The organism is Streptomyces misionensis (genome assembly GCF_900104815.1).
In the GTDB taxonomy this organism is placed as follows: Bacteria; Actinomycetota; Actinomycetes; order Streptomycetales; family Streptomycetaceae; genus Streptomyces; species Streptomyces misionensis.
Genome location: NZ_FNTD01000004.1, coordinates 4,961,348 through 5,016,185, shown reverse-complemented (window position 1 = coordinate 5,016,185; position 54,838 = coordinate 4,961,348). Strand labels below are relative to the sequence as shown.

56 protein-coding genes (2 of these 56 cut by a window edge) are annotated in these 54,838 nt (G+C 72.2%); 22 read left to right on the top strand and 34 right to left on the bottom strand.

From position 1 onward, the window contains the following. From BLW85_RS24600 to BLW85_RS24545, 12 genes are all read right to left on the bottom strand, one after another. A protein-coding gene (locus tag BLW85_RS24600) for a pilus assembly protein TadG-related protein (RefSeq protein WP_071828806.1) crosses the window boundary here: on the bottom strand, positions 1 to 236 show its 5' portion. The gene continues 358 nt to the left of window position 1, outside the view; the window shows 236 of its 594 coding nt (coding positions 1-236); it begins with the start codon at positions 234 to 236; its stop codon lies beyond the left edge, outside the window. Next, complete coding sequence (locus tag BLW85_RS40275; protein WP_070029141.1) at positions 233 to 430, bottom strand: Flp family type IVb pilin; 198 nt, start codon at positions 428 to 430, stop codon at positions 233 to 235. The genes BLW85_RS24600 and BLW85_RS40275 overlap by 4 nt, the downstream gene beginning before the upstream one ends. Before the next feature lie 125 nt (positions 431 to 555). Further along, positions 556 to 1,290, bottom strand: a complete 735-nt coding sequence (locus tag BLW85_RS24590; RefSeq protein WP_070029143.1) for a response regulator — start codon at positions 1,288 to 1,290, stop codon at positions 556 to 558. A 13-nt stretch (positions 1,291 to 1,303) separates the two neighbouring features. Continuing rightward, positions 1,304 to 2,656: a sensor histidine kinase gene (locus tag BLW85_RS24585; protein ID WP_079172408.1), complete on the bottom strand. Its 1,353-nt coding sequence runs from the start codon at positions 2,654 to 2,656 to the stop codon at positions 1,304 to 1,306. Beyond that, complete coding sequence (locus BLW85_RS24580) at positions 2,638 to 3,525, bottom strand: DUF5936 domain-containing protein (protein ID WP_074993128.1); 888 nt, start codon at positions 3,523 to 3,525, stop codon at positions 2,638 to 2,640. The genes BLW85_RS24585 and BLW85_RS24580 overlap by 19 nt, the downstream gene beginning before the upstream one ends. An 11-nt stretch (positions 3,526 to 3,536) precedes the next feature. Next, positions 3,537 to 4,484, bottom strand: coding sequence for a type II secretion system F family protein (locus BLW85_RS24575; protein WP_070029148.1), 948 nt, complete (start codon positions 4,482 to 4,484; stop codon positions 3,537 to 3,539). Positions 4,485 to 4,492: 8 nt separating this feature from the next. Beyond that, positions 4,493 to 5,830, bottom strand: a complete 1,338-nt coding sequence (locus tag BLW85_RS24570; protein WP_074993127.1) for a TadA family conjugal transfer-associated ATPase — start codon at positions 5,828 to 5,830, stop codon at positions 4,493 to 4,495. Positions 5,831 to 5,843: 13 nt separating this feature from the next. After that, complete coding sequence (locus BLW85_RS24565; RefSeq protein WP_074993126.1) at positions 5,844 to 6,185, bottom strand: TadE/TadG family type IV pilus assembly protein; 342 nt, start codon at positions 6,183 to 6,185, stop codon at positions 5,844 to 5,846. 1 nt (position 6,186) lies between these two features. After that, positions 6,187 to 6,567, bottom strand: a complete 381-nt coding sequence (locus tag BLW85_RS24560; protein WP_070029153.1) for a TadE family protein — start codon at positions 6,565 to 6,567, stop codon at positions 6,187 to 6,189. 4 nt (positions 6,568 to 6,571) lie between these two features. Further along, the gene (locus tag BLW85_RS24555) at positions 6,572 to 7,804 is read right to left on the bottom strand and encodes a CpaE/TadZ family protein (RefSeq protein ID WP_074993125.1); all 1,233 of its coding nucleotides are present in this window, start codon (positions 7,802 to 7,804) and stop codon (positions 6,572 to 6,574) included. Positions 7,805 to 7,816: 12 nt separating this feature from the next. Then, a complete protein-coding gene (gene cpaB / locus BLW85_RS24550) occupies positions 7,817 to 8,527 on the bottom strand; it encodes a Flp pilus assembly protein CpaB (RefSeq protein ID WP_074993124.1) in 711 nt (236 codons plus the stop codon). Positions 8,528 to 8,584: 57 nt separating this feature from the next. Then, the gene (locus BLW85_RS24545; RefSeq protein WP_071828801.1) at positions 8,585 to 9,445 is read right to left on the bottom strand and encodes a hypothetical protein; all 861 of its coding nucleotides are present in this window, start codon (positions 9,443 to 9,445) and stop codon (positions 8,585 to 8,587) included. A gap of 311 nt (positions 9,446 to 9,756) precedes the next feature. On the opposite strand from BLW85_RS24545, the gene BLW85_RS24535 reads away from it, so the two are divergent. Next, complete coding sequence (locus tag BLW85_RS24535) at positions 9,757 to 11,499, top strand: chitinase (protein ID WP_074993123.1); 1,743 nt, start codon at positions 9,757 to 9,759, stop codon at positions 11,497 to 11,499. A 329-nt stretch (positions 11,500 to 11,828) separates the two neighbouring features. After that, the gene (locus BLW85_RS24530) at positions 11,829 to 12,671 is read left to right on the top strand and encodes a hypothetical protein (RefSeq protein ID WP_074993122.1); all 843 of its coding nucleotides are present in this window, start codon (positions 11,829 to 11,831) and stop codon (positions 12,669 to 12,671) included. Between the two features lie 13 nt (positions 12,672 to 12,684). Here BLW85_RS24530 and BLW85_RS24525 read toward each other — a convergent pair whose 3' ends face one another. From BLW85_RS24525 to BLW85_RS24500, 6 genes are all read right to left on the bottom strand, one after another. Further along, positions 12,685 to 13,149 carry a contact-dependent growth inhibition system immunity protein gene (locus BLW85_RS24525; protein ID WP_107409173.1) on the bottom strand — a complete coding sequence of 155 codons (465 nt, stop codon included), beginning with the start codon at positions 13,147 to 13,149 and terminating at the stop codon, positions 12,685 to 12,687. Between the two features lie 141 nt (positions 13,150 to 13,290). Continuing rightward, the gene (locus BLW85_RS24520) at positions 13,291 to 13,854 is read right to left on the bottom strand and encodes a hypothetical protein (RefSeq protein WP_244174910.1); all 564 of its coding nucleotides are present in this window, start codon (positions 13,852 to 13,854) and stop codon (positions 13,291 to 13,293) included. A gap of 71 nt (positions 13,855 to 13,925) precedes the next feature. Next, complete coding sequence (locus tag BLW85_RS24515; protein ID WP_074993120.1) at positions 13,926 to 15,416, bottom strand: GntP family permease; 1,491 nt, start codon at positions 15,414 to 15,416, stop codon at positions 13,926 to 13,928. 104 nt (positions 15,417 to 15,520) lie between these two features. Next, a complete protein-coding gene (locus BLW85_RS24510; RefSeq protein WP_074993119.1) occupies positions 15,521 to 15,931 on the bottom strand; it encodes a RidA family protein in 411 nt (136 codons plus the stop codon). Next, positions 15,928 to 16,716 (bottom strand): IclR family transcriptional regulator, encoded by a 789-nt coding sequence (locus tag BLW85_RS24505; protein ID WP_074993118.1) that lies wholly within the window; start codon positions 16,714 to 16,716, stop codon positions 15,928 to 15,930. The genes BLW85_RS24510 and BLW85_RS24505 overlap by 4 nt, the downstream gene beginning before the upstream one ends. Next, positions 16,713 to 17,789, bottom strand: coding sequence for a sugar kinase (locus BLW85_RS24500; protein WP_244175044.1), 1,077 nt, complete (start codon positions 17,787 to 17,789; stop codon positions 16,713 to 16,715). The genes BLW85_RS24505 and BLW85_RS24500 overlap by 4 nt, the downstream gene beginning before the upstream one ends. A 179-nt stretch (positions 17,790 to 17,968) precedes the next feature. Here BLW85_RS24500 and BLW85_RS24495 point away from each other — a divergent pair, with 179 nt between their 5' ends. Continuing rightward, positions 17,969 to 19,243: an amino acid deaminase gene (locus BLW85_RS24495; protein WP_074993116.1), complete on the top strand. Its 1,275-nt coding sequence runs from the start codon at positions 17,969 to 17,971 to the stop codon at positions 19,241 to 19,243. Between the two features lie 28 nt (positions 19,244 to 19,271). Continuing rightward, complete coding sequence (locus BLW85_RS24490; protein ID WP_074993115.1) at positions 19,272 to 20,897, top strand: N-acyl-D-amino-acid deacylase family protein; 1,626 nt, start codon at positions 19,272 to 19,274, stop codon at positions 20,895 to 20,897. Positions 20,898 to 20,903: 6 nt separating this feature from the next. On the opposite strand, the gene BLW85_RS24485 is transcribed toward BLW85_RS24490, so the two are convergent. Continuing rightward, entirely contained in the window at positions 20,904 to 21,758 is an 855-nt protein-coding gene (locus tag BLW85_RS24485; RefSeq protein ID WP_070029474.1) for a trypsin-like serine peptidase, read from the bottom strand. A gap of 172 nt (positions 21,759 to 21,930) precedes the next feature. Next, on the bottom strand, positions 21,931 to 22,593 hold the full coding sequence (locus tag BLW85_RS24480; protein WP_143060461.1) for a hypothetical protein: 663 nt from the start codon (positions 22,591 to 22,593) through the stop codon (positions 21,931 to 21,933). Between the two features lie 124 nt (positions 22,594 to 22,717). Between BLW85_RS24480 and BLW85_RS24475 the strand changes: the two genes are divergently transcribed. Together BLW85_RS24475 and BLW85_RS24470 are read left to right on the top strand one after the other, a co-directional pair. After that, positions 22,718 to 23,929: a pyridoxal phosphate-dependent aminotransferase gene (locus tag BLW85_RS24475; RefSeq protein WP_070029476.1), complete on the top strand. Its 1,212-nt coding sequence runs from the start codon at positions 22,718 to 22,720 to the stop codon at positions 23,927 to 23,929. A 115-nt stretch (positions 23,930 to 24,044) separates the two neighbouring features. Further along, the gene (locus tag BLW85_RS24470; RefSeq protein ID WP_074993113.1) at positions 24,045 to 24,464 is read left to right on the top strand and encodes an SCO4983 family protein; all 420 of its coding nucleotides are present in this window, start codon (positions 24,045 to 24,047) and stop codon (positions 24,462 to 24,464) included. 253 nt (positions 24,465 to 24,717) lie between these two features. Here the strand turns inward: BLW85_RS24470 and BLW85_RS24465 are convergent, their stop codons facing one another. Continuing rightward, entirely contained in the window at positions 24,718 to 26,538 is a 1,821-nt protein-coding gene (locus BLW85_RS24465) for a phosphoenolpyruvate carboxykinase (GTP) (protein WP_074993112.1), read from the bottom strand. A gap of 288 nt (positions 26,539 to 26,826) precedes the next feature. Here BLW85_RS24465 and trhA point away from each other — a divergent pair, with 288 nt between their 5' ends. The 4 genes from trhA (at position 26,827) to BLW85_RS24445 (ending at position 29,469) form a co-directional block, all read left to right on the top strand. After that, positions 26,827 to 27,540 (top strand): PAQR family membrane homeostasis protein TrhA, encoded by a 714-nt coding sequence (gene trhA / locus BLW85_RS24460; protein WP_070029479.1) that lies wholly within the window; start codon positions 26,827 to 26,829, stop codon positions 27,538 to 27,540. Between the two features lie 121 nt (positions 27,541 to 27,661). Further along, complete coding sequence (locus tag BLW85_RS24455) at positions 27,662 to 28,312, top strand: TetR/AcrR family transcriptional regulator (RefSeq protein WP_177330120.1); 651 nt, start codon at positions 27,662 to 27,664, stop codon at positions 28,310 to 28,312. A 33-nt stretch (positions 28,313 to 28,345) separates the two neighbouring features. Continuing rightward, positions 28,346 to 29,077, top strand: a complete 732-nt coding sequence (locus BLW85_RS24450) for a Mut7-C RNAse domain-containing protein (RefSeq protein ID WP_074993111.1) — start codon at positions 28,346 to 28,348, stop codon at positions 29,075 to 29,077. Positions 29,078 to 29,124: 47 nt separating this feature from the next. Then, positions 29,125 to 29,469 (top strand): hypothetical protein, encoded by a 345-nt coding sequence (locus tag BLW85_RS24445; RefSeq protein ID WP_071828804.1) that lies wholly within the window; start codon positions 29,125 to 29,127, stop codon positions 29,467 to 29,469. Between the two features lie 8 nt (positions 29,470 to 29,477). Here the strand turns inward: BLW85_RS24445 and BLW85_RS24440 are convergent, their stop codons facing one another. The 3 genes from BLW85_RS24440 to mca form a co-directional block, all read right to left on the bottom strand. After that, positions 29,478 to 31,508 (bottom strand): thioredoxin domain-containing protein, encoded by a 2,031-nt coding sequence (locus BLW85_RS24440; RefSeq protein WP_244174909.1) that lies wholly within the window; start codon positions 31,506 to 31,508, stop codon positions 29,478 to 29,480. Between the two features lie 205 nt (positions 31,509 to 31,713). Beyond that, complete coding sequence (locus tag BLW85_RS24435) at positions 31,714 to 31,956, bottom strand: hypothetical protein (protein WP_071828805.1); 243 nt, start codon at positions 31,954 to 31,956, stop codon at positions 31,714 to 31,716. Next, positions 31,949 to 32,809 (bottom strand): mycothiol conjugate amidase Mca, encoded by an 861-nt coding sequence (gene mca, locus BLW85_RS24430; RefSeq protein WP_070029484.1) that lies wholly within the window; start codon positions 32,807 to 32,809, stop codon positions 31,949 to 31,951. The genes BLW85_RS24435 and mca overlap by 8 nt, the downstream gene beginning before the upstream one ends. A gap of 123 nt (positions 32,810 to 32,932) precedes the next feature. Between mca and BLW85_RS24425 the strand changes: the two genes are divergently transcribed. Then, on the top strand, positions 32,933 to 33,331 hold the full coding sequence (locus tag BLW85_RS24425) for a DUF4307 domain-containing protein (RefSeq protein ID WP_070029485.1): 399 nt from the start codon (positions 32,933 to 32,935) through the stop codon (positions 33,329 to 33,331). Between the two features lie 233 nt (positions 33,332 to 33,564). Next, positions 33,565 to 34,065, top strand: a complete 501-nt coding sequence (greA, locus tag BLW85_RS24420) for a transcription elongation factor GreA (protein WP_070029486.1) — start codon at positions 33,565 to 33,567, stop codon at positions 34,063 to 34,065. 95 nt (positions 34,066 to 34,160) lie between these two features. Here greA and ilvA read toward each other — a convergent pair whose 3' ends face one another. Further along, on the bottom strand, positions 34,161 to 35,390 hold the full coding sequence (ilvA, locus tag BLW85_RS24415; RefSeq protein ID WP_074993109.1) for a threonine ammonia-lyase: 1,230 nt from the start codon (positions 35,388 to 35,390) through the stop codon (positions 34,161 to 34,163). Between the two features lie 162 nt (positions 35,391 to 35,552). On the opposite strand from ilvA, the gene BLW85_RS24410 reads away from it, so the two are divergent. The 3 genes from BLW85_RS24410 to BLW85_RS24400 all read left to right on the top strand — a co-directional run bounded on the left by BLW85_RS24410 (position 35,553) and on the right by BLW85_RS24400 (position 37,116). Beyond that, positions 35,553 to 36,059 carry a MarR family winged helix-turn-helix transcriptional regulator gene (locus BLW85_RS24410; protein WP_455569195.1) on the top strand — a complete coding sequence of 169 codons (507 nt, stop codon included), beginning with the start codon at positions 35,553 to 35,555 and terminating at the stop codon, positions 36,057 to 36,059. A gap of 144 nt (positions 36,060 to 36,203) precedes the next feature. Next, a complete protein-coding gene (locus BLW85_RS24405; RefSeq protein WP_070029488.1) occupies positions 36,204 to 36,707 on the top strand; it encodes a sigma factor-like helix-turn-helix DNA-binding protein in 504 nt (167 codons plus the stop codon). A gap of 160 nt (positions 36,708 to 36,867) precedes the next feature. Next, positions 36,868 to 37,116, top strand: coding sequence for a hypothetical protein (locus BLW85_RS24400; protein ID WP_074996192.1), 249 nt, complete (start codon positions 36,868 to 36,870; stop codon positions 37,114 to 37,116). A 40-nt stretch (positions 37,117 to 37,156) separates the two neighbouring features. Here BLW85_RS24400 and BLW85_RS24395 read toward each other — a convergent pair whose 3' ends face one another. Then, complete coding sequence (locus BLW85_RS24395) at positions 37,157 to 38,311, bottom strand: cystathionine gamma-synthase (RefSeq protein WP_070029489.1); 1,155 nt, start codon at positions 38,309 to 38,311, stop codon at positions 37,157 to 37,159. A gap of 303 nt (positions 38,312 to 38,614) precedes the next feature. Here BLW85_RS24395 and BLW85_RS24390 point away from each other — a divergent pair, with 303 nt between their 5' ends. From BLW85_RS24390 to BLW85_RS24375, 4 genes are all read left to right on the top strand, one after another. Next, positions 38,615 to 39,733, top strand: a complete 1,119-nt coding sequence (locus tag BLW85_RS24390) for a hypothetical protein (RefSeq protein WP_070026133.1) — start codon at positions 38,615 to 38,617, stop codon at positions 39,731 to 39,733. A gap of 162 nt (positions 39,734 to 39,895) precedes the next feature. Further along, positions 39,896 to 41,533, top strand: a complete 1,638-nt coding sequence (locus BLW85_RS24385; RefSeq protein ID WP_074993108.1) for a M48 family metalloprotease — start codon at positions 39,896 to 39,898, stop codon at positions 41,531 to 41,533. A gap of 63 nt (positions 41,534 to 41,596) precedes the next feature. Beyond that, entirely contained in the window at positions 41,597 to 42,688 is a 1,092-nt protein-coding gene (locus tag BLW85_RS24380; RefSeq protein WP_074993107.1) for a hypothetical protein, read from the top strand. Positions 42,689 to 42,777: 89 nt separating this feature from the next. Beyond that, positions 42,778 to 44,055: an ATP-binding protein gene (locus tag BLW85_RS24375; RefSeq protein ID WP_070026136.1), complete on the top strand. Its 1,278-nt coding sequence runs from the start codon at positions 42,778 to 42,780 to the stop codon at positions 44,053 to 44,055. 113 nt (positions 44,056 to 44,168) lie between these two features. Here the strand turns inward: BLW85_RS24375 and BLW85_RS24370 are convergent, their stop codons facing one another. Beyond that, a complete protein-coding gene (locus BLW85_RS24370) occupies positions 44,169 to 45,209 on the bottom strand; it encodes an NAD(P)-dependent alcohol dehydrogenase (RefSeq protein WP_074993106.1) in 1,041 nt (346 codons plus the stop codon). A 183-nt stretch (positions 45,210 to 45,392) separates the two neighbouring features. On the opposite strand from BLW85_RS24370, the gene BLW85_RS24365 reads away from it, so the two are divergent. Beyond that, on the top strand, positions 45,393 to 46,325 hold the full coding sequence (locus BLW85_RS24365) for a helix-turn-helix transcriptional regulator (protein WP_074993105.1): 933 nt from the start codon (positions 45,393 to 45,395) through the stop codon (positions 46,323 to 46,325). On the opposite strand, the gene BLW85_RS24360 is transcribed toward BLW85_RS24365, so the two are convergent. From BLW85_RS24360 to BLW85_RS24345, 4 genes are all read right to left on the bottom strand, one after another. Further along, positions 46,297 to 46,980 carry an ABC transporter ATP-binding protein gene (locus BLW85_RS24360; RefSeq protein WP_074993104.1) on the bottom strand — a complete coding sequence of 228 codons (684 nt, stop codon included), beginning with the start codon at positions 46,978 to 46,980 and terminating at the stop codon, positions 46,297 to 46,299. The two genes, BLW85_RS24365 and BLW85_RS24360, sit on opposite strands and share 29 nt — an antisense overlap. 43 nt (positions 46,981 to 47,023) lie before the next feature. Further along, on the bottom strand, positions 47,024 to 48,496 hold the full coding sequence (locus BLW85_RS24355; RefSeq protein ID WP_074993103.1) for an ABC transporter permease: 1,473 nt from the start codon (positions 48,494 to 48,496) through the stop codon (positions 47,024 to 47,026). Positions 48,497 to 48,619: 123 nt separating this feature from the next. Beyond that, positions 48,620 to 49,867, bottom strand: coding sequence for a L,D-transpeptidase (locus BLW85_RS24350; RefSeq protein WP_070026141.1), 1,248 nt, complete (start codon positions 49,865 to 49,867; stop codon positions 48,620 to 48,622). Positions 49,868 to 50,108: 241 nt separating this feature from the next. Continuing rightward, complete coding sequence (locus tag BLW85_RS24345) at positions 50,109 to 50,453, bottom strand: hypothetical protein (RefSeq protein ID WP_177330034.1); 345 nt, start codon at positions 50,451 to 50,453, stop codon at positions 50,109 to 50,111. Positions 50,454 to 50,562: 109 nt separating this feature from the next. Between BLW85_RS24345 and BLW85_RS24340 the strand changes: the two genes are divergently transcribed. Beyond that, a complete protein-coding gene (locus tag BLW85_RS24340) occupies positions 50,563 to 50,901 on the top strand; it encodes an LAETG motif-containing sortase-dependent surface protein (RefSeq protein WP_074993102.1) in 339 nt (112 codons plus the stop codon). Between the two features lie 42 nt (positions 50,902 to 50,943). After that, entirely contained in the window at positions 50,944 to 51,720 is a 777-nt protein-coding gene (locus BLW85_RS24335) for a hypothetical protein (protein WP_239697781.1), read from the top strand. 68 nt (positions 51,721 to 51,788) lie between these two features. On the opposite strand, the gene hutH is transcribed toward BLW85_RS24335, so the two are convergent. The 3 genes from hutH to BLW85_RS24320 all read right to left on the bottom strand — a co-directional run. After that, positions 51,789 to 53,327 (bottom strand): histidine ammonia-lyase, encoded by a 1,539-nt coding sequence (hutH, locus tag BLW85_RS24330; RefSeq protein WP_070026145.1) that lies wholly within the window; start codon positions 53,325 to 53,327, stop codon positions 51,789 to 51,791. 155 nt (positions 53,328 to 53,482) lie between these two features. Then, a complete protein-coding gene (locus BLW85_RS24325) occupies positions 53,483 to 54,625 on the bottom strand; it encodes a GGDEF domain-containing protein (protein ID WP_074993101.1) in 1,143 nt (380 codons plus the stop codon). Positions 54,626 to 54,699: 74 nt separating this feature from the next. Continuing rightward, positions 54,700 to 54,838: the 3' portion of an enoyl-CoA hydratase/isomerase family protein gene (locus tag BLW85_RS24320; protein WP_074993100.1), read on the bottom strand. The gene runs 656 nt beyond the window's last position; 139 of the gene's 795 nt are visible here — the last part of the coding sequence; the start codon falls outside the window, past its right edge; it ends in the stop codon at positions 54,700 to 54,702.

The window sequence follows — 54,838 nt, the reverse complement described above, 5'->3', positions numbered from 1 at the left end:
AAGACGTCCTGCCACTTCGCCGGGTCCCGCAGCACCTTCAGCCACTGGCCCGCGAGTTGGTCCCGCACGTCCTGGGCCGCCGCGAGCGCCGAGGCGTCGGCGGCCGTCTGGGCGCCGCCCCGGTTCACCGCGGCCTGGCCGACCGCGAGGTAGGCGAACGCGAGAAAGAGCAGGCCCGCCACCACCGTGAGATAGATGGGGAAGGCCTGCCCTGCGTCCCGGCCCGGCCGGGTCAGCCGCCGGTGACCTCGGAGATCTTCGAGGTGATCGCGTCGTAGATCGTCTGCCCGATGCTCGTCCCGGTGATCGCCAGCACGATCGCCACGACCACCGCGATGATGCCGAGGTACTCCACCGCCGTCTGCCCCCTGTCGCCGCGGGCGGCGCGGGTCATCAGATACGTCACGGTGGTGTTGAACCATCTGCTCACGGTTGTCCCCTCCAGCTTCGCCTCCGATCCCGGCACCGTACGGCGGGGTGGGCCGGCGGGCCGAGGGTCCCTGGGCCCAACCGTGGGCCCAGCGCGCGGCGTCGGCGTCGGCGCGGGCGGGCATCTCAGGCCACCCCCAGCCATTTCGCGGCGGCCTGGGATCTGGTCGTGGCCTGGAGCTTGGCGAAGATGCGGTTGATGTGGTTCTTGACCGTCTTCTCGCTGATGAAGCAGGCGGCGGCGATCTGCTGGTTGGTCATGCCGGACGCGATGAGGTCCATGATCTCCGCCTCCCTGACACTCAGCCGGAACCGTGACCGGGACGACTGTCCCATAGTGGATTGCAATTGTGAAGGAGGAGGGAGTGTATTTTGGACGTCGATTGCGGGGAGTTGAGGTTCCGTGTGTGCAGGTGCACTCCCCCGCAGTTCGTCGAGTAACGCCCTGGCGGCCCCCGGCGTGACGTGCGGCCTGCCCTCGTGGACGTCCCGTACGGCCCGTACCAGCTGCTCGGTGGTGAACTCGCCGTGCACCAGGTATCCCCCCGCCCCCAGGCGCAGCGCCTCCCGCACCGTCCGCGAGTCATGGCTGTAGGTGAGCATCATGACGGGCGCGAGGCGCAGCAGGTGCGGCAGAGCCGCCAGGCCGTCGACCCCGGGCATGCGGACGTCGAGGAGGACGACGTCCGGGCGGTGCCGCAGCGCGGCCTCGTACGCCTCGCGGCCGTCCACCGCCTCCGCCACCACGGTGGTGTCCGCGCGGTCCGCGAGCAGCGCGGTCAGGCCCGCGCGGACCACGGGGTTGTCGTCGGCCACCAGCAGCCGCAGCCGGGCCGGTGGCGGGAACACGTGCCGGCGCATGGTGTGCCTCCTTTCAGGGGCTGGCCTTCAGGGGCGGGGCGGCGGGCAGGGGGAGTTCGACGCGTACCTCCGTGCCCCGGGTGTGGGTGCCGCGGCCGACACGGATGCGGGCGCCCGCCTGGGCGGCCCGTTCGACCATGCCGAGCAGGCCGAAGTGGCCGGAGGAACGCAGGTGTTCGAGCGTGGTGCCGGGCGGGAGGCCGCGGCCGTCGTCGTGGACGGTCAGGCACAGCAACCCGCCGTCGACGGCGACCCGCACGTCCACCTGGGTCGCCTCCGCGTGCCGCTGGGCGTTCTCCAGGGCCTCCGTGGCGATGGACAGCAGGGCGCGGGAGCGGTCGGCGGACAGCGGGGGCAGGGTGGCCGGGGGGTCCGGGCAGGCGCAGGTCACCTTGAGGGTCGTACGGGCGGCGAAGTCGCTCACCACGCCCGCCAGTTCCGACCAGAAGGGCGGGGCCGAGCCGGCCGGTTCGCGGCGCAGGTCCGTCAGCAGTTCCCGGGACTCCGCCGCCGCCCGGCGGGCCGAACGGGAGACCAGTTCGGCCTGTTCCCGCAGCCGGTCCGGGTCGGGGTCGGCGGCCGAGGCGGTGGCCGCGAGGCCGTCGGCGGCGAGCGCGACCCCGTACAGGGTCTTGGCCAAGGAGTCGTGCATCTCCCGGGCGAGGCGGGCCCGTTCGGCGCTCACCGCCTCCGCCGCCGCGAGCCGCGCCCGTACCGCCGTCAGCGCCTCGGTGGCGGCACCGAAGCGGAGCATCAGTTTGCGCAGGGTCGAGCCCATGGCACCGGCGACGACGCACAGGCCGGGCAGCAGCAGGGCCTCGGCCACGGAGGCGCCGCGGCCGGCCTTCAGGGTGAGGTGGACGACGAACAGGATCAGCGCCTGGAGGGAGGCGAAGCAGGCCGCCCCGCGCCAGCTGTAGAGCAGGCCGGCCAGCAGCGGGGTGCAGACGCCGACGTAGGCGAGGGTGGTGTCCGGGCCCGCCGAGACCAGCAGGAGGGAGCCGAAGAGGGTGTCGGCGGCCAGCAGGCCGGGGTGGCGCAGCAGCAGGGGGCCGAAGCGCTCCCAGTCGCGGAAGAGGACGTAGGACACCATGAAGGTGACGATCACGGCCGCACCGACCAGCCGGACGCCCAGGCCGGGCGCGGCGTTCAGCAGGGCCGCGGGGGCCGCCACCACGATCATCGCCAGCCGGAAGCCGAACACCTGCCGGCACAGCGCCTGCAACGCCCGGACCTGCAATCGCTCCGACGGCGGCTCGTCCGCCCGCCCCGCCGGTCCCAGAAGTCCCGTGACACACCTCCTCGTCACCCCCCTCAACCGCTCGACGCGCCCGGCCGTCACGCCCTTCACTTCCCCGTGAGCGATCCGAAGTCCACCCCGGAACCCAGCAGCAGTCCCGCGCCCAGCAGCAGCATCGTCGCCGGGACCATGAACGTGGTGATCATCAGCGTGGCCTTGGGCACCGCGCGGGCGGCCTTGCGGCGGGCGTTCTGCGCGTCGGTGCGGCGCATGTCCTTGGCCAGCGACACGAGGGTGTCCACGATCGGCGCACCCAGTTCCTCGCCCTGCTGGAGCGCGGTGACGAACATGGCGACCTGCTCGGAGTCGTTACGCCGGCGCAGCTCCGCGAAGGCCTGGCGGCGGCTCATGCCGAGGTCCATCTGGCGCAGGGTGATGCGCAGTTCGTCGGCCCAGGGACCCTCGTAGCGGGAGGCGACACGGTCCAGGGCCTGCCGGAAGCCGAGCCCGGCGCTGACCACGACCGCCAGCACGTCCAGGAAGTCGGGCAGGGTCCGCTCGATGACGTCCTTGCGCACCCGGATCGCCGACCAGATGCCGACCTCGGTCCAGAACGCGCCGAAGAGCAGCAGCAGTACGGCCACGAACCACTGGCCGCGCAGCAGGAACACCAGGCAGCCGACCCCGCCGAGGACGCCGTAGACCGCGCGGCGGGCGGCGTAGCGGTCGATGGTCAGGCCGCCGGGGTTGCCCGCGAGGTCGATCCGGCGCCGGTACCTGGCGACCAGGCGGGGGCCCATCAGGCGCAGCACCAGCGGGGCGTAGCGCATGCCCATGCGGTCGATGACGGAGCCCACGGCGCCGGTGCGGGTGGCGCCCACCTCCAGGGCGATGGCGAGGTCGCCGGGGAGCTTGGCGTCGGCGCGGTACATGCGCACGCCGGTGAAGATCCCCCAGACGGCGACGCCCGCCAGCAGCGCGAGCAGCAGGGCCATGGCGTGTCTCCTCAGACGTCGATGCGGCTGAGCCGGCGGATGAGGACGAATCCGACGGCGTACAGCGCGAAGGCGATCAGCACGCAGATCTGGCCGGCCGGGGAGCCGGTCATCCGGGCCAGGGCGCCGCCGCGGACGCCGTTCATCAGGAACAGCGCGCCGACGCCGAGCGCGGGCACGGCGTACGACGTCATGGTCACCTGGGACAGCTGGGTGCGGATCTCGCGCCGGGTCTCCTTGCGTTCCTCCAGGGTCTCGGTGAGGTTGCGCAGGGCGGAGACGACCTGGCCGCCGGCCCGGTTCGCGAGGACCAGCGTGGTGACGAGGACGACCAGCTCGCGCGAGGGCAGCCGGTCGGCGAGTTCGCCGAGGGCGTCGTCCAGGGAGTGTCCGACGGACAACTGGTCGGCGACCTTGGCCAGTTCCTCGCCGGCCGGGGCCTCCAGTTCCTCGGCGGCCATCCCGATCGCGGTGCGCAGGGCGAGCCCGGCCTGGGTGGCGTTGGCCAGGATGCGGGCGAGTTCGGGGAGCTGGCCGATGAACCGCTCGATGCGGCGCTGCCGCTGCCAGTTGAGGAACTGCACCGCCGCCCACACGCCCAGCAGCCCGGCGATCGGCCCGAAGAAGGGGGCGAGCGCGGCCTGCCCGATCAGCCAGAGCGCGGCGACCGTGACCAGCATGGCGACGAAGAACTCGCCCGGTGTGACGTCCAGTCCGGTGGTGGCCAGGCGCCGTTCGAGCCTGCGGCCGGGGCGGGTACGGCGCAGCCGCCGGTCGAGGTCGCGGAAGTACCGCCTGCGGCCGGGGGCGGCGGGGGGCGGGCCGGTATGCGAGAGGCGGTCCACGAGGGCGGCGCGCCGGGCCCGGCCCCGGGCGTGGCTGTGCACGCCGGCCACCGCGAGGACGCAGCTCAGCAGCGTCGCCCCGAGGGTGAGCTGGACGAGGGTGTGGAGTTCCATGTGGGGGCCTACCTGGCTTCTCGGGTGGCGAGCTGGTCGGCGGTGCGGGCGACGCCGAAGGCCTGGGGGACGGGCTGGCTCGCCATGTGGAGGCGGTCGGCGGTGCGGCGGGGCAGCGGGAAGTAGGCGAAGTCGCCGTACACCCGGCCGTCCGCGGTCATCGGCCGGGCGTCGAAGCGGGCGACGGTGGCCAGCCGGTACGGCTCCCCGCCGTGGCTGTCGAGCAGTGCGATCTCGGTGATGCGGCGGGCGCCGTCGGCGAACCGGGTGAGCTGGACGATCACGTCGACCGCGCTGTTGATCTGGTCGTGCAGGGCGACGAAGGGCACCTCCACGTCGGACATGGAGGCGAGGGTCTGCAACCGGGTGAGGGCGTCCTCGGCGCTGTTGGCGTGCACGGTGGCCAGCGAGCCGTCGTGGCCGGTGGACATCGCCTGGAGCATGTCGAGGGACTCGCCGCCGCGTACCTCGCCGACCACGATCCGGTCGGGCCGCATCCGCAGCGAGTTGCGGACCAGGTCGCGGATGGTGACCTGGCCCTTGCCCTCGACGTTGGGCGGCCGGGACTCCAGCCGGACCACATGGCTCTGCTGGAGCTGGAGTTCGGCGGAGTCCTCGATGGTGATGATGCGCTCGTGCGGCGGGATGAGCCCGGACAGGGCGTTGAGGAGGGTGGTCTTGCCGGTGCCGGTCGCGCCGGAGACGATGATGTTGAACTTCGCCCGCACCAGCCCCGCCATCAGGTACACCATCGGCTCGGCCAGCGAGCCCAGCCCGATCAGCTCCTGGAGGGTGAAGGAGCGCGGGAAGCGGCGGATGGTGAGGACGGGACCGGTCAGCGACAGCGGCGGGATGATGACGTTGACGCGCTCGCCGGACGGCAGCCGGGCGTCGACCATCGGATTCGACTCGTCCACCCGGCGGTTGACGGTCGACACGATCCGCTCGATGGTCTGCATCAGCTGGTCGGTGGAGACGAACCGCAGCGGCAGCTGCTCCACCCGGCCGGACCGCTCCACGAAGACGGCGTTGGGGCCGTTGACCATGATCTCGGTGATCGAGGCGTCCTCCAGCAGGGGTTCGAGGATGCCGAGGCCCAGCGCCTCGTCCACCACCCGCCGGATCAGCTGGGAGCGCTCGACTGTCGACAGCACCGGTCCCTCGCGGCTGATGATGTGGCCGAGCACCCGCTCCAGCCGGCTGCGCCGGTCGGCGGCGGCCAGCGAGCCCATCTCCGCGAGGTCGATCTCCTCCAGCAGCTTGGCCCGGTAGGCGGCGACCAGGTGCCCGTCCTCGCCCCGGCTGCCGTGCTCCTCCGGAGTGCTGATGCGTGCCCGCAGGCTCATGGTCCCCTGCTCCTCAGTGGTCGAGCGGCATGGTGGCGGACTTGGTGGCGTCGCCGAAGCTCCAGACGATCTTCGGGATGCGGACGGTGGCGGTCACGGTCACGGCGCCGCCCCCGCCGCCGGCCGAGCAGCGCACGTCGATCCCGCTGCTGACCGCCGCGGCGCACGCCTGCTGGGCGTCCTGCCGCAGCGACGCGGCGCGCGCCCCGGCCCGGGCCGCCGTACCGGCCTGCTCGGCGGCGTAGGCGACGGCTCCGAGCTGGATGCCGGCGAGCGCCACGATCAGCAGGACGGGCACGAACCCTAGGTATTCCAGGGCGACTTGTCCCCGGTCGCGTTCTCTCCTGTGCGCCATCTCAGTCCTTCACCTCTTCCACCGCGCCCGCGTGGCCGTGCACCGTGAAGGGGAAGGAGGCCAGGCCGGGGAAGAGCACCGGGACCTTGAGGGAGACATCGGCCGTCACATAGCCGGAGCCGCCGCAGCGCACCGCCGCGTTCCCGCGCCACGCCGCCGACAGGTCCTTGCGCCCGGCCGCCGAGCAGGCCGCCTCGCGGGCACCGCCCGGCGCCGCCGCCGTACCCGCCCGTACCGCCTCGTCGGCGGCGTTCCCGGCGAGCGTGAAGGTGTACCCCACCAGCACGGCCTGCCACATCAGCACCAGCGTCAGGAGGATCAGCGGTGTCATCCCGAGGAACTCGATGCTCACCTGGCCCTCGTCCGCGCCCCGCCGCGTCATCGGTTCACTCCTTCCGCCGCCGGAATCCGCCGGCCGCGCGCGCCGGGCCCCGGTGCGCGCCCTCGGCCGCCCGTGCGAGCCCCAGCTCCCCCGCGAGCGCCCACAGGGCCTGTTTCACGGTGCTGCGGCCGTCGAGTTCGTGCACCCGCCCGGCGTCCACCACCGCCTGGAGCTCCTTGAAGTTGGCGGGTACGGCGGTGCGCGCGAGTCCCGTGCCGGTGATCCGCTGCACCAGCGCGGGCTGGATCTCGGTGTGCCGGCTGTGCCGGTTGACGACGGCGGTGGTCTCCTCGGCCTTGCGGATCTGGAGCCGGTCCCACATCCGGACGGTCCGCTTGGCGGCGCGTACCGCGATCACGTCCGGCGTGGTGACCAGCAGCGCGGTGTCCGCCGTCTCGACCGCGGCGGCGCCGGCCCCGCCGAGCTGGGCGCCGCAGTCGATGACGACGACCTCGTAGCGCGAGCGCAGGGCGCGCACGATCTGCCGGACGGCCCGGTCGGTGACCTCCTCGCCGCGTTCGCCCTCGGCGGGCGCGAGCAGCAGGGACAGCCCGGTGTCGTGGCGGAAGACGGCGTCGGCGAGGACGCGCGGGGAGATGTCGGTGATCGCCGCGAGGTCGGCCACCGACCGGCGGAACTGGATGTCCAGGTAGGAGGCGACGTCGCCGGACTGGAGGTCGAGGTCGACCAGGGCGGTGGGCCGCCCCGAGGCCTGTGCGGCGAGCGCCAGCTGCACGGCCATGAGCGTGGCCCCCACCCCGCCCTTGGCGCCGCTGACGGTGACGACGGTGCCCCCGCCGCCGGCCACCGCCTCCCCGCCGTGCCCGAGGTGGCGTCGTACCTCCGTGGACCACTGGGCGACGGCCTGCACCCGGCCGGCCAGTTCGTCGTACGACAGCGGGAGCGCGACCAGTCCCCGGGCGCCGGAGTCCATGGCGGCGGCGAACAGGCCGGGGCTCGCGTCACTGGTGACGAGGATGACGCCGACGGCCGGGAAGCGCAGGGCGATCTCCCGGATCAGCTCCAACGCCGGTACCGGGCCGATGCGTTCGTGGACGACGAGCACCTCGGGGAGTTCGTCCACGGACTCCGCGGCGAGCCGGGCGAGGGCGTCGACCAGCTGGGTGGAGTCGGTCAGCGGCGGCTGCGGCTCGGCATCGGGCAGCTGGCTGAGCAGGGTGACGAGGGAGCGGACGGCGTCCGGGTCGGCGCCCGCCGGGAGGATCCTGGTCGGCATGCGGGCCGCCTCTCACTTGTCCGTGGCGAGTTCGTAGGTGCGGTCCTTGTCCGGCACGCCGCTCTCGCCGCCGGGCGCGACCAGCGCGAGCCGGACGCGCTGGGCGAAGGACTCGGCGTAGGTGACGCGCTGGGCGTCGAGGGTGGACAGCGCGAAGGTGATGGGCACGGCCTCGCTGGGCTGCTGCGGGCCGTTCTTGGCGGCGTCGGGGTCGAGGGCGGTGATCCGGCCGACGTCGAGGACGCGCGCGTCGGTCACGATGATCTTCGACTGGTCCGGGTCGCCGTCCTTCTTCCCGGCGAAGGTGGCATAGACGTTGACCCGCGACCCGGGGGTGATCTTCCCGGCCACGCCGGTCGCCGCGTCGATCATGATGGCGACCTCTTGCTGCCCCGGCTGGAGGGCGGGCTGGTCCACGATCATGTCGCTCTGCAGCAGCGACCCGGCGTGCAGCGTGGTGACGGCGGTCTTGCCCTGGATCTGCCGCAGGTCGGTGACGGCGGTCCCGGACAGCCACCGCTTGGGCATCCGGACCTTCTCGAACTGCCCCGCGTCCAGGGCGGTGTACGGCTTGACGTCGGAGCGCACCCGGTAGGCGGTGACCTCGGGGCCGACCTTGGAGTCCACGTCGTGGACGACGGACAGCACGCCGGCGAACGCGCCGAGAGCGCACAGGACCGACAGGATCAGCAGTATCACGCCGCGGCGCTGACGGGAGTTCATGAACCGTGCAACCTCATTGGGGGAATCGGTCGTTCGGGATGTGGACGTGTGCTCGGGTCAGGCGGGCGTGCGTGGTTCGAGGGCGCGGGGCGTCGCGGGCTCGTGGGCGGGCGGGACGGCGGAGCAGAAGACGCAGCGGTCGCCGATGACGTCGAGTCCGCACCAGTGACAGGTGGACTGCCGCACCGAGGTGACCAGTTGGTACAGGACGGAGAGGTCGTCCAGGTGGCCGCAGAACTCGATCAGGCGGCCGGTGCCCCACCAGGTGCGGGATTCGGCGGGCAGCGGGGTCTCGCGCACGCCCTGGGCCTGCCACTGGGCGCCGAGCCCGGCGGCCCAGTCGGCGGGCAGCTGTCCCTTGGCGAGGAGCAGCCAGGCGGGGAATTCGGGGCCCTTGAGGGTGGCGCCGGGCACGGCCTTGACGAGCTGGGGTTCGGGGTGGGCGAGTACGGCGAACCGGGTGCCGGGCATCCAGGACTTGGCGTGCGCCCTCAGCCCGACCGGCACCCGGTCCAGCCGGGCGACGGAGCCGAGGACGGCGCCGGCGTGGATGTAGTGGGCGAGCAGCCGCCCGGCGGAGGCGAGCACCCCGGGACTGAGGTCGCAGGAGGCGAGCTGCCGTAACTGGCGGGCGAGCACGGCGACTCCGAGGGGCGGCAGGTCGGGCCGGAACAGGGCGATGCGGTCGCTCTCCAGCAGCGAGCGCAGGGTGTACAGGCGGCGCACGACGGGTTCCGGGGTGGCCGCGGAGCACACGACGACGACATGCCCGTACCGCTCGACGAGGGCGTGCAGTTCGGTGAGCGCGTGGTCGAGCGGGTGCCCGTCGAGGCCGTCCAGCACGACGGCGGGCATGGTGCGTTCGTCCTGTGGCGGCAGTGCCAGGTCGGCACTGGTCACGGCAATGGCTGTTGGCACGCGCCGCTCCCCGGTGACTTCACTGCGTGACTACCCGAGCACTGTATCCACGGGTGTGTGGCCGGAGAACAGCGTCGGTGGAGCCGGTGTGGAAGTCGACACGCCAAGTCGCTGCAAACAGGGGCAAGTCGACCGGTCGACCGGGGGAGGCTCCGGCGCACGACGGGGGCGGGCACGAGCGGACGACCGCAGACGGTTTTGGTCTGGACCTCTTGACAGCGCAATTGGTCTGGACCAACTTGTGTGTGCACCGATGGCCACCGGTTCCACTCCCCACCCCGCAACTTCCCCACGACTCCCCGGAGGTCCCCGTGGACCGCGCACCAGGCACCCCCAGACCACTTCGCAGCCGACGCCGGCCGGCGGCATGGGCCGCCGCCACCACCCTCGCCCTCGCGGCCGCGGGCCTCGCCGCCACCGCCGCCCCGGCCGCCGCGGCGGACGTCAACAACGTCGTCAACGCCGGCTTCGAGTCGGGCCTGTCCAACTGGACGTGCAGCGCGGGCAGCGGTACGACGGTCTCCTCCCCGGTGCACTCCGGCACCGGCGCCCTGAAGGCGACGCCGGCCGGGCAGGACAACGCCCAGTGCACGCAGACGGTCGCGGTCAAGCCCAACTCGTCGTACACGCTGAGCGCCTGGGTCCAGGGCGGCTACACCTACCTGGGCGTGACGGGCACGGGCACGACGGACGTCTCCACGTGGACCCCCGACACGACCACCTGGAAGCAGCTGTCGACGTCCTTCACCACGGGCGCGTCGACCACGTCGGTCACCGTCTACACGCACGGGTGGTACGGCCAGGCCGCCTACTACGCCGACGACGTCTCCCTCTACGGCCCCGACGGCGGCGGCACCGGCGGCGGCACCACGCCGCCCCCCACCGTCCCGGCCGCCCCCACGGGCCTCGCGGTCTCCGCCAAGACCTCCTCCTCGGCGACCCTCACCTGGTCCACGTCCTCGGGCGCGACGGGCTACAACGTGTACGAGAACGGCGCGAAGGTCAGCTCCACGACCGGCACGTCGGCGACCGTGACCGGCCTGTCCCCGGCCACCTCGTACAGCTTCCAGGTGACGGCGACGAACGCGGCGGGCGAGTCGCAGAAGTCGGCCGCGGTGACGGCGACGACCGACTCCTCCGGAACCGGCGGTGGCGGCACGGGCGGTTCGCTTCCGAAGCACGCCGTGACCGGCTACTGGCAGAACTTCAACAACGGCGCCAAGGTGCAGAAGATCTCGGACGTCCCCTCCGCGTACGACATCATCGCGGTGGCCTTCGCGGACGCGACCACGACGCCGGGCGCGGTCACCTTCAACCTGGACTCGGCCGGCCTCGGCGGCTACACGGTCGACCAGTTCAAGGCCGACATCAAGGCCAAGCAGGCGGCGGGCAAGAAGGTCATCGTCTCCATCGGCGGCCAGAACGGCACGGTGTCGGTGAGCGACTCGGCCTCGGCGACGAACTTCGCGAACTCCGTCTACTCCCTGATGCAGACGTACGGCTTCGACGGCGTCGACATCGACCTGGAGAACGGCCTGAACGCGACGTACATGACGCAGGCGCTGCGCGCCCTGTCGGCGAAGGCGGGCCCCTCCCTCGTCATCACGATGGCCCCGCAGACGATCGACATGCAGTCCACGTCCGCCTCCTACTTCCAGACGGCGCTGAACATCAAGGACATCCTCACCGTCGTCAACACGCAGTTCTACAACAGCGGTTCGATGCTCGGCTGCGACGGCAAGGTCTACAGCCAGGGCACGGTCGACTTCCTGACGGCCCTCGCCTGCATCCAGCTCCAGGGCGGCCTCGCCCCCTCCCAGGTGGGCCTCGGCGTCCCCGCCTCCACCAGCGCGGCGGGCAGCGGCTACGTCTCCCCCTCGGTCGTGAACAACGCCCTCGACTGCCTGAGCGCCGGCACCAACTGCGGCACCTTCAAGCCGTCGAAGACCTACCCCGACCTCCGCGGCGCGATGACCTGGTCCACCAACTGGGACGCGACCTCGGGCAACGCCTGGTCGAACGCGGTGGGCCCGCACGTGCACGCGATGCCGTGAGGTGACACCTGTTCGACCTGCGGCGCCCGGACTCCTCGACGAGGGTCCGGGCGCCGACGCGTGTGCACGTTTTCGGCCAGTCCCGCCCGATTCGCGTTGCGGGCGGCGAGGCGGCGGTGTGATGCTCCCGGGCGTAATGGGTCAGGGGAGCTGGATGAATCCAAGCGATCGGATCTCCATGCCCACTCGGCTGCCGCAAAGCACTCGCGGATGTCGATCTCATCATCGAACGACTGGAGAAGGTGCAGGTCCCAGAAATACGATGACGGCCGTCCGGTGGCCTACCGATGCACGGAGCGGTGGATCGGCCCGCCGAGAGAGGGGTTCGCATGTGCATCTCGACCGGTGAGGCCGTCTTCTCCGGGACGGTGCTCTACTGCGGGCGCCGGCGGCATCCCGAGCACGGGCTCGTTCATGTGCTCGGCTATCAGAACACCGTGGCGAACCTGGCGGACGGGCCGAACGCGATGCTGCTGCATCTGCCGACCCGCCGGCTCGTGCCGGAGCAGTTCGTGTCGGTCGGGCGGCACGGGGACGTGCTGCGGCGGATGGTCGACGCCGTCGCCGCTCCGCCCGTGGAGGCCGACGGTATGGCGGCCATGGACTGGTTGGGTGCCGAGCCCGAACCCGTGGTGCGGGTCTTCGAGCACGACGTGTACACCGTGCTGCTCGCCGACGACCCCACGCTGATCCACACCGCGCTCCACCGCGTGCCCTGGAAACGCAGGCCGCGCATCGAGCCGGAGCTGCTCGTCTTCTACGCCGAGCACTTCCCGGATCACGCGATCGCGCTGTGCTGCTTCGACAACGCCGACGCGCGGCAGGCCAAGCCGCTCCTCGTCTGGTACCACCCGAACGACCCAGACCAGCTGACGGTGCCCGCGCTCGACAGCCACACCGGAGGGGCCCCGGACCTGGATGCCCGCGTGGCCGTGGACCACTGGGTCCTGTTCTCCAGCGACGAAGCGGGGGACGAGTGGGGCACGGCCGTCGAGTACCCGGAGCGGATGCGGCACCAGTTGTCGGAATTCTTGCCCGACAGGGTCGTGGGCCGCTACTACGGCGATGACCAACCCACGCTGGCCAACGGCGACTTCGGAATCGAACACCGGCATCTGCTGGCCGACGACCTCGACCGGGTGGAGCGGCGTCGGCCGGTCACGAGGACATGAGTCGGCGAGCCGGTCATGGCCCGGTGCGTCCCTGGAGTGCGTCCGACGAAGCGGATCGGAAGGCCCGTACCTCTTCCCGGAGGTGCGGTGAAAGGTCGGTCAGCATGCCGACCGTTTCATTCAGGTGACGTGCGAGTCGGGGCGCACTTCTCCAGGTGTCCGCATTCCTCGTCAATACCGCCGAGAGCAAGTCGTCGTCGAACCAGCCGGTCTCCGCTTCCTGCGGCGCCGTGGCTCGGAAAAGATCCAAGGCGACGGGAAGGAGCCACTGAAGGCCGACGTCCTGGCCGATCAGTCGTCGTAGGTCTTCGACGGACAGGTCCTCGATCGCTCGGCGTCTCAATGCGTGAACGCCGCGGACCAGGGATGTGCTGCCTTCGGGGGGAGCGGGCCAGCGGCGCCCTTCGAGTTCCTCGATCGACTTGTCTTTGCTGATGGAGGCCGAGAGCATCGGGTGCCTTTCGAGGGACTCAAGCACGATGGAGTCGTCGAGTCGGTCCGAGGACGGCCGGGGCCGCCGTCCGGTCTCCGGAACGGATGCGGTACCGGCCGGTTCGGGAGGCACGAGTCGGCGAGCCGGCTCCCCGAGGAGCCGGCTCGTGGGCAGCGGAGGGGTGGCTCAGTCGCCGTCCTCGAAGTACGCGTCCAGGACCGCGTCCAGTTGCTCGTCCCACTCCTTGAAGCGGGACCGGGACGGGGCCTCGATCTCGATCGGGTACCAGCGCCGCTCCGGGGTGTGCACCGTGATCGTGTAGCGCTTGCCGAAGCGCGGGGTCTCCGACTCGACCGCGGCGATCTCGTCCCAGCCGAACTCGCAGGCCTCCTCGTCCAGGCTGAGCCGGACGCCCTTGTGGTCGGCCACTATCCTGGCGCGCCGGTCGGCGGCCTCGAAGACCGGACCGTCGGACGAGGTGTCGTCGGACGAGGACGGGGTGTCCTCGTCCGGGGTTTCGGAGGCCCCGGCCTCGTCCGTTGTCGTCTGCTCGGCAGAGGCCGCGTCGGCCTCCGGCTCCGACTCCTGCTCCGGGGAGGACTTCGGCTCCGACGGCGACGCCGGCCCCGTGATCCCCGGGATGAAGGCCGGGTCGAACCCGGCGCCCGTCACGGGCTCGCTCGTCACCGCTTCCGCCTTCAACGCTTCGGTGTTCAACGGATTGCTGCTCGATCCTATGCGCTGCTCCACGGCGGCAGTATGGACGACTTCCCTGTGCCGGAACCAGTCAGCCCGCGCGTCGCGTCGGCAACTTATGTCCCTCACACAAACAGGCTTACGACCCCGGCCACGGCGAAACCGGACACGGACAGCACCGACTCCAGGACGGTCCACGTCCGCAGCGTGTCGCGTTCGCTGATGCCGAAGTACTTGGCCACCATCCAGAAACCGCCGTCGTTGACGTGCGAGGCGAAGATGGAGCCCGCCGAGATGGCCATGATGACCAGGGCGGTGAAGGGCTGCGAGGTGTGGTCCCCGGCGAGCAGCGGGGCCACGATGCCCGCCGTCGTCACGATCGCGACCGTCGCCGAGCCCTGCGCCACCCGCAGGACCAGCGAGATCAGGTACGACAGGACGATCACCGGCAGGCCCACGCCATGGAAGGTGTCCGACAGGGCCTGGGCCACGCCGCTCGCCTTCAGCACGGCACCGAAGACCCCGCCCGCGCCCACCACCAGCAGAATGTTGCCCACCGGCTTCAGCGAGGAAGTGGACACCGTCTCCAGGGACTTGTAGGACCAGCCGCGCCGGATGCCCAGCAGGTAGTACGACAGGAACAGGGCCGCGGTGAGGGCGACGAAGGGGTGGCCCAGGAACTGCAGGAAGGAGCGGAACGGGGAGGGGTCCAGCGCGATCGAGGAGAAGGTGGCCGCGAGGATCAGGATCAGCGGCGTGCCGATGATGGCCAGGACGGTGGCGAGGGGCACCGGGCGTTCCTGCGCCGGCACACCCTGGGCGCGCTGCTCGGCCCGCACCGCGCGCTTCGCCTCCTCGGCCGCCTCCACCATGTCCTGCGGTACGGCGACGAAGACCCGCTTGCCGATCCAGGCCGCGTACGCCCAGGCCGCGGCGACGGCGGGCAGTCCGCAGACGACGCCCATGAGGATGATCCAGCCGAGCTGGACGTGCAGCAGGCCCGCGGCCGCGACCGGCCCGGGGTGCGGGGGCAGGAAGGCGTGGGTCATGGACAGACCCGCGAGGAGGGGCAGGCAGTAGAGGACGATCGACTTGCCGCCGCGCCTGGCCGCCGCGTAGACGAGCGGGGCGAGGACGAAGATGCCCACGTCGAAGAAGACGGGTATGCCGAAGATCAGGCCGGTCAGGCCCATGGCCAGCGGGGCGCGCCGCTCGCCGAAGAGGGACAGCAGGCGCTGGGCCAGCACCTGGGCGCCGCCGCTGACTTCGAGGATCGCGCCGAGCATCGTGCCGAGACCGATGATGATCGCGATGTGGCCGAGGATGCCGCCCATGCCGGACTCGATGGTGGAGACGGCGCTCGAACTCTGGACGGTGCCGAAGAGTTCGGTGACCGACAGGCCGGACAGCAGGCCGACGGCTATGGAGACGGCGAGCAGCGCGACGAAGGGCTGCAGGCGCGCCTTGATGATCAGGAAGAGCAGCAGGGCTATGCCGAGGGCGGCGATGGTGAGGAGGCCGGGGGTGCCGTCCATGAGAAGGAGCAGGCCGCCGGTGTGCGGCGGGGCGGCGGGGGCGGGGGCCGCGAGCGTGAACGCCGGTGGGAAAAAGGACATGCGGGGGTCCTCTTCGTGGGGTCATGGTGCTTTCGGGCAGGGGGGAGCGCGGCACGGCGCCCCGGAGGGTGCCGTGCCGTGTGCGTCGTACAGGGGGGTGGGGATCAGCCGAGGACGGCGAGTGCGTCGATCTCGATCAGGAGGCCGGGCGGGAGGCCGACGTAGACCGTGGTCCGGGCGGCCGGCGGCTGGGTGAGGGCCTGGCCCTCGAAGTAGGCGTTGTAGATGTCGTTCATCTCGGCGAAGTGGTCCACGTCGGTGAGATAGACGCGGATCATCATCACGTCGTCCCAGCTCGCGCCGCCCTCTTCGAGGATCGCCTTGACGTTGGCGAGGGTCTGGAGCGTCTGCTCGCGCAGGGTGGGGCCGGCCGGGGTCGGGGGCTTGCCCTCCTCGGCGGGCAGAAAGCCGACCTGGCCGGCGACCTGGAGGATGTTGCCCTTGCGCACGCCGTGCGAGAACTTCGCGGGCGGGGTGGTGTGGGTCTTGGGGGTGAGTGCGATCTTTTCGGTCATACGTGATCCTTACGGGCGTTCTGCGATGGTTGTTCCGTGACGGGAGGTCTGCCGGAGAATTCGGCGCTGATGGCGTCCGCGGTGCGGCGGACCAGCGGGAGGAGCGCGAGCAGTTCGTCGGCGGTGACGACGACATTGGGGGCGGAGACCGACATCGCGGCGGCCACCCGGCCGTCGGCGCCGCGGATCGGCGCGGCGACGCAGTTGATGGACTCCTCGTGCCCGCCGAGGTCGGTGGCCCAGCCCTGGTCGCGGACCTTGGCCAGCTCGCGGAGGAAGGCTTCGGCGTTGGGGGTGGAACGAGGGGTGTACGAGGGGTAGTCCAGCTTTTCGGCGAGGTCTCGGCGTTCGGGTTCGGGGAGATCGGCGAGGAGGAGCTTGGCGACGGCGGCGACGGTGATGGCGACGGGCTTGCCGATCCGGGAGTACATGCGGACCGGGTAGCGGCTGTCCACCTTGTCGATGTAGAGGACCTCGTGTTCCTCGTAGACGGCCAGGTGGACGGTGTGACCGCACTGTTCGTTCAGCCGTACGAGGTGGGGGTGGGCGATCTCGCGGACGTCGAGGTTCTCCATCGCCTCCTGGGCGAGGGCGAAGAGGCGGGCGCCGAGGCGGTAGTGCTGGTCGGACTGGCGGTAGACCAGGCCGTGTTCGTGCAGGGTGCGCAGGAGCCGCAGGGCCGTGGACTTGTGGACGCCGAGCCGGTCGGCGACCTGGCCGAGGTCGGCGGGGCCCTCGGCGAGCAGCGGCAGGATGCTCAGGGCGCGGTCGACGGTCTGACTCATGTGGGGTTCGCCTCCTCCGGTGCCCGCTCGGCCTGCGTCCAGCCGGGGGCGAGTCGAAGTCTCCCCCATGCCGGCGCGTCCAGGGCGACGAGGCGGTCGGCGTGGCCCGGGCCGGGGGGTGCGGCGAGGTCGGTGGGCGTGGTGAGGGCCGCGGCGGCGACGAGGTGGCCGTAGCGCAGCCGTTGCCGTACCGGAAGCCCGCGCAGGGTGGCGGAGAGAAAGCCCGCGGCGAAGGCGTCGCCGGCACCGATGGTGGACACGACCTGGACGCGGGGGGCGGGTTCGAAGGCGCGCCGCGCCGCGGCGTCGGCGGGCCGGGCCGCCGAGGGGCCACGCGTGGGCGGCTTCGGGGCCGTGACCGCGTCCGTACTCGCGCCCGCGCCCTCCAGCGGGCCCCGGGCGAACGCCGTCGCTCCCCTCTCCCCCTCCTTCACCACCAGCACTTCCGGCTCGGGCAGCACCTGCCTGATCGCCTCCGCGCCGCCCGTGACGCCCCATGCCTCCGCCGCCTCGTCCGCGCCGACGAAGACGATGTCGGCGCGCCGCGCCAGCTCCAGCAACACCGCCGCCTCGGCCCGCTCCGGCCACAGCGCGGGACGGAAGTTCACGTCGAAGGAGATCAGCGGGCCGCCGGCGCGCGGGGCCGTCAGCTGCCACAGCAGCTCGCGGCACTCCGGCGACAACGCCGCCGTGATCCCGGACAGATGCAGCACCCGGCACGCCCGTACCGCCGCTGTGTCCACGTCGGCCGCGGACATGGCGGACGCCGCCGAGCCCGCCCGGTAGTACGCCACCTCGTGCGCGCCCGTGGCGCGGTCCGCCCCGGTGCGGAAGTAGATGCCGGTGGGACGGACGGGGTCGCGGTGGACGGCGGAGACGTCGACGCCGTGGTCGGCGATCCGGGCCAGCAGATGGTCGCCGAAGCCGTCCGCGCCCACCCGGCTCACCCACCGCGTGGCATGGCCGAGGGCGGCCAGCGCGCAGGCCACGTTGGACTCCGCGCCGCCGATCGCGCGGTCGAAGGACGGCACGTCCGCGAGCCGCCCCGGGCGGGTGGGCACGAAGGTGACCATGGACTCGCCGAGCGCGACGACATCCACGTACTCCACCTTGTAAGCAGCGTCGTCGATGATGGCTCCTGTCGATGTCCGGGGTGGCGGCTCCGTTGACCGGGTGTCGGCGAGATGCTAGACAGCAGGAGCACTGCATGCAATGGACGTTGCACATATTGCAACGGCAGAGAGGGGCTCGCATGGGTACCGAGGCGCTCGGCCGTCTGGCCGAGGAACGGGTCGACCACCGCTTCAAGGGGCTCCCGCCGGACGCCCACGGCCGTACAGTGCGCGAACTGGCCGCCCAGCGCCGCAATCTGTTCGCCGCGGAGGGCGGCTTCACCACGCCCCTCCTCGTCCTGTCCGCCGAGCGGCTCGCGCACAACCTCGCGCTCATGGAGTCGTACACGGCCCGCCACGGCCTCGCCTTCGCCCCGCACGGCAAGACCTCCATGGCGCCGCAGCTCTTCCACCGCCAGATCGAGCACGGCGCGTGGGGCATCACGCTGGCGGTGCCCCACCAGGTGCGGGTGGCACGGGAGTTCGGCGTCCAGCGGGTGTTCCTCGCCAATGAGCTGGTGGACGCCCCGGCCCTGCGCTGGATCGCGGCGGAACTCGCGGCCGACCCCGGTTTCCGCTTCGTCTGCTACGTCGACTCCGTGCGCGGGGTCGAGCTGATGGACGCCGCGCTGCGGGGCGCCGCACGTCCGGTGGACGTCGTTGTGGAGCTGGGCGCGGGCGAGGGCGCGCGGACCGGCGTGCGGTCGACGGCGGACGCCCGGGCCGTGGCCGAGGCGGTGGGGCGCACGGACACGCTCCGGCTCGTCGGCGTGGCGGGGTACGAGGCCCAGGTGCCGGACGCCGATCCGGCGCGGGTGCGCGCGTGGCTGCGTCACCTGGTCGCGCTGGCGGCCGAGTTCGACGAGGACGGGCGGTTCGCGGGCGCCGGGGAGATCGTCGTGAGCGCCGGCGGGAGCGAGTGGTTCGACGCCGTCGCCGAGGTGTTCGCCGAGGTGCCCGCGCTCTCCCTGCCCGTGCTGAAGCTGCTGCGCTCCGGCGCGTACGTCTCGCACGACGATGTGCACTACCGGCGGCTCACGCCGTTCAACCGGGTGCCCGAGGAAGGGGCGCTGGAGCCCGCCTTCCGGCTCTGGGCGCAGGTGGTCTCGCGGCCCTCGCCGACGGAGGCGTTCGTCAACGCGGGCAAGCGGGACGCCGCCTACGACCTCGATCCGCCGGTGGCGCAGGTGGTGCGCGGGGACGACGGCACCGAGCGGCCGGCGGCCGGGATCGAGGTGACCGCGCTGTCGGACCAGCACCTGTGGCTGCGCACCGCATCCGACGCCGGTCTCCAGGTGGGCGACTGGGTCGGCTTCGGGCTGTCCCACCCGTGCACGGTCTTCGACAAGTGGCAGCTGATCCCGGTGGCCGAGGCGGACGGCACGGTGGTCGACTACATCCGCACCTACTTCTGACCGCACACGGACATTCGGAGGGGCCGGCATGGAGGATCTGGTCGTACGGGACGCCGAGGTGGTCGACGGCAGTGGCGAGCCGTCGTACCGGGCCGATGTGGTGGTGGACGGCGGCCGGATCGTCTCGATCGTGAAGGAGGCCGCGGCGGCCGGCTGCCAACGGCCGAGCGCGATGCGGGAGCTGGACGCGGAGGGGCTGGTCCTGTGCCCCGGCTTCATCGACATGCACGCCCACTCCGATCTCGCCCTGCTGCGCGACCCCGACCACAGTGCGAAGGTCGCGCAGGGGGTCACCCTCGAAGTGATCGGCCAGGACGGGCTGTCGTACGCCCCGGTGGACGAGCGCACGCTGGAGGAGGTGCGCCGGGCGATCACCGGGTGGAACGGGTACGGCGAGGACATCGACTTCGACTGGCGCACGGTCGGCGAGTACCTCGACCGGCTGGACCGCGGGTTCGACGGGCGCGGGATCGCCGTGAACGCGGCGTATCTGATCCCGCAGGGCACGGTCCGGGCGCTGGTCATGGGCTGGGAGGACCGCCCGGCGAGCCCCGAGGAGCTGGCCCGCATGCGGGAGTTGGTGGCGCGGGGGCTGGAGCAGGGCGCGGTGGGGCTGTCCTCGGGGCTCACCTACACCCCGGGGATGTACGCCGGTGACGCCGAGCTGACCGAGCTGTGCCGGGTCGTCGCCTCGTACGGCGGTTACTACTGCCCGCACCACCGGTCCTACGGCGCCGGCGCGCTGGAGGCCTACGCCGAGATGGTGGAGCTGGCCGGGCGCGCGGGCTGTCCGCTGCACCTGGCGCACGCGACGATGAACTTCGGGGTGAACGCGGGGCGCGCGGGCGAGCTGCTGGACCTCCTCGACCACGCCCTGGACGCGGGCGCGGACATCACCCTGGACACCTACCCCTACACCCCGGGCTGCACCACCCTCGCCGCGCTGCTGCCGAGCTGGGCGGGCGAGGGCGGCCCGGAGCGGGTCCTGGCCCGGCTCGCCGACCCGGCGACGGCCGGGCGGATCCGGCGGGAGCTGGAGGTGACCGGCTCCGACGGCTGCCACGGGGTGCCGGTCGAGTGGGACACCATCGAGGTGTCCGGGGTGGCCGATCCGGCACTCGGCGCCCATGTGGGCCGTACCGTGCGGGAGCTGGCCGAGGAGCGCGGCGAGGAGCCGTGGGAGGCGGCCCGCCGGCTGCTGGTCGAGGACCGGCTCGGCACGACGGTCCTCCAGCACGTCGGCCACGAGGAGAACGTCCGCGCCGTCATGCGCCACCGCGCCCACACCGGCGGCTCGGACGGCATCCTGCGGGGCGCGAAGCCGCATCCGCGGGCCTACGGCACCTTCCCGCGCTACCTGGGGCACTACGTGCGGGAGTCGGGGGTGCTGTCGCTGGAGGAGTGCGTCGCCCATCTGACCTCGCGGCCCGCGGCCCGGCTGCGGCTGCCGGACCGGGGGCTGGTGCGCGAGGGCTACCGGGCGGACCTGGTGCTGTTCGACCCGGAGACGGTCGCGTCCGGTGCCACCTTCGCCGCGCCCCGGGCGCTGCCGGCCGGCATTCCCCATGTGCTGGTCGACGGCCGCTTCGCCGTCGAGGACGGCCGGCGGACGGATGTGCTCGCGGGCCGCTCCGTCCGCCGTACGCCCGTGTGAGGACCGTTACGGCTTGGGCAGGACGCAGGCCGCCGCGCCGAGGTCGAGCTTGTTGCCCGTGGTGAAGCAGGCCGGGATCTGGTAGGTCTCCTCGGCGTAGTTGATGCCCTGGCGGACGGTGACGTTGCCACTGGCGTCCACCTCGCACGGGTTGTTGACCGTGCAGCGCTGGCCGTCCTCGTTGCCGGTGTTGTTGACGGCTATGACCTTGCCGGTGGTGGTGTCGATCACCGGGGAGCCGGAGGTGCCGCCGATGGTGTTGCAGCTGGAGGTGTAGCGGATCGAGTCCTTCCAGGTCCAGTCGCCTTCCTTCAGCCGGTAGACGAAGCCGTCGATGTTGCAGCTGTAGGTCGTCTTCCAGTACCCGGAGACCACCTTGATGGCGGTGCCGGCGGTGGGGTGGGTGTCGCTCACGGTGAGCGCGTTGATGCCGTAGCTGCTCTTGATCTGCGCGTAGGTGCTGGTGAGGCGGTAGATGGTGACGTCCGTGTCCGTCATCGTCGAGTAGACGACCTGGTTGGCGCGCAGCGTGGCGATCTTGCTGCCGGAGGCGTTCAGCAGACCGAAGGTGCGGCTGGAGGACTGGCCGGTGATGACCTGGCCGGGATCCGGGAAGCCGGTCTCCAGGCAGTGGCCGTTGGTGAGCACCAGCGCGGGGTCGCTGTCGGCGGAGCCCGCGAAGCGGATGATCGATCCGGAGCAGTCGCTGAGCGAGACGGTGCCCGCGAAGTTCACGGTGACCGCGGACGGCTTGACCTGGTGCGGGGCGGGTGCGGCGGTGAGCGGGGCGGCCACCGCGGGAGCCGCGCCCAGCCCGGCCAGGGCCAGGGCGGACAGCGCGGCAAGGAGAGGCTTGTTCATGTGGGGGTCCCCTCGTACGACGGGGGCGACCGGAGGGAGTGCCGGTCGCCCAATCTTTGTCATGCGCATTCTCAGCGCAGCGAGGGAACGGGAACAAGAAGCGGGATCAGGACATAGGGGTTTCCCTGTGTGACACCTGTGATCAACTCGGGTCGCGCGCGCGGCACTTGACTCAGTGGAAGTGCCTGCCGTGGCCGTGGCGCCAAGCGGGGGCGGACCAGGTGGGGGCGGTGGTCATCGGGGGCTGGGAGGTGGGTGGGGGCGAGGGCGCGGCACTGGTCCGGGTGGGTGCCGGGGCGGTGGTGGCGGGGGTGACGGTCCTGGCCGGCGTGGTCCGGGGCGCGGCCGGGGCGGACGTCGTCAAGACGGCCGCGCCGCTGGAGGCGCCGCCGGAGGCGGGAGCGGAGGTCACCGGGGCCACGGCGTCGGCGGGCGCGCTCTCGGAGGCGCCGGCCCGCCCGCCCCCCTTGGGGCGGGACGCGGCGGGGTCGTCCGAGCCGCCGGCCACGCCCGCGATCAGCGCGACGGCGCCGGCGACGCCGAGCGCTCCGGCGACGGCCGCGAGCCGGCGGCGGCCCGCCCTGCGCCGCCGCTCCCGCCGCCCGGCACGGCCCTCACCGGGAGCGGACGCACCGGGACCGGGCGCGTCGAAGCCGGTGACCGGGGGCAGCTCGCGGGTCTCGTCGTAGGCGTTCTGCCAGCCGTGGGCGGCAGCGGGGTCGGCGTACTCCTCATAGGAGGGAGCGGGACCCGGCCGCGGGAGGAACACGGGCGGAGGGACGGCCCCTTCCTCGGCTCTGGGCGGCTCCGACTCGTACTCGCGTTCGCTGGACACGACAGCGGATTCTAGGGAGGCGGGGCAGCACCGAGACAGCCGCAGGGGCATTCCGGGCAAATCCATGTCTCACGTGGCGGAAAACACCACCCATGGCACAAGGCCGGGCCCTAAGCTCACGCGTATGCAGGTGATCCAGTCGACCAAGCTCGCCAACGTCTGTTACGAGATCCGGGGTCCGGTTCTCGAGGAGGCCATGCGGCTTGAGGCGGCGGGCCACCGCATCCTCAAGCTCAACACCGGCAACCCGGCCGCGTTCGGCTTCGAGTGCCCCCCGGAGATCCTGGAGGACATCCTCCGCAACGTCTCCACGGCGCACGGCTACGGCGACGCCAAGGGCCTGCTGGCCGCCCGCCGCGCGGTCGTCATGCACAACCAGACCCTCGGCATCGAGACCGACGTCGAGCACGTCTTCATCGGCAACGGCGTCTCCGAGCTGATCGTGATGGCCATGCAGGGCCTGCTGGACGACGGCGACGAGGTCCTCGTACCGGCACCGGACTACCCGCTGTGGACGGCCGCGGTCTCGCTGTCCGGCGGCACGGCGGTGCACTACCGCTGCGACGAGCAGTCCGACTGGATGCCCGACCTCGCCGACATCGAGAGCAAGGTCGGCGACCGCACCAAGGCGATCGTCATCATCAACCCGAACAACCCCACGGGCGCGGTCTACGACGAGACGGTGCTCAAGGGGCTGACGGACATCGCCCGCCGGCACAACCTGCTGGTCTGCTCCGACGAGATCTACGACAAGATCCTCTACGACGGCGCCACGCACACCCCGACGGCCAAGGTCGCCCCCGACCTGCTGACGCTGACCTTCAACGGCATGTCGAAGGCGTACCGGGTGGCCGGGTACCGGGTGGGCTGGATGTCGATCTCCGGCCCGCGCGCCCACGCCGACTCCTACATCGAGGGCCTGACGATCCTGGCGAACATGCGGCTGTGCGCCAACATGCCGGGCCAGCACGGCGTGGTCGCCGCGCTCGGCGGACGCCAGTCGATCCAGGACCTGGTGCTGCCCGGCGGGCGGCTGAAGGAGCAGATGGACACGGCGTACGAGTTGCTGACGCAGATCCCGGGTGTGAGCTGTGTCCGGCCGAAGGGCGCGCTCTACCTCTTCCCGCGCCTGGACCCGCAGGTCTACAAGATCCGGGACGACCGGCGGATGGTCCTCGACCTGCTGCGCCAGGAGAAGATCATGGTGGTGCAGGGCACCGGCTTCAACTGGCCCGAGCCGGACCACTTCCGGGTGGTCACCCTGCCGACCGTCGGGGACCTGAAGGACGCGGTGACCCGGATCGGGACCTTCCTGGAGGGCTACGTCCAGCCCTGACCTGGGACGACGGCGAGCCCTTCGTAGTCGACGGGCTTCAGTCCGTGACCCGACTCAACTTTAGACGAAATCCAAGCTAGGATGGTTTCCTGTCAGAGCACAGGAGGCCATCCCCATGTACGAACCGATCCGCACCAAGTCGGTCCACAGCACGATGGCCGGCACCCCCTGCGACTTCCCCCACCGTTCGCGCGAGGAGGAGCTGGACATCCAGCTCGCCGGGCATCTCGCCGCGCTGCTCGCGGTCACCGACGAGCTGCGGGCGCTGACGCCCTCCGCCGACCTGGACGCGGCCGCGCAGCGGCTGGCCGGCGAGGTGAGCCGGCTGCGGGGCGGTACGCCGCTGCGCGCGGCGCCCGCCGCCGACGACGGCGACCCCGTGGCGCTGCACCGGCGGGCGCACGCCCTGGCCGGGCGGGCGCTCGTGGTCGCCGCCTCGCGCGCCGACACGTCGGCGGCGATCCTGTCCGCCGAGCGCATGGACGCCCACACGGCCGCCCTGGCCGACCCGAGGGAACTCACCACCGCCGGCTGACCCCCATCGGACCCCGCCGGGGCCCCCACCGACCGGCCCCGGTCCGCGCGCACCCGCAGCGACGCGCGGACCGGGTGCCTCAGAACCGGCTGTCCACCGACGCGGACACATGCGCGCACCGGGCCGGGGCCCTTCGCCGTACGCCGTTGTACGGTGCGGGCCCCGGCCCGGTGCGTTGCGGTTCCGCGGCCGGCCTTCGTGACGACTATTGCTGGTCAGGGCTAGTCGGACCGGCCGCGGAGTTCTCGGGGGCTCAGCCCAGGCGCTCGACGAGCGCGTGGTACTGGTCCCACAGCTCCTTCGGGGTGTGGTCGCCGAAGGTGTCGAGGTGCTCGGGGACCAGCGCGGCCTCCTCGCGCCAGACCTCCTTGTCGACCGTGAGCAGGAAGTCCAGCTCCGCGTCGGAGAGTTCGAGGCCGTTCGTGTCCAGGGCCGACTTCGCCGGCAGGATGCCGATCGGGGTCTCGACGCCCTCGGCCTTGCCGTCCAGGCGCTCCACGATCCACTTCAGGACCCGGGAGTTCTCGCCGAAGCCGGGCCAGACGAACTTGCCCTCGTCGTTCTTGCGGAACCAGTTGACGTAGTAGATCTTCGGCAGCTTGGACTGGTCCTTGTCCTTGGCCACGTTGATCCAGTGCGCCATGTAGTCGCCCATGTTGTAGCCGCAGAACGGCAGCATGGCGAACGGGTCGCGGCGCAGCTCGCCGACCTTGCCCTCGGCGGCGGCGGTCTTCTCGGAGGCCACGTTGGCGCCGAGGAAGACGCCGTGGTCCCAGTCGAAGGACTCGGTCACCAGCGGCACCGCGCTGGCGCGCCGGCCGCCGAAGAGGATCGCCGAGATCGGCACGCCCTTGGGGTCCTCCCACTCGGGCGCGATGATCGGGCACTGCGAAGCCGGCACGGTGAAGCGGGCGTTGGGGTGGGCGGCCGGGGTCCCGGAGGCCGGCGTCCAGTCGTTGCCCTTCCAGTCGGTCAGGTGGGCCGGCGCCTCCGGCGTCATGCCCTCCCACCAGACGTCGCCGTCGTCGGTGAGCGCGACGTTGGTGAAGACCGCGTTGCCCCACAGGGTCTTCATCGCGTTGGCGTTGGTGTGCTCGCCCGTGCCGGGCGCCACGCCGAAGAAGCCGGCCTCGGGGTTGATCGCGTACAGGCGGCCGTCCTCGCCGAAGCGCATCCAGGCGATGTCGTCGCCGATGGTCTCCACGGTCCAGCCGGAGACCGTGGGCTCCAGCATGGCGAGGTTGGTCTTGCCGCAGGCGCTCGGGAACGCGGCGGCGACGTACTTGGCCTCGCCCTGCGGCGGGGTGAGCTTGAGGATCAGCATGTGCTCGGCGAGCCAGCCCTCGTCGCGCGCCATCACGGAGGCGATCCGCAGCGCGTAGCACTTCTTGCCGAGCAGGGCGTTGCCGCCGTAGCCGGAGCCGTAGGACCAGATCTCGCGCGACTCGGGGAAGTGGGAGATGTACTTGGTCTGGCTGCACGGCCACGGCACGTCCGCCTGGCCCGGCTCCAGCGGGGCGCCCACGGTGTGCACGGCCTTGACGAAGAAGCCGTCGTCGCCCAGCTCGTCGAGGACGGCCTGGCCCATGCGCGTCATCGTGCGCATGGAGACGGCGACGTAGGCGGAGTCGGTGATCTCCACGCCGAGCGCGGAGAGCGGGGAGCCGAGCGGGCCCATGCAGAACGGGACGACGTACATGGTGCGGCCGCGCATCGAGCCGCGGAACAGGCCCTGCTCGCCGGTGAAGATCTCCCGCATCTCGGCGGGGGCCTTCCAGTTGTTGGTCGGGCCCGCGTCCTCCTCCTTCTCGGAGCAGATGAAGGTGCGGTCCTCGACGCGCGCGACGTCGGTCGGGTCGGAGGCGGCGTAGTAGGAGTGCGGGCGCTTGACCGGGTCGAGCTTCTTGAAGGTGCCCTTGGTCACGAGCTCCTCGGCCAGCCGCTCGTACTCGGCCTCGGAGCCGTCGCACCAGACCACGCTGTCCGGCTGCGTCAGTTCGGCGATCTCATTGACCCACGAGATCAGTTCCTGGTGGTTGGTGGGAACGCTGGTAGCCGAGTTGTCGCGCGCCACGGTTGCTCCTAAGTGAGGGATTTTGTCCTTGTTGCCCCGTGGGGGCTGCGACCCGGACGCTTCGCCATCGCTCATCCGGTGCCGACTGCACTCATTTGATCATCCGCCTGTAGTGCCCATCTGTCCAGGGGGTCTCACAGGTGAGCGACGTGAGGTCGACCACGGTTCCAGGGGCGTTTGCATTTCCTTTACGTTCGTCTGGATTTCGACTGACGGTTTTTTTGCATCCACCCGACCGACGGACGCCCCTCACACCTGACTTACGGCGGCGTAGGTACCATGCGGCGCATGACTGCGTCCGTCCCCGACGCGCCCATGGACACGCCGGCCGGCAGCCGCGAACCCAGGGCGCTCTCCTTGCCGCATCCGGTCAAGCCCAGGTTGCGTGGCTGGCTGCACCTCGGCATGTTCCCGGCCGTACTCATCGCGGGCCTCGTGCTCACCGCCCTCGCCGACTCGACCAGAGGCCGGGTCGCCTGCGGGATCTACGTCCTCACGGCCTGTCTGCTGTTCGGCGTCAGCGCGCTGTACCACCGGGGCAACTGGGGCCCGCGGATGGACGGCGTGCTGCGCCGCCTCGACCACGCCAACATCTTCCTGATCATCGCGGGCACGTACACCCCGCTGACCCTGCTGCTCCTGCCGGGCGCGAAGGGCCAGTGGCTGCTGTGGGGCATCTGGGCCGCGGCCGCGGCCGGGATAGTCTTCCGCGTCTTCTGGGTCGGCGCCCCGCGCTGGCTCTACACGCCCTGCTACATCGCGATGGGCTGGGCGGCCGTCTTCTTCCTGCCGGACTTCCTGCGCACCGGCGGCATAGCCGTGCTGACCCTGGTGATCGTCGGCGGCCTGCTCTACAGCGCCGGCGGAGTCGTCTACGGCATCAAGCGGCCCAACCCGTCACCGCGCTGGTTCGGCTTCCACGAGGTCTTCCACTCCTTGACCCTGGCGGCGTTCGTCGTCCACTACGTGGGCATCTCACTGGTCGCCTACCAGCACGCGTGACCCCTCCCCCGCCACCACGGCCACGGCTCCCGCGAGCCGTGGCCTTTTGCGTGCTCCGCGCCGGACCGAGGCCGTTCCCGGCCATGGCCGGTCCCGCCGTCGATGCCGGACAATGAGCCCCATGACGGCCGCACGACCCACCAGCCCCGCCCCCCACCGCGCCCCCTCGGAAGGCGCCCGTCCCGGCCTGCGGGAACGCAAGAAGATCAAGACGCGGGAGGCGATCCGCGGGGCGACGTACGCCCTCATCGAGGAGCAGGGCTACGACGCCACGACGATCGACCAGATCGCCGACCGGGCGGAGGTGTCGCCGTCGACCGTCTTCCGGTACTTCCCGACCAAGGAGGACATCGTCCTCACCGACGAGTTCGACGCGGTCGTCCTGGAGGAGATCAGGCGGCGGCCCGCCGAGGAGCCCTGGCCCGACACCCTCCGGTACGTGCTGCGCAGTGCCGCCCGGTCCGGGCTGGAGGAGGACCCGTGCGTCTCCAGGCTGCGCACCCATCTGATGGCCCAGGTCCCGGCGGTGCGCTCGCGGATGATGGAGAGCATGTCGGCGACCGGTCGCACGCTGTGCCGGGTCATCGCCGAGCGCACCGGCCACGACCCCGACGACCTGGAGGTACGGGTCTACGCCATGTCGCTGATCGGCGGCCTGCTGGAGACCGGCGTGTACTGGGCCGAGCACGGCCACCGGGACGACCCGCGCGACCTCGTCGACCGCACCCTCGACGTCATGGAGCACGGCCTGCCCGGCACCGGAAACCGCTGAGACCCGGCCCGCTCCCCGTGCGATGCTGACGAGGTGAACGGAACCGAGATCCGCGTCGAAGTCGCCCCCGAGCTGCACCTGTTCGTTCCCGCCGCCCGGCGCGCGGGCGCCACCGCGCTCGGCACCGACGGCGTCTCCACGCTCGGCCATGTCATCGAGTCCCTCGGCGTCCCGCTGACCGAGGTCGGCGCGCTGGTCGTGGACGGCCGCGAGGTGCCGGTCTCGCACGTCCCGCGGGCGGGCGAGTCGGTGACCGTGCGCCCCGTCGCCCGGCCGCAGCACGTGCCCGGCGCCCCGCTCCGCTTCCTCCTCGACGTGCACCTCGGCACCCTGGCCCGCCGGCTGCGGCTGCTCGGCGTGGACACCGCGTACGAGGCCACCGACATCGGCGACCCGGCGCTGGCCGCGCGCTCGGCGGCCGAACAGCGGGTCATGCTCAGCCGCGACCGGGGACTGCTGCGCCGCCGCGAACTGTGGGCCGGGGCGTACGTCTACAGCACCCGGCCCGACGACCAACTCCAGGACGTCCTCGACCGGTTCGCCCCCGAACTGCGCCCCTGGACCCGCTGCACCGCCTGCAACGGCCTGCTCAGACAGGCCACCAAGGAGGAGGTCGCCGACCAGCTCAAGGGCGGCACCCAGCGGTCGTACGACGTCTTCGCCCAGTGCACCGGCTGCGGCCGCGCCTACTGGAAGGGCGCCCACCACGAACAGCTGGAGGCGGTCGTGGAGCGGGCGTTGAGCACGCGTACTCAGGGGAGTTGAGTAGGCGGCCCGGTGCCGGGGGCCGGGCGGCGCGGTGGGATGGGGGCATGAACACGATGACTTCGCAGCCGGTCACCCTCACCCAGCGCCAGAAGGACCGCTTCATCACCGGCTGGTCCCTCGCCGGGATCCTCCTGCTGCTGCCGATCGTCGTCCTGTCCTGGATGGTGGTGCTCTCCGGCGATCGCGGCAGCCGGTGCCTGACGTACGGCGAGCAGTGCTCGACGATTCCCGGCTCGGCCCTCTACCTCGCCTTCTTCCTGGCCCTCGGCGCCGGCGTCGCGGCCCTGGCCTGGCCCAGGGGCACGGCGACGTACGCCAGGGCCACGACCGTCTTCCTCCAGTGGGGCGCGCAGCTCGTCCTCGGGGCGATGATCCTCGACGGCGCCTGACGTGCTGCTCAGCGGCCGCCGAGGGTGCTGCGCAGCCGGTCCGGGTCGGTGGTCGGGGCGTCGCAGGTGAAGCCGCGGCAGACGTAGGCCGCCGCCGCGCCGGAGACCAGCGGACGGTCGGCGAGCAGCGGGAACTCGTCGCCGTCCGGCGTGCCCACGGCGACGACCGCGCCCGGCGCGGTGCCCTGGAGCGCCGTCCGGTGCAGGGTCGTCGTCGCCTCGTCGGTGAGGGACGGGCCGACGACCGCGACCTCCCGTGGCCCGTCGAGCAGCGCCTCGGCGACGGCGAGCCCCCAGCCGATGAACCGGGGCACCCGCGGCCCGAGCGCCCCCACGATGCCCAACGCCCGCTCGGCGGCCGTGCGATGGACCTCGGAGCCGGTGTGCGCGGCGTAGCTCAGCAGGGCGCCCGCGGCGGCCGACCAGCCGGACGGGGTGGCGTTGTCGGTGGGGTCCTGGGGGCGGCGGATGAGCCGCTCGGCGTCGGCGGCGGTGTCGTAGAGCGCGCCGGAGCCGGGGTCGGTGAAGCGGGCGAGCACATGGCCGAGGAGCAGCCCGGCGAAGTCCAGCCAGACACCCTCGCCGGTCACGGAGGCGAGCGCCAGGAAGCCCTCGGCGACGTCGGCGTAGTCCTCCAGGACACCGGAGTTGGGCCCGACGCGGCCGTCCTTGCTGGTGCGGGCGAGCCGGGCGTGCTCGTCCAGGTGCACCCGCACCAGCAGGTCCGCGGCGCCGAGCGCGGCCTCGACCAGGTCGGGGCGGTCGAAGTAGGCGCCGGTCTCGGCGAGCGCGGCGATGGCGAGGCCGTTCCAGGCGGCGACGATCTTGTCGTCCCGGCCGGGCGCGGGCCGCCGGGCGCGGGCCGCCAGCAGCCGGCTCTTGACGGAGGCGATCCGCTCGGCGTCGAACACGCCCTCGTCCTGCGGGAGTCGCAGGACGGACTGGCCCTCCTCGAAGGTGCCTTCCTCGGTCACCCCGAAGAACCGGGCGGCGACCTCGGCGTCGTCGCCGAGGACGTCGCGGAGCTGCTCGGGCGTCCACACGTAGTACGCGCCCTCCACGTGCCGCCCGCTGCCGTCGTCGCTGTCCGCGTCGAGCGCGGAGGCGAACCCTCCCTCGTTCGTGCGCAGTTCCCGGACGAGGAAGTCGGCGGTCTCCAGGGCGACCCGGCGGGCGAGACCGGACCCGGTCACCCGCCACAGGTGTGCGTACACCCGGCACAGCAGGGCGTTGTCGTACAGCATCTTCTCGAAGTGCGGCACCGTCCAGTCCCGGTCGACGGAGTAGCGGGCGAACCCGCCGCCGAGCTGGTCGTAGAGGCCGCCGCGGGCCATCCGCTCACAGGTGTCCCGCGCCATCTGGAGCGCGCCCTCGGCCCCGGTGCGCGCGTGGTGGCGCAGCAGGAACTCCAGCACCATGGACGGCGGGAACTTGGGCGCGCCGCCGAATCCGCCGCGCTGCGGGTCGTACTCACGGGTCAGCCCGAGCAGCGCCTGCGCCAGTTCCTGCTCCCCCGGCGGCCGGGTGCCCTCGTGCGCGATCTCCCGCTGCGCCAGGTCCCGGACGATCTTCCCGGCGACCTCGCCGACCTCCTCGCGCCGCGTGCTCCACGCCTGCTGGACGCCCTCCAGCACCTGCCGGAAGGAGGGCATGCCGTGCCGGGGCTCGGGCGGGAAGTAGGTGCCGAAGTAGAAGGGCTCGGCGTCCGGGGTGAGGAAGACGGTCATCGGCCAGCCGCCCTGGCCGGTGGCGGCCTGTACGGCCTCCATGTAGACGGCGTCGACGTCCGGCCGCTCCTCACGGTCGACCTTGACACTGACGAAGTGCTCGTTGAGGTAGTCGGCGGTCTCCTGGTCCTCGAAGGACTCGTGTGCCATGACGTGGCACCAGTGACAGCTGCTGTACCCCACGCTGAGCAGCACCGGTCTGCCGCTGCGGCGCGCCTCCTCGAAGGCCTCGGCCGACCAGGGCCACCAGTCGACGGGGTTGGCGGCGTGCTGGAGCAGATACGGCGACGTCTCATGGGCCAGTCGGTTCACCGTTCCACTCTCCCATGAGCCCGGGCATCTCCCCATGCGTCGGGGGCCGGGTCCCGGGACCCGGTGTGTCCACCGGGCCTCCAGAGCCCGCCGGGTCCCGGGTCCGCTCCTCGGCGGCGGCGCACGCCGGCCGCTCGCGCAGAGGCCGGGGCATGCGTCCGGACCGCCACACCCGGATGAGGGTGGCGGTCCGGAGGGCCCGGGGTCAGCCCCGGGGTGCCGCGGAGTCGGCCGGGCGGCCGGTCTCCCTGTCCACGTCGGAGGGCTCCTTGAAGTCGACCTTCCGCATGTGCTTGTTCATCGACTTCATCAGGCCCCACACCGCCAGGGCCATCACCGCGAACACGATGAAGCCGAGGACACCGGGGGTGACCTTGTTCTGGTCGAGATCGGCGAGGGAGACGAGGTCCGTCGCTGCCAGGCTCACGCTTGCGCTCATATCAGGCATTGTCGCGGATGCCCGCGAAGAGGTCGTCCTCGGGGAGGGAGGTGTCCACGAGCGACTTCGCGAGCTCGTACTCCTCCGTCGGCCAGACCTCCTTCTGGAGCTCCATCGGCACCCGGAACCAGCCGCCGTCCGGGTCGATCTGCGTGGCGTGCGCGATCAGCGCCTTGTCGCGCACCTCGAAGAAGTCCGCGCACGGAACGTGCGTGGTCAGAGTGCGTTCGGTGCGCTCCATCTCGCTCCAGCGCTTGAGCCACTCCCCGTACGGCGACTCCAGGCCGCGGTCGAGCATCGCCTGGTGCAGGGCCTCGGTGCGCGGGCGGTTGAAACCCTGGTTGTAGTACAGCTTCAGCGGCTGGAAGGCGGGCCCGAACTCGTCCTCGGGGTACTTCTCGGTGTCCGCCGCGCCCTCGAACGCCACCATCGAGATCTTGTGGGTCATGATGTGGTCGGGGTGCGGGTAGCCGCCGTTCTCGTCGTAGGTGGTGATCACCTGCGGACGGAACGAGCGGATCTGTCGCACCAGCTCGCCGGCCGCCTTGTCGACGTCCTCCAGGGCGAAGCAGCCCTCGGGCAGCGGGGGCAGCGGGTCGCCCTCGGGCAGCCCGGAGTCCACGAAGCCGAGCCACTCCTGCTTGACGCCCAGGATCTCGCGGGCCTCGTCCATCTCCTTGCGGCGCACCTCGTGGATGTTCGCCTCGATGTACGGGTCGCCCTGGAGCTTGGGGTTGAGGATGGAGCCACGCTCTCCGCCGGTGCAGGTCACCACCAGCACGTCCACCCCCTCGGACACGTACTTCGCCATGGTGGCCGCGCCCTTGCTCGACTCGTCGTCGGGGTGCGCGTGAACGGCCATCAGTCGCAACTGATCAGTCAAGACTCAATCCTCGGTAGGTTGGCGCCCCAAGGGTCAAGGCGCAATCGCGGGCTTCTATAGTGACCGAATCGGGGGGCGATTAATTCCGCGGAGAGGACGATCATGAGTACGGCGAGCACGGGGCTCCCCGCGGGCCGCTACGGCCGCTCCTCGGACGAGCGCGCCGACCGCAAGCTCAAGGTCGCCGCGGTGGTGCTCGGCGCGGCGCTGCTGGCGCTGGTCGGCTACTTCGCCTACCACTACATCGTGCAGACCGAGATAAGCGCCCAGGTCATCACCTTCGAGGCCACGGACAACGCGGTGAAGGCGCACCTGGAGGTCCACAAGGACGCCGGTACGGACGGCTACTGCACCCTGCGCTCGCAGGCGGCGGACGGCACCGAGGTGGGCCGCGCCGACTTCCGCTTCACCGGTTCGGCCACCCGCATCGACAAGGTCGTCACGCTCCGTACGACCGCCAAGGGCTCCACGGCCGAGCTGCTGGGCTGCCACGCGGGCTGACCTGGGCATCGAGCCGCCCGGCCGGTCGCGGGCCGCGGTCCGGCACGCCCGGGCGCCGCGCGGTTCTCGTCCGGAATGTCCGGGACCTCACCTGCGTTGACGTGATTCTGAGGGCTTATGTCCTCCCCCTTCCGCGGATGAATTGTTAGGCTCGTGGTTTCGCCCATCCATGAGGGAACAGTCTTCTGGGTAGGGCGATGCTTTGTATTCCCAGTACCGACGAGGAGCACCCTGTGACCCAGACCAGCGAGAACGTCACCTGGCTGACCCAGGAGGCGTACAACAAGCTCAAGGACGAGCTTGCGTACCTTACTGGTCCTGCGCGCACGGAGATCGCCGCCAAGATCGCGGCCGCGCGCGAGGAGGGCGACCTGCGCGAGAACGGCGGGTACCACGCGGCCAAGGAGGAGCAGGGCAAGCAGGAGCTGCGCGTGCGGCAGCTGACCCAGCTTCTCGAGAACGCCAAGGTGGGTGAGGCCCCGGCCTCCGCCGACGGCGCCGTCGCGCCGGGCATGGTCGTCACGATCGCCTTCGACGGTGACGAAGACGACACACTGACGTTCCTGCTCGCCTCCCGCGAGTACGCGAGCGCCGACGTCGAGACGTACTCGCCGCAGTCCCCGCTGGGCGCCGGTGTCATCGGCCACAAGGTCGGCGAGGACGCGGAGTACGAGCTGCCGAACGGCAAGAAGGCCTCGGTGCGGATCCTGAAGGCCGAGCCCTACAACGGCTGAGCCGGCCCCGGTCCGCTGACCAGGCCCCCGGCGCCCAGGGCGGGCGCCGGGGGCCCTGTCGTGTCGTACCGGCGCTCGGGCGGGCGCCGGGGGGCTCAGGAGATGACCGTGTAGCCGGCCTCCCGCAGGGCCTGGCCGACCTCGGTGCAGTGCGCGGGGCCCTTCGTCTCCAGGTGCAGCTCGACCTCCGCCTCGCTGAGCCCCAGCCGGGGATCGGTGCGGACATGGCTGACGTCGAGGACGTTGGCGTCCGTCTCCGACAGCACCCCGAGGAGCGTGGCCAGGGCGCCGGGCCGGTCGGTGAGCCGGAGCCGTACGGCCAGGTAGCGGCCCTGCGCGGCCATGCCGTGCCGCAGCACCCGCTGCAACAGCACCGGGTCCACATTGCCGCCGGACAGCACCGCGACGACCGGTCCCTCGAAGTCGCCCGGGGCCGCGAGCAGCGCCGCGACCGGGCTGGCCCCGGCCGGTTCCACCACCAGCTTGGCCCGCTCCAGGCACAGCAGCAGCGCCGCCGACAGCTGGTCCTCGCTGACCGTGCGCACCTCGTCCACCAGCTCGCGGATGATGCCGAACGGCACCACGCCCGGGCGGCCCACCTTGATGCCGTCGGCCATCGTCGCCGGGTTCGCCACGGCCACCGGGTGCCCGAGGGCCAGCGAGGGCGGGTAGGCCGCGGCACCCTCCGCCTGCACGCCGATGATCCGCACGTCCGGCCGCACGGCCTTCACCGCGACCGCGATCCCGGCCGCGAGTCCGCCGCCGCCGATGCCGACGACGATGGTGCGCACCTGCGGGCACTGCTCCAGGATCTCCAGGCCGACCGTGCCCTGGCCCGCGATGATGTCCGGGTGGTCGAAGGGGTGGATGAAGACGGCGCCGGTCCGCGCCGCGTAGTCCTGGGCGGCGGCCAGCGTCTCGTCCACCACCTGGCCGGTCAGCCGCACCTCGGCACCGTACTCGCGGGTCGCGCTGACCTTGGGCAGCGGGGCGCCCTGCGGCATGAACACGGTGGCGTGCACGCCCAGCAGGGAGGACGCGAGGGCCACGCCCTGCGCGTGGTTGCCGGCGCTCGCGGCCACCACCCCGGCCGCCCGCTCCTCCGGCAGCAGCCCGGCGATCCGCACATAGGCACCGCGCAGCTTGAACGAGCCGGTCCGCTGGAGGTTCTCGCACTTCAGCTGCACCGGCGCGCCGACCAGCTGGGACAGGTACCGGCTGCCCTCCATCGCGGTCGCCCGTGCCACACCGGAGAGCATCTTCTGCGCTCCGCGCACATCGTCGAGGGTGACGGAACGCAGGGCGGCGGCGGTGCGGTGACTCATGTCTCCAGCATCGCAGCTCACGTCGGCGCCCGGCGGTCGTGACCAAGCTCCGGGACGGGTTTGCGCAGCGCCGGTACGGTCCGGCGCCGGGCCGCGTACCCTGTCCCCCAACCTTGCAGCCCTTCATGAAGCGAGCCTCCGGCCATGCCCACAACACCTGAAATGTCGATGGACATGACGACCGTCGGTGACCCCGGTCTTCTCGACGCCCTCCAGCACGAGGTCGCGGTGTTCGCCCGCCGGGCCGAACAGACGCGCCTCGGCGGTGTCGGGCAGGTGCGCAACTCCATGGACCGCGCCGCCTATCTGCTGCTCAACCGGCTGGACATCGAGGGTCCGATGGGCGTCAAGGCACTCGCCTCGGGCATGGGCATCGACTCCTCCACGGTCACCCGGCAGGTGGCCCCGCTGGTCGACACCGGCCTGGTCAAGCGCACCTCGCACCCGGAGGACGGCCGTGCGGTGGTGCTCCAGCTGTCCCCGCGCGGCGCGGCCCGGCTGGCGGAGGTGCGTTCCTCCAGGCGCCGGCTGATGGCCGAGCTGACCGAGGACTGGGCGCCCGAGGAGCGCGAGCAGTTCTGCACTCTGCTGACCCGGTTCAACCACGCCCTGTCGGCCCGTACGGCGCAGGGCGGACCGGCCGCCGCGGAGCGGCCGTCGGCGTCCTGACCGGCCCGGCCCACGGGTGGTGCCCCGAGTCTTGACCCCGGGCCCCGGCTGGCCTCATATGAGACCCGGGCCCCACGTCGTACGCGATTCACCTGTCCCGTAGGGGACGGGCCGGACGGGGCCCTCGACGGGGGGGGAGGCGCGGTGCGTGATCGGCAGGTGTTCCGGGAGGACCGCCGGGCCCGGGAGTTCGAGTCGTTCGTCGCGGGCGCGGCCGGACGGCTGCTGCGCGCGGCCACGCTGCTCACCGCGGAGGACCCGGACGACAATCCGCGCGCCCGGCGCCTGCTGACGCTGGCCCTCGGCCACACCTACGCCCGCTGGCACCGGCTGCGCGGCGAGGACCCGTACGACTGCGCGCGCCAGTTCCTCGCCGTCCGCTTCGCCCGTACCGCCTGGCACCGGCCCTGGGTGCCGGGCCGCACCCGGCCGGGTCCGCGCGGTCCGCTCGCCGCGCTCACCGCGCAGGAGCGGCTGGTGCTGGTGCTGCGGGTGTACGAGGGGATCGCCGAGGAGCAGACGGCGGCGCTGCTGGGGTTCCCGCCGGAACGCGTGCACACGATCTGCGACCGTGCGGTCTCCGCGGTGCTGCACCCGGCCCGCCCGGCCGGTCCGCGCGCGCTGGGCGCGAAGGTGGCACCGTCGTGAGCCGCCCGGGAGCAGGGAAGCGGGCCCGCGCGGCGAGCGGGTGCGGTGCGGCGAGCGGGGCGGACCCGGCCGGTACGGCGGAGGCAGTGGGCGCGTCGCGTTCGCAGCGCCCGGCCGGTACGGCGCGTGCGAGGGGTACGGCACGTCCGGGGAGGTCGGTGTGAACCGGGCCGAGCGGGAGGCCGCCGTGCGGCGGGTGCTGACCGAGCCGCCGGTGCCGGTGCCGCCGGAGCTGCACCCGGAGGCGGTGCGGCGCGGCGAGCGGCTGCTGCGGCGCGGGCGGCGGGTGCGCCGGGTGCTGTGGGTGCTGGCGTGCGCGGCGGCCGTGGCGTTCGGCGTCTGGGCGGTGTACGCGCACCCCTGGGTGGAGCCGCCCTCGCAGACGACTCCACCCGTCGACGGCTGGTGACCGGGCCGGCGCCGGAACGGCCCGGCGCCGATCCGTGCCTTTAGCCCAGGGCCTGGCGCAGGTCCTCCAGCAGGTCGTCGGCGTTCTCGATGCCGACGGACAGGCGGACGAGGTCGGCGGGGACCTCCAGGGCCGAACCGGCCGCGGAGGCGTGCGTCATCCGGCCCGGGTGCTCGATCAGGGACTCGACGCCGCCCAGGGACTCGCCGAGGGTGAACACCTTGGCGCGGTTGCAGACCTCGACGGCCGCCTCCTCGCCGCCCTCGACCCGGAAGGAGACCATGCCGCCGAAGGCCCTCATCTGCTTGGCGGCGACCTCGTGCCCGGGGTGGTCGGGCAGGCCCGGGTAGAGGACGCTGGTGACGCGCGGGTGGCGGCTGAGCATGTCGGCGACCTTGCCGGCGTTCTCGCTGTGCCGGTCCATGCGCACCGCGAGGGTCTTGGTGCCGCGCAGCACCAGCCACGAGTCGAAGGGACCGGCGACGGCGCCCATCGCGTTCTGGTGGTAGGCCAGTTCCTCGCCGAGCGCCTGGTCGGAGACGATCAGGGCGCCGCCGACCACGTCGGAGTGGCCGCCCATGTACTTGGTCAGGGAGTGCACCACGACGTCCGCCCCGAGCGACAGCGGCTGCTGGAGGTAGGGCGTGGCGAAGGTGTTGTCCACGACGAGCCTGGCGCCCGCGTCGTGGGCGACCTGGGCGACCGCGGCGATGTCGGTGATGCCGAGCAGCGGGTTGGAGGGGGTCTCCACCCAGACGGCCTTGGTGTTGGAGGTGATCGCGGCCCGTACGGCGGCCGGGTCGCTGGTGTCGGCGACCGACCACTTCACGCCCCAGCGGGTGGCGACCTTGGCGAAGAGCCGGAAGGTGCCGCCGTAGGCGTCGTTCGGGATCACCACGTGGTCGCCGGGGGTGAGCAGCGTGCGCAGCAGGGTGTCCTCGGCCGCGAGGCCGGAGGCGAACGCGAGGCCGCGGCTGCCGCCCTCCAGCGCGGCGAGGTTCTCCTCGAGGGCGGTACGGGTCGGGTTGGCGCTGCGGCTGTACTCGTAGCCGCCGCGCAGCCCGCCGACGCCGTCCTGCTTGTAGGTCGAGACCTGGTAGATGGGCGGGACGACCGCGCCGGTGAGGGGATCCGCGGTGTTGCCCGCGTGGATCGCGAGGGTCTCGAAGTGCTGACTGATGTGCCTGTCGCTCATGTGCACCGAGCGTAGTGCGCCCGGCCGGATACTGATGCCCGGCGGACCCGGCGGGGGGCGGGGAGAGGGTTTTCCCTGCGTGGGCGCCGGGGCGGGGGTGGGGGTGGGGGTGGGGTCGGGACCTCGCGGTGGGGGCGGGGTCGGGACCGGGGGCCGGGCGGTGGGGGCTGGACGGCGCCGGCGGTGGGGCTGAGCTGGGCCGGTCGGCCGGGCCGCGGTCGGCTGTCATGGCCCGAACCAGAGTTGTCCACAGGCCCGGGGCGGGGTTGGTCAATTGTCGGTCGTGTCTGGTTCGCTTGGGGCATGGCGATTCTCTGGCTGCTCATGGCGCTGCTCATGCTGAGCTTCGTGGTGCTCCCGCTCGTGCGGCGCAGGCGCGGGATGATCGAGCAGGTGCACCCGGGCCACCCGGACGCCGCCGACCCCGCGGCCTACGGCTTCCTGCGCCAGGAGGAGCTGGACATCCGCCTGCCCGGCCCCGACCAGGACCTGCTGGACGCGCTGGAACTGGTGCAGCGCACCCAGGACTACACGGCGGCGGCCCAGCTGCTGGCCGGCACCGAGACGGACGGCGAGCTGCGCTGGCAGCGGGTGCAGGCCCTCGCCGGGGCGGCCGCGCTGGAGCTGCGGCAGCGGCCGGGCGGGGTGCACGAGACGCCGGGCGGCCAGTGGCTGCGGGTGTGGCGGGCCGAGCGGCCGAAGGACGCGGGCGGCGCCGCCGTGCACGCGGAGTTCCTGGTGCAGCAGGGCTGGCGGGCCCTGGCGGACGGTACGAAGGACTTCCGGCTCGTCATGGAGGAGGCCCGGGAGGTGTGCGGGCAGGCGGCCGCCCTGGCGCCCGCCGATCCGGTGCCGCACATCATCGAGCTGGCCGTCGCCCGGGGGCTGGGCTGCTCCCGGGAGGAGTTCGAACGGCTGTGGCTGAAGGTCCTCGACCGCGCCCCGCACCACATGGGCGCGCACCTGGCCGCGCTGCACTACTGGTGCGAGAAGTGGCACGGCTCGCGTGAGCAGGCGTACGCCTTCGCCGAGGCGGCCGCGGCCCGCGCCCCACGGGGCTCGCTGCTGGCCGCGCTGCCGCTGTTCGCGGTCTTCGAGCACCTGCCCGAGGTAAACCTGGTGCTGAGCCTGTACCGCGGCGAGGTCGTCGCCAAGGCCGTCCTGGGCGCGCAGCACGCGGCGCAGGAGGCCCGCTCGGACGACCCGGTGCTCCCGCACGTCCGCCACATGCTGGTCTTCTTCCTGGTCCGCGCCGAGCGCTGGGCCGAGGCCATGCACCAGCTGATACGGGTGGACGGTCACGTCGGCGCCCTGCCCTGGACCCTGGCGGCCGATCCGGCGGCCGAGTTCGCCGTCTACCGCGCCCTCGCGGTGGCCGGTTACGAGGCCAACGGCGGCAACCCGGCCAGCCTGCCGCACTGACCCCGGCCGGGTCCCGGGAACAACTCGATTGCCCTTCTGACCTGCGGTAGGGCATACTCCGGCATCCCCCCACACCGCGGCGCGCGCACCGGCAACCACCGGCGCGGGCGTGCCGTACCCGTCCCTTTCCCGTCTTCGAGGTCCTGTGGGGGGATCCACCCGATGGGCGCAACTCTGCGCGCGCTGCGCGCTCTTGTGCTGCTGCTCGGCTTCTATCTGCTGAGCCTGGTCCTGCTGGCCGCGCTGGTCGGCGTCGACATCGCCGCCTTCACCTGGGGCCACGGCCCCGTGGTGTTCAAGCTCGGCTTCGTCACCGTGCTGCTGGCCATCCCGGTCGTGCGCGGCATGCTGATGCTGCGCACCCCGAAGGGCGAGGACGGCCCCGGGATCGACGTCACCGAGGCGGCCGAGCCCCGGCTGTGGGCGCTGGTCCGGGAGGTCGCGGCGGCGGCCGGCACCCGCGCCCCCGACCGGATCCGGCTCACCGGCGAGGTCAACGCGGCGGTCAGCGAGGAGCCCCGGCTGCTCGGTCTGCTCCCGGGCCCGCGCCGCCTCTACCTGGGCGTTCCGCTGCTGATCGGTCTCACCGAGGCACAGCTGAGGTCCGTGCTCGGCCATGAGTACGGGCACTTCACCGGCGGCGACACCCGGCTGTCCGCGCTGGTGGTGCGGGGCCGGGTGCAGATCGGCCGGGTCATCGAGCAGTTCCACGAGCGGGCGGACGGCAAGGCGGCCGCCGACCGCGGCAAGCAGGAGCGGGCCGCGGCCAAGCGGGTCGCCAAGGGGAAGAAGGCCAAGGCGGTCGACACCTCGGGCTCCGGGGCGATGTACCGGGTGATGGCCGCGATCTACACCCAGTACGCCAAGCTGTACCTGCGCGCCTCCCTGTCCACGGCGCGCGGCCAGGAGTTCGCCGCCGACCAGGTCGCCGCCCGGATCGCGGGGCGCGACGCGACGGCCGCGATGCTGCGCGAGATCCCGGCGCTGTCCGTCTCCCACGGTTTCTACCTGGACTCGTACGCCACCCTGGGGCTGCCGGCCCGGCTGCTGCCGCCGCGCGGCGAGTTCTTCGGTGGCTTCGGCCGCCTGCTGACAGCTCGTGAGCAGGAGCTGGAGCGGCTGCGCACGGAGCTGCCGGAGGAGACGGAGGACGCGTACGACTCGCATCCGCCGATCGCCGAGCGGGTGCGGCGGATCGAGGCACTGCCCGCCGACGGCCGTGCCGAGGAGGCCACCGGTCCGGCGCTCGCCCTGCTCGCCGACCCGCAGCGGACCCTGGCCGCGCTGGAGGACGCCGTCCTGACCGACGAGGTGCTGGCCTTCGGCCGCGCCACCGGCTGGCCGGAGCTGCTGAACGCCTCGATGGCCTCGGGCCTGTCCGCCGCGCGGACCCCGCTGCACCAGGCGCTGGCCGACTACACCGGGCAGCCGCCGACGCTGGCCGCGCTGCTGGAGACGGTCGACGACGGCCGGCTGTGGCAGCTGGCCGACCGGTTGCCGCTGTCGCCGGAGGCGTCCGCGGCGCGGGGCCGGGCCCGGCGCGAGTTCGCCCGGCCGGTGCTGCGCCGGTCGCTGCGGACCATGGTGCTGGCCGAGTTCAGCGCGCGCTCGCTGCTGAGCTGGGAGTTCTCCTGGTCCCGCCCGGCCGAGGTACGGCTGCCCGGCGAGACGACGACGGCGGCCGGGGCCGGAGCGGCCCCGGAGGCAGCCCTGGAGGCGGCGCTGGACGCGGTCCTGGCGGACCAGCCCGACACCGGCGCCCTGCGCGCCCTGCTGCCGCCGGCCCCCCAGCCCGTGTGACCACCCCTTCCCGCCGGCCCCCGCCGGCTCCCCCCTGACGAGACGAACGGACCGCACTCACCGATGACCGTCCTCCTGTGGATCCTGGGCGTCCTGGCCCTGCCCGTGGTGATCGCCGCCGTGTGGCTCACCGGTGTGTTCCTGAAGGAGCTGTTCTCCCCGAGTCCGCCGGACCCGGACGAGACGGCGATCGCCGCCGAGCAGCGGGGACTGCTGCCCCCGGAGCGGCAGGACACCGAGCACTCGGCGCCCGTGCCCGCCGCCTGGTCGGCCGCCCTGGAGGCGGCGCGCGGCCGCGACTGGCAGCCGGCGGCGGCGCTGCTGCACGCCAACGGGCGTGACTGGGAACGCCGTTCGTCGATCGTGTCGCTGCTGGGCACGCTCGCGGCCCAGGAGGACGGCTGGCTGATGGACTGGGAAGCCGCACGCCCCGGGGACCCGGACGCGGCCGTGGTCAGGGCGCAGAGCACGGTGTACCTGGCGTGGGAGCTGCGCGGCGCGCAGCGGGCCGGGTCCACCACCCGGGAGCAGTTCGACGGCTTCCACCGCACGCTGGCCGCGGCCCGCGAGGAGATCGCGCGGGCCGCGGAGCTGAACCCCGAGGACCCGACGCCGTACGTGGCGGAGGTCTGGGTGGCACTCGGCCTCGGGTATCCGCACGCCGAGATGGACAAGCTGTGGGCGGAGATCACCGCGCGCGCCCCGCACCACTACGGGGCGCACTACGCGGCGCTCCAGTACTGGTGCGAGAAGTGGCGCGGCTCCAAGCGGCTGGCGTTCGAGTTCGCGGCGCGCGCGGCGGCCGGGGCGCCGCCCGGCAGCCTGCTGACGGCGCTGCCGCTGATCGCGCACTTCGAGCACGACGACACCACCGACGTCGCGGTGGACAGCACCCCCGAGATGCTCGCCCTGGTGGACGCGGGTCTCGCCGACGCCGCGGCCTGCGCGGCCGCCGACCCCGACCGTCCGGGCCTCGCCCAGCTGCGCCACCTGCTCGCCTACTACCTCCACCTCCAGGACCGGCACGAGGCGGCCCTGGAACAGTTCCTGCTGGTCGACGGCCATGTGGACGCCCTGCCGTGGAGCTACCGGGGCGACCCGGCGGAGTACTACTGCCGGGTCCGCAACGAGACCGTGGGAGCGGTGGCCGCCTGACCGGGGCCGGGGCGCCGGCGCCCCGAGGTGTCGTCCCGCGCCCCCGCGGAGACAATGGGAGACTCCCCCGGCGGTGAGGTGGTGTCCCCATGCCGGCATGGCACCTGCGCGACTATCACGACGACGATCTCGACCAGGCCATCCAGATCTGGGACCAGTCCCGGCGGGCCGACGAGGACCCGGTGTTCCCGGTGTCCGAGGTGATGGCCGCGGCGAAGGCCGGGCAGACGGCGGTGGTCGCCGTGGTCGGGGACGAACTGGTGGGGATGGCCGTGGCCCAGGCCCAGGGCAAGCGGGGCTGGATCCTGCTGATGGCGCTCGCCGCCCGCTGGCGCGAGCGCGGGATCGGCAGCGCCCTGCTCGCCGAGCTGGAGCGGCGGCTGCGGGCGCTGGGGGTCCGGCACATCAGCGCGCTGCTGCCCTCGGGCGCCGCCGGTTCGAAGGCGCTGACGAACACCGGCTACCGGTGCCGCGACGACCTCGCCTACTTCGAGAAGCTCGAGCCGCTCGGCGCCGCCAACGCGGATGTCCTCGCGGCGCTCGGCGGGCGGATGCTGCCCGCGGGGCTGTGGGACGCCATGGCGGGCATGGAACGGGAGAAGCAGGTCGTGGAGCGCCGGGTGGTGCTGCCGCTGACGGAGCCGGCGCTGGCCGACCGCTACGGCGTCGTGCCGCCCAAGTCGGTCATCCTGTTCGGGCCGCCCGGCACCGGCAAGACCAGTTTCGCCAAGGCGGTCGCCTCCCGGCTCGGCTGGCCGTTCGTGGAGCTGTTCCCGTCCCGGCTCGCCGCCGACACCAGCGAGGGGCTGGCCACGGCGCTGCGGGAGGCCTTCGCGGACCTGGCGGAGCTGGACTCGGTGGTGCTGTTCATCGACGAGGTGGAGGAGATCGCCGCCGCGCGCTCCGGCAAGGCGGTCGATCCCGGCCACGGGGTGACCAACGAACTCCTCAAGCTGATCCCCGTGTTCCGCGAGCCCGACGCCCGGCTGCTGGTGTGCGCGACCAATTCCGTACGGTCCCTCGACGCCGCCTTCCTGCGGCCGGGGCGGTTCGACTACGTCATCCCCATCGGCCCGCCGGACGCGACCGCCCGCGCGGCGATCTGGACCCGTTACCTCAGGGACGCGAGCGACTCGGTCGACCTCGGCCGGCTGGTCGCCGCCACCGAGCTGTTCACCCCGGCCGACATCGAGTTCGCCGCCCGCAAGGGGGCGCAGTCGGCCTTCGAGCGCGAGGTCGCCGAGCGCCGGGGCCGCCCGGCCGGCACCGAGGACTACATGGCCGCGGTCTCCGACACCCGCCCGACCCTCACGCCCCGGGCGATCGAGGAATTCCACGAGGACATCGACACGTACACCCGGCTCTGAGCCGCCGCCCCGACGCACGCGCACCCGGCCGCGCGCCGCAAAAGCGGCGGGCGACCGGGTGCGCGGACGGCCGTGCGCGGACGGGCGGGTGCGCGTACGGCCGGACTCCCGGCTCAGATCGTGGCGGTGTCGATCACGAAGCGGTAGCGGACGTCGCTCGACAGCACCCGCTCGTACGCGTCGTTGATCTCGGACGCGCCGATGAGTTCGATCTCGGCGCCCAGGCCGTGCGCGGCGCAGAAGTCCAGCATCTCCTGGGTCTCCGGGATGCCGCCGATGCTGGAGCTGCTGACGCTGCGGCGGTTGCCGAAGAGGGACTGGAGGACGATCTGGACCGGCTCCTCGGGCAGGCCCACGTTCACCATGGCGCCGTCCGTGCGCAGCAGGGACAGGAACGCGGCGAAGTCGAGCGGGGCCGAGACCGTGTTGAGGATCAGGTCGAAGGTGCCCTTGAGGTCCTCGAAGGTCTTCGGGTCGCTGGTGGCGTGGTAGTGGTCGGCGCCCAGCCGCAGACCGTCGTCCTTCTTGCGCAGCGACTGGGACAGGACGGTCACCTCGGCGCCGAGGGCGTGGGCGATCTTGACGCCCACGTGGCCGAGTCCGCCGAAGCCGACGACGGCGACCTTCTTGCCGGGGCCGGCGTTCCAGTGCTTCAGCGGGGAGTAGGTGGTGATACCGGCGCACAGCAGCGGCGCGGCCACGTCGAGGGCGAGCCCGTCGGGGATGCGGACGACGTAGTTCTCGTCCACGACGATCTTCTGCGAGTAGCCGCCGTAGGTGGGCCGGCCGTCCTTGCCGATGCCGTTGTAGGTCATGGTCGGACGCTGGTCGCAGTACTGCTGGAGGCCGGCCTTGCAGTTGTCGCACTCCCGGCAGGAGTCGACCATGCAGCCGACGCCCACGCGGTCGCCGACGGCGTACTTCGTCACGCCGGAGCCGACCTCGGAGACGACTCCGGCGATCTCGTGGCCCGGCACCATCGGGAAGATGGCCTTGCCCCAGCCCTCGCGGACCTGGTGGATGTCGGAGTGGCAGATGCCGGCGAACTTGATGTCGATCAGTACGTCGAACTCGCCGACCGCCCGTCGCTCGATGGTGGTCCGCTCCAGGGGGGCCTTGGGGGCGGGCGCGGCGTACGCGGCAACACTGGTCATGTCGGGGTTCTCCCTCACAGGATCTGGCAGGCGCCGGCTGTCTTTCCACCGAGCGCACCACCCAGCGTGCCCCGTCCGGCCCGCGTCACCCAGCCCACGCCTTTGCGTACGACCGCCGTGCCTACCACTGGCGGGATCAGGCTGACACGCCCACGACCGGCGGCCCCACCGGATACTGGTGGTATGGACGAACAGCCGGAAGCAGCCGTCGCCGGCCCGCCCCTGGACCGGCGGGCCGAGCTCAGCGAGTTCCTGCGCAGCCGGCGGGCCCGGCTGAAGCCGGAGGACGTGGGGCTGCCGGACTTCGGCCGGCACCGCCGGGTGCCGGGACTGCGCCGGGAGGAACTGGCGCAGCTGGCCGGGGTGTCGGTGGCGTACTACACGCGCCTGGAGCAGGGCAACGGCCGCAACGTCTCGGCGGAGGTCCTGGACTCCATCGCCCGTGCCCTGCGCCTCACCGACGCGGAGCACGCGCACCTGACGCACCTGGCCAAGCCGAAGTCGCACAAGAAGAAGCCCGCGGCCCGCCAGCAGCACGTGCGCCCGGCGCTGCGGCAGCTGCTGGACACGATGGAGGGCGTACCGGCGTACGTCGTGGGCCGGCGCTCGGAGATCCTCGCCTGGAACCGGATGGCGGCCGCGGTCTTCGGGGACTGGGACGACCTGCCGGCGGCCGAGCGCAACTGGGCGCGGCTGGTGTTCCTGCGGCCCGAGTACCGGGAGCTGTTCGTCGACTGGGAGCAGAAGGCGATCGACATCGTCTGCGCCCTGCGCATGGACGCGGGCTGCTGGCCGGACGACCCGCGCCTGTCCGCCCTGGTGGGCGAACTCTCCGTGAAGAGCGAGGAGTTCCGCCGGCTGTGGGCCACGCACGACGTCAAGGAGAAGAGCCACGGCGTCAAGCGGCTGCACCATCCGCTGGTGGGCGACCTGGCCCTGAACTTCGAGTCCTTCCGGCTGTCGGACGGCACCGACCAGTCCCTGCTCGTCTATCACGCGGAACCCGGCTCCCCGTCCGCCGAGTCCCTGCGTCTGCTGGCCAGTTGGGGCGCGGACGCCACCCGGGCGGGGGCGTCCGCGCAGCCCCTCAGGCCCCGGCGTTCTCCTTCACCGTGATCTTGCCCTTGCGGATGGTGACCAGCCGGGGGGCCTTCTTCGCGAGGGCGGAGTCGTGGGTGACCATGACGAAGGTCAGCCCGTGCTCCTGCCACAGGCGTTCGAGTACGTCCATGATCTCGTCGCGCATGCCCTCGTCGAGGTTGCCGGTCGGCTCGTCGGCGAGCAGTACCTTGGGCCTCTTCACCAGCGCGCGGGCGATGGCGACGCGCTGCTGCTGACCGCCGGACATCTCCGAGGGGAGGTGGGTGAGGCGTTCGCCGAGTCCCACGGAGTGCAGTGCGTCGGCGGCCAGTTCGCGCCGTTCCTTCGCCTTGACGCCGAGGGGGACGAGGGCGGTCTCCACGTTCTCCTGGGCGGTGAGGGTGGGGATGAGGTTGAAGGACTGGAAGACGAAGCCGATGTTCTCGCTGCGGACCCGGGTCAGCCGGGCCTCGCCGAGCGTGGCCAGGTCCGTGCCGTCGAGGACGACCTGACCGGAGGTGGGGCGGTCCAGGCCGCCGAGCATCTGGAGGAGGGTGGACTTGCCGCCGCCGGTGGGGCCCTGGATGACGAGGCGGTCGCCGTCGCCGATGGTCAGGTCGACGCCGTCGAGGGCGTGGACGGTCTCCTTGCCCCGGGTGTAGCGCTTGGTGACGTTCTTGAGGTCGTACATGGTGGCTCCTGGGAAGGTTGGGGGTGGGTGCGCCGCGGGGCGGTTACTCCACCCGCCTCAGGGCGTCCGCCGGTCGCAGCCGTGACGCGCGCCAGCCGCCGAACGCCCCCGCGATCAGGCCGCCCGCCACCGCGAGGCACACCGCCAGGACGATGGTCGTCACGCTCACCGGGGCCGTGAGGGCGATCTCCAGGGACTTCGCCGCCTGCCGGCCGGGGCCGCCGAAGCCCGCGCCACCGCCGCCGAAGGCGCCGCCGCCGGGCCGCTCACCGCCGAAGCCGCCTCCGGTCGCGCCCAGTTGGGCGGAGAGGGTGGGGCTGATCGCGGTGACGACGTAGGCGCCCGCGAGGCCCAGGGCGATGCCGAGGACGCCGCCCACCAGGCCGTTGACGACGGCCTCGCCGACCACCTGCCGGGTGACCCGGCCGGACTTCCAGCCCAGCGCCTTCAGGGTGCCGAACTCGCGGACCCGGCGGGAGACCGCGGACGAGGTGAGCAGCCCGGCGACCAGGAACGCGGCGACGAGCACGGCGATCGACAGCCACTTGCCGACGTTGGTGGCGAGCGAGGAGGCGGTGGACAGGGAGCCCGAGACCGTCTTGGCGAGGTCGGAGGAGGTGGTGACCGTCGTACCGGAGACGTTCTTCTGGATGGCGCTCTTGACGGTGTCGATGCGCTGGGAGTCGGTCGCCCTGACGTAGATCGTGGTGACCTTGTCCTTCTCGCCCGCGAGGGTCTGCGCCTGCTTCAGCGGGATGTACAGGTTGGCCGCGGAGTCGCCGCTGTCCGCGGTGGCGATGCCGATCACCTTGTACGCGGTGCCCTTGATGGTGACGGTGGAGCCGACCTCGTACTTCTTCTCCTTGGCGTAGGCCGAGTCGGCCACGGCCACCTTGGCGTCGGTCTCGGTGGTCTTGAAGCCGCGGCCGCTGGTGATCTTCGAGGAGGTCAGCGGGCCGAGCCCGGTCCGGGTGACGTCGGTGCCGTAGACCGAGTACTGGTTGATGCCGAAGTCGGCGCCGCCGCCCTTGACTTCGCCCTGCGGGCCGCCGGAGGCACCGCCGCGCCGGAATCCTCCCGCGCCGCCGCCCTGCTGGAACTGGCCGCGGGTGAAGGTGCCGCTGACCTTGACCACGGAGAGGTTCAGCCCGCCAGCCGCCGCTGCCACGCCCTGCTGGCCCGCGACCTTGTCGACGGTGGAGGAGGCGAGGGTGGTGTAGCCCTGCACCCGGACCCGGTCGCTGCTCTGCGTCGTCTTGTCGCCCTCGCCGCGCGCGCCGAACTGGAAGCGGGGCTGCTGGGAGCCGGCGGCCGCGGGCGTGGCCGCCTTGGTGACCGTCATGTCCGTACCGAGGCCGTAGAGCGACTGCAGGACCTTGTCCTGGGCCTTGCCCATGCCGTTGGCCACGGAGTTGACCACGATGACCAGCGCGATGCCCAGCGCGAGGCCGGAGGCGACGACGAGCGCCGCCTTCCTGCGGCGACGCAGTTCGCGTCTCAGGTAGGTGAAGAACATGGCGGCACGTTAGGAGCGCAGCGTGACGGCACCGTGAGGCCGTCATAAGAGGGCGATGAGAAGGCCCCAAAACGGCGAGTGCCGCCCCCGAGGGGACGGCACGGGCACGGGGGTGAGGGGGGCTCAGACGGCCGAACCGGCCTTCCACTGGGCCCAGTCCATGTTCCAGCCGTTGAGGCCGTTGTCCGGGGAGACGGTCTTGTCGCCGGTGTGCTGGATGACCACGACGTCACCGATCAGCGAGTGGTTGTAGAACCAGGCGGCCGGGGTGCTCGGGTCGCCGGCGCCCTTGACGTCCCGCAGGCCGACGCAGCCGTGGCTGGTGTTGACGCTGCCGAACACCGAGGGGGCGCCCCAGTAGTTGCCGTGGATGAAGGTGCCGGAGGTGGTCAGGCGCATGGCGTGCGGCACGTCCTTGATGTCGTACTCGCCCTTGCCGTCGTCGTCGGTGAAGCCGACCGTCGCGCCGTTCATGCGGGTCTGCTTGAACTTCTCCGAGATCACCATCTGCCCCTCGTAGGTGGTGTGCTCGGGGGAGCCGGCGGAGATCGGGATGGTCTTGACGACCTTGCCGTCCTGCGTGACCTTCATCTGGTGGGTCTGCGCGTCGACGTAGGAGACCTGGTTGCGGCCGATGTGGAAGGTGACCGTCTTCTGCTGGACGCCGTAGACGCCGTTCGCACCCTGGACGCCGTCGAGGGCGAGCTTCAGGGTGACGGTGGAGCCTTCCTTCCAGTAGTCCTGGGGGCGGCAGTCCATGCGGTTGGCGTTGAACCAGTGGCAGGCGACCTCCTGGCCGCTGCTGGAGCTGACCGTGATGCCCTTCTGCACGGCCGCCTTGTTGGTGATCGCCTTGTCGAAGTTGATCGAGACCGGCATGCCCACGCCGACGGTCGAGCCGTTGTCCGGGGTGAAGGAGCCGATGAAGCTGTTGGTCGGGGAGACGGTGGTGAAGGACGCGTTCTCGTGGGCTATGCGGCCCTGGGAGTCCTTGGCCTCCGCGGCGATCTTGTAGGTGGTGGAGCGCTCCAGCTGGACGGTCGGCTTCCAGCTGGTCTTGTCCGCGGACAGCTGGCCGGCGACGCTCTTTCCGTCCTCGGTGGTCATGGTGACCGTGGTGAGCGTGCCCTTGCTGACCGTGACGGTGCCGGAGTTGTTGATCGACGCGTTGTTCGAGCCGTCCTTCGGCGTGACCGCGATCTGTGCCTCCGACGACTTCTTGGCCGCCGCCGCGTCCGCCTGTGCCTGCGATGATTCGCCGTTGCCGTGGGCCGAGGCCTTGTCCCCTCCGGAACAGGCCGAGAGCATCAGCACACCACCGAGCAGAGCGGACGCGGCCACCAGGCCCTTGCGCCGCTTACCGTCCGTCATCACAAACTTCTCCATCGTTGCCGAGTCGCAGATAACCCCGAGAGTTCCCCGTGAGAACCTTCAACGCTACGGCCGGTTCGTCCCGTTCCGGATCCACCGGAGTGTGGGGCACACCACCCCGCCGGGCGGTTGGCGGTTCGCCGCCGGGCGATGCGTGGTGCGTGGCCGTTCCGTGCGCCCCCCGAGACGGCGAAACCCCGGACGGCGGTTGCCGTCCGGGGTCATGAGTGCCCCGGGACGTTCAGCCGATGCCGTCCTCTTCTTCGTCGTCGTGCCCATCATCCCCGTCCATGTCCCATTCGGGCGAGTCAGGGTCGTAGTCGATCCGCTCACTCGACCAGGAGGCCTGCTGGAGCTCCACCCCCGGCACCTCGCTGACCAGGTCGAACGGATCCACGAGATACGCCAGCGCCTCCGCGGTGTCTTCCGTCACAGCGCTCTCGGCCTGGCCGCGCTCGGCCTCCGGCAGCTCCGGGTCGGCGGCGATCCGGCGCAGCGCGGCCTTGGCCACCTCGTCCTCGTCGCGCACCTCGACCACCAGCTCCACGCGAAGCCGCACAAAACGTGATGTCTCTTCGTCGTTCATGGCGCGAGCGTACGGCCGAAACCTCCCGTGACTTTCCCGTGACCCGCGCCTTTCACTAACATCGCTCCACACGGCCAATTCGCCAGCGTCACAAGGGGATCGATATTCCGTGTCATCCGCTCGCCGCCCGTTGCTGACCGCCACCGCCGCGGGCACCCTGCTCTGCGCCCTGTGGTTCGTCCCGTCCGCGAACGCGTCCCAGGAAACCCCGGCGAGAGACACGGTGGCCGGCTCCGTCCCGGCCCTCTCCGCGCCGGTCGCCGAGCAGGCCAAGGCGGTCTCGGCGGACACCGCGCGGACCGGCACCGGGGCGGCGGACGGCACCGCCCAACTCGCCGACACCGGCAGCCCGGACACCACGCCCTACGTCGTCGGCGGCACCCTGTTCCTCGCCCTGGGCGCCGGGTTCGTGGTGTATTCGGTGCGCCGCGAACGCCTGGGTTTTTAATCTCCCTTGACTGATCTTTCACAGTGATTACATAGTTCGCCCATGAAGAGATCATCGGGCGTGCGACTGTGCGCCGCCGTCGCTGTGAGCGCGCTGTCGTTCGCCCTTGTCACGGGCTGTTCCGGGGAGTCTTCGGACAGTTCCTCGGACGCCAAGGGCAAGAGCCCCGAAAAGGCGTTGAGCGCCGCCGAGTTGAAGAAGCTGGTCGTCACCGGGGACGAGCTGCCCGGGTTCGACGTCGGGCCGGTCAAGCAGGCCGAGGCCAAGCGGGTCACCACCGACAACGCGGACTGCCGTCCGCTGACGCAGGTGCTCAGCGGGCTCCCGCCCGTCGACGCGCAGGCCAGCACCGACCGGCTCGCCACCGAGAAGGCGCAGAAGCAGCCCGCGAGCAAGCCGACGTCCCTGGACGACCTGGACGGGGACAAGTTCGAGGGCGCGCTGCAGAAGTCCCTGGACCGGGACGTCACCACGGTGACGCTCGCCTCGTACGACGGTGACGGCGCCGAGCAGGCCCTGAAGGCGGTGTCGGCCGCGGTGAAGGCGTGCGCGGGCGGCTTCGTCGGCCAACAGGCGGGCAGCAAGGTGAACTTCACCAAGGTGACCGAGGAGAAGGCCGCGGGCGGCGGCGACGGCTCGGTGGCGTTCGCCGCGTTCAGCAAGACCGACGGGGAGACGGCCCCGGTCTACGGCGAGGTCGACCGGCACGGCACCACCCTGTCCGGCTACTTCACGGTGAACCTGGGCTCGATGATGGCCGAGAAGGCGTACGCGGTGACGCCGGCCGTGGTGAAGGCCCAGGAGGCCAAGCTCAAGTGACGTAGAAGAAAAGGGGCCCTGTCCGGCGACAGGGCCCCTTTTCTTCTGCACGGCTCGCCGTGCGCGGCCTACCGCAGCGGGCCGGTGACCGTCTCCGCGGCCGCGACCAGGTGACCGCCGCGCACGAAGGCGTCGGCCGCGGCCAGGTCGGGGGCGAGGAAGCGGTCCGGGCCGGGGCCCTGGACACCGGCGGCGCGGGCGGCCTCGATCACGGCCCGGGAGGCGGGCGCGGGGCTCAGGCCCTCGCGCAGTTCCAGGGCGCGGGTGGCCGCGTACAGCTCGACGGCGATGATCCGGGTGAGGTTGTCCACGGCGGTGCGCAGCTTGCGCGCGGCCGACCAGCCCATGGAGACGTGGTCCTCCTGCATCGCGGAGGACGGGATGGAGTCGGCCGAGGCCGGGACGGCGAGCCGCTTCATCTCGCTGACCAGGGCGGCCTGCGTGTACTGGGCGATCATCAGGCCGGAGTCCACGCCGGCGTCGTCGGCGAGGAACGGCGGCAGGCCGTGGCTGCGGTTCTTGTCCAGCAGCCGGTCGGTGCGCCGCTCGGCGATGGAGCCGAGGTCGGCGGCGGCGATCGCGAGGAAGTCGAGGACGTAGGCGACCGGGGCGCCGTGGAAGTTGCCGTTGGACTCCACCCGCCCGTCGGGCAGCACCACCGGGTTGTCCACGGCGGAGGCCAGCTCGCGCTCGGCGACCAGGCGGGCGTGCGCCATGGTGTCCCGGCCGGCGCCCGCGACCTGCGGGGCGCAGCGCACCGAGTAGGCGTCCTGGACGCGCGGGGCGTCGTCCTGGTGGTGCCCGGTGAGCTGGGAACCCTTCAGCACGGCGAGCATGTTGGCGGCGGAGTCGCCCTGGCCCGGGTGCGGGCGGATGGCGTGCAGCTCGGGCGCGAGCACCTTGTCGGTGCCGAGCAGCGCCTCCAGGGTGAGGGCGGCGGTGATGTCGGCGGACTTGAAGAGAGTGTCCAGGTCGGCGAGGGCCATGACCAGCATGCCGAGCATGCCGTCGGTGCCGTTGAGGAGGGCGAGCCCCTCCTTCTCGCGCAGCTCGACCGGCTGGATCCCGTGCGCGGCGAGCAGCTCGCCGGCGGGCCGTACGACCCCGTCGGGACCCTCGGCCTCGCCCTCCCCCATCAGGGTCAGCGCGCAGTGCGACAGCGGGGCGAGGTCGCCGGAGCAGCCGAGGGAGCCGTACTCGTGCACGACCGGGGTGATCCCGGCGTTGAGCACGTCGGCCATGGTCTGCGCGACCTCGGGGCGCACGCCGGTGTGCCCGGAGCAGACGGTCTTCAGCCGCAGGAACATCAGGGCCCGGACCACTTCGCGCTCCACGCGCGGGCCCATGCCGGCGGCGTGCGAGCGGACGATGTTGCGCTGCAGCTGGGCACGGAGTTCCGGGCTGATGTGCCGGGTCGCCAGGGCGCCGAAGCCGGTGGAGACGCCGTAGACCGGGTCCGGCTTGGCCGCCAGCGCGTCCACGATCTCGCGGGCCGCGGCCAGGGCGGCCACCGCCTCCTCCGACAGCTCGATGCGGGCAGCGCCGCGCGCCACGGCGAGAACGTCGGACGCCGAGACACCGGACGTCCCCACCACCACAGTGTGCATATCCATATTCAGGAGCGTACGCATTGAATGCAGTGATGTCACTAGTGGGGACGGGGAGCGCCCCTTACGGGACGGTGTGGCCTTCGCCTCACGGGGTCACGCCCTGACGGGACCGGGGACCGAGGGTCCGCGGCCGACGGATCGGGGACCGGCGGTCACGGCCGGCGGCCGCGGAAGCGGCGGCGTTCGGCGCGGGAGGGCGGCGGCTCGTCGGCGAGGCGTACGACCGGATCGTCCGGCCCCTCCCGGCCGGCCACCACGGGACGGTCCGCGCGCATGGCCTTGGCCCGGTACTGGGCGGCGTCCGCGAGCCGGAAGAGCCGCCGGGCGTCGTCCACCGGGCCGATCGGGTCCTCGGTGGAGGCGACCCCGCAGGCCACCCCCTCCCCCAGCTCCAGCACGCCCGCCCGGCGGCACAGCTCGTCCGCCGCCTTGACCACCTCGTCGGCGGGCGGGCCGACGGCGAGCAGGCAGAACTCGTCCCCGCCGAGCCGCGCGGCGAGCGCGCCCGGCACCATCGCCCCGCACAGCGACAGCACCGACCCGAAGCGCTCCAGGAGACGGTCGCCGACCGCGTGCCCCTGGGTGTCGTTGACCCGCTTGAGCCCGTTGAGGTCGCAGACCACGAGGCTGACGACGGCACCGTCCGCGCGGTGCCGCTCGATCGCCTCCTCCAGATGGACGTCGACGGCCCGGCGGTTGGCGAGACCGGTGAGGGAGTCGGTGAAGGCGAGCCTGCGGGCCTCCTCCAGCTGCTCGGTCTGCGCGAGCCCGGCGGCGACGACCGCGGCGAGCACGGTGGCGAAGTCCGCGTCGGCGCGGCCGAAGACCGGAGCCCCGATGGCGCGGGCGACGTACACCTCCCCCCAGGCCCTGCCGTGCAGCACGACGGGGGCGACGACACAGCAGCCGCGGCCGCGGCGGCGCAGGGCGGCGACGCGCTGGTGGAAGTAGCCGGGGGTGCCGGCGGCGGTGCCCTCGGCGGTCTCCACCCAGGCGTTGGGGCCACCGCCGCCGGCCCAGCGCTCGTGCAGGAACTCGGTGATCTCCGGGAACTGGTGCACCGGGTAGGCCTCGGCCTCCGGGAACTCCTGCTCGTCCGGGCGCCGGTCCCCGACGTTCACCAGCACCCGCAGCCGGCCCAGCTCCCGCTCCCACACCGACAGCGCGGCGAAGCTGCCGTCCAGCGCGCGGCAGGCGCCGAGGGCGGCGGCCTCCCACGAGTCCCGGGGGGTGTGCGCCGCGGCCATCCCCTGGGCCAGCGCCACCACTGCGGCGAGCCGCTTGTCGTCAGCCATTACTCCAGGCTAGGGAGGATTTGGGGGGTTTGTGACGTTGGCGGGCGGCGCGGGTGAGCGGTGACCCCGGGCGGCTACTCGCCCGGCCACTCGGGCTTGCGCTTCTCGTTGAACGCGGCGACCCCCTCCGCCCGGTCCCCCGAGAACGCCACCGACCGCCAGGCCGCGTCCTCCACCTCCAGCCCCGTCCGCAGGTCCAGGCCGTGCCCCAGC

What these genes read in the sequence shown, in the direction of transcription:
- BLW85_RS24570 (WP_074993127.1), bottom strand. Translation starts at nt 5,830, where the DNA reads ATGAGCCTGCGGGCACGCATCAGCACTCCGGAGGAGCACGGCAGCCGG.
- BLW85_RS24370 (WP_074993106.1), bottom strand. Translation starts at nt 45,209, where the DNA reads ATGACCAGTGTTGCCGCGTACGCCGCGCCCGCCCCCAAGGCCCCCCTG.
- BLW85_RS24385 (WP_074993108.1), top strand. Translation starts at nt 39,896, where the DNA reads ATGGGCGCAACTCTGCGCGCGCTGCGCGCTCTTGTGCTGCTGCTCGGC.
- BLW85_RS24530 (WP_074993122.1), top strand. Translation starts at nt 11,829, where the DNA reads ATGTGCATCTCGACCGGTGAGGCCGTCTTCTCCGGGACGGTGCTCTAC.
- BLW85_RS24580 (WP_074993128.1), bottom strand. Translation starts at nt 3,525, where the DNA reads ATGGCCCTGCTGCTCGCGCTGCTGGCGGGCGTCGCCGTCTGGGGGATC.
- BLW85_RS24470 (WP_074993113.1), top strand. Translation starts at nt 24,045, where the DNA reads ATGTACGAACCGATCCGCACCAAGTCGGTCCACAGCACGATGGCCGGC.
- BLW85_RS24425 (WP_070029485.1), top strand. Translation starts at nt 32,933, where the DNA reads ATGAGTACGGCGAGCACGGGGCTCCCCGCGGGCCGCTACGGCCGCTCC.
- cpaB (WP_074993124.1), bottom strand. Translation starts at nt 8,527, where the DNA reads ATGAACTCCCGTCAGCGCCGCGGCGTGATACTGCTGATCCTGTCGGTC.
- BLW85_RS24475 (WP_070029476.1), top strand. Translation starts at nt 22,718, where the DNA reads ATGCAGGTGATCCAGTCGACCAAGCTCGCCAACGTCTGTTACGAGATC.
- BLW85_RS24410 (WP_455569195.1), top strand. Translation starts at nt 35,553, where the DNA reads ATGTCGATGGACATGACGACCGTCGGTGACCCCGGTCTTCTCGACGCC.
- BLW85_RS24395 (WP_070029489.1), bottom strand. Translation starts at nt 38,311, where the DNA reads ATGAGCGACAGGCACATCAGTCAGCACTTCGAGACCCTCGCGATCCAC.
- BLW85_RS24590 (WP_070029143.1), bottom strand. Translation starts at nt 1,290, where the DNA reads ATGCGCCGGCACGTGTTCCCGCCACCGGCCCGGCTGCGGCTGCTGGTG.
- BLW85_RS24565 (WP_074993126.1), bottom strand. Translation starts at nt 6,185, where the DNA reads ATGGCGCACAGGAGAGAACGCGACCGGGGACAAGTCGCCCTGGAATAC.
- BLW85_RS24345 (WP_177330034.1), bottom strand. Translation starts at nt 50,453, where the DNA reads ATGAACGACGAAGAGACATCACGTTTTGTGCGGCTTCGCGTGGAGCTG.
- trhA (WP_070029479.1), top strand. Translation starts at nt 26,827, where the DNA reads ATGACTGCGTCCGTCCCCGACGCGCCCATGGACACGCCGGCCGGCAGC.
- BLW85_RS24390 (WP_070026133.1), top strand. Translation starts at nt 38,615, where the DNA reads ATGGCGATTCTCTGGCTGCTCATGGCGCTGCTCATGCTGAGCTTCGTG.
- BLW85_RS24325 (WP_074993101.1), bottom strand. Translation starts at nt 54,625, where the DNA reads ATGGCTGACGACAAGCGGCTCGCCGCAGTGGTGGCGCTGGCCCAGGGG.
- BLW85_RS24455 (WP_177330120.1), top strand. Translation starts at nt 27,662, where the DNA reads ATGACGGCCGCACGACCCACCAGCCCCGCCCCCCACCGCGCCCCCTCG.
- BLW85_RS24500 (WP_244175044.1), bottom strand. Translation starts at nt 17,789, where the DNA reads ATGGTCACCTTCGTGCCCACCCGCCCGGGGCGGCTCGCGGACGTGCCG.
- BLW85_RS24560 (WP_070029153.1), bottom strand. Translation starts at nt 6,567, where the DNA reads ATGACGCGGCGGGGCGCGGACGAGGGCCAGGTGAGCATCGAGTTCCTC.
- BLW85_RS24365 (WP_074993105.1), top strand. Translation starts at nt 45,393, where the DNA reads ATGGACGAACAGCCGGAAGCAGCCGTCGCCGGCCCGCCCCTGGACCGG.
- BLW85_RS24445 (WP_071828804.1), top strand. Translation starts at nt 29,125, where the DNA reads ATGAACACGATGACTTCGCAGCCGGTCACCCTCACCCAGCGCCAGAAG.
- mca (WP_070029484.1), bottom strand. Translation starts at nt 32,809, where the DNA reads ATGGCCGTTCACGCGCACCCCGACGACGAGTCGAGCAAGGGCGCGGCC.
- ilvA (WP_074993109.1), bottom strand. Translation starts at nt 35,390, where the DNA reads ATGAGTCACCGCACCGCCGCCGCCCTGCGTTCCGTCACCCTCGACGAT.
- BLW85_RS24360 (WP_074993104.1), bottom strand. Translation starts at nt 46,980, where the DNA reads ATGTACGACCTCAAGAACGTCACCAAGCGCTACACCCGGGGCAAGGAG.
- BLW85_RS24555 (WP_074993125.1), bottom strand. Translation starts at nt 7,804, where the DNA reads ATGCCGACCAGGATCCTCCCGGCGGGCGCCGACCCGGACGCCGTCCGC.
- BLW85_RS24515 (WP_074993120.1), bottom strand. Translation starts at nt 15,416, where the DNA reads ATGTCCTTTTTCCCACCGGCGTTCACGCTCGCGGCCCCCGCCCCCGCC.
- BLW85_RS24575 (WP_070029148.1), bottom strand. Translation starts at nt 4,484, where the DNA reads ATGGAACTCCACACCCTCGTCCAGCTCACCCTCGGGGCGACGCTGCTG.
- BLW85_RS24505 (WP_074993118.1), bottom strand. Translation starts at nt 16,716, where the DNA reads ATGAGTCAGACCGTCGACCGCGCCCTGAGCATCCTGCCGCTGCTCGCC.
- BLW85_RS24490 (WP_074993115.1), top strand. Translation starts at nt 19,272, where the DNA reads ATGGAGGATCTGGTCGTACGGGACGCCGAGGTGGTCGACGGCAGTGGC.
- BLW85_RS24495 (WP_074993116.1), top strand. Translation starts at nt 17,969, where the DNA reads ATGGGTACCGAGGCGCTCGGCCGTCTGGCCGAGGAACGGGTCGACCAC.
- BLW85_RS24355 (WP_074993103.1), bottom strand. Translation starts at nt 48,496, where the DNA reads ATGTTCTTCACCTACCTGAGACGCGAACTGCGTCGCCGCAGGAAGGCG.
- BLW85_RS24375 (WP_070026136.1), top strand. Translation starts at nt 42,778, where the DNA reads ATGCCGGCATGGCACCTGCGCGACTATCACGACGACGATCTCGACCAG.
- BLW85_RS24485 (WP_070029474.1), bottom strand. Translation starts at nt 21,758, where the DNA reads ATGAACAAGCCTCTCCTTGCCGCGCTGTCCGCCCTGGCCCTGGCCGGG.
- BLW85_RS24435 (WP_071828805.1), bottom strand. Translation starts at nt 31,956, where the DNA reads ATGCCTGATATGAGCGCAAGCGTGAGCCTGGCAGCGACGGACCTCGTC.
- BLW85_RS24380 (WP_074993107.1), top strand. Translation starts at nt 41,597, where the DNA reads ATGACCGTCCTCCTGTGGATCCTGGGCGTCCTGGCCCTGCCCGTGGTG.
- BLW85_RS24335 (WP_239697781.1), top strand. Translation starts at nt 50,944, where the DNA reads ATGAAGAGATCATCGGGCGTGCGACTGTGCGCCGCCGTCGCTGTGAGC.
- BLW85_RS24350 (WP_070026141.1), bottom strand. Translation starts at nt 49,867, where the DNA reads ATGACGGACGGTAAGCGGCGCAAGGGCCTGGTGGCCGCGTCCGCTCTG.
- BLW85_RS24510 (WP_074993119.1), bottom strand. Translation starts at nt 15,931, where the DNA reads ATGACCGAAAAGATCGCACTCACCCCCAAGACCCACACCACCCCGCCC.
- hutH (WP_070026145.1), bottom strand. Translation starts at nt 53,327, where the DNA reads ATGCACACTGTGGTGGTGGGGACGTCCGGTGTCTCGGCGTCCGACGTT.